Below are 57,090 nucleotides of genomic sequence, written 5' to 3'. Positions count from 1 at the left end.
TCCTCGGCAGACTGACCGCCCTCGGGATCGTCGGAACATCCGGCGAGGACGAGGGCGGTGAGTGCGAAAGCCGCGGCGATGCGCCGTGTGACCTGCATCAGTGGAACGAATCGCCGCAGGCGCAGGAGCCAGCCGCGTTCGGGTTATCGATCGTGAATCCCTGACGCTCGATCGAGTCTGCAAAATCGATGGTGGCGCCGTCCAGGTACGGTGCAGACATCTGGTCAACGACCACCTTGACGTCCCCGAACTCACGGACGAGATCGCCGTCTAGCTGGCGCTCATCGAAGTAGAGCTGGTACATGAGGCCTGAGCAACCGCCCGGCTGAACTGCAACGCGCAACGCGAGATCGTCGCGACCCTCCTGGGCCAGCAGGCTGCGCACCTTGGTGGCGGCAACGTCGGTCAGCTCCACGGCGTGGACTGCAACGGATTCGGTCATGAGAATTCTCCTTCGGAAGGTTCGCCCGCAGGCTACGTCAAGATTACGTCGAACGGGGACCGCATTCCAAGAAGGCATGACCCTCTTAACACGGTTTAGTCCATAGTAATACGGCTCTTTAGCGTGCCCATGTCTGAGCTATCGGCCCCATCGCGCGCCGCAAAGCGTCAATTCCCTGGCCCTCCCGAGCGTATGAATAGGAACTGGATAGCCCGAAGCGGGCGAGCTCGTGCCGGAGGAGTCGACCTTCGCCATAGACAACGAGAACAGGGGTAGCGCTCTCACTGGCCCGGTCAGCTATCGCGACGAGCGAACGCGGCATGTCGAGCCCAAGTTCTCCCGTGACGTAGACAATAAGGTCTGCTTGGGCGAGCCGCGGGACAATTGCCTGAGCGGTGATCTCCCCAGCCCACCGGACCCGCGCACCCGCTGCTTGAAGGACGAGGGCCGCCCCTCCCCCAAGGCCTGACCATCCCGACTTCGGGTCGATGGCTTCTCCCATGAGCACGGTACGCACTGGAGCCGGCAGGGCTGCGCCTAGCTCAAGCTCAAGACGCTGCGCCTCAAGTGCCGACAGCATTCCATGCCGATCAAGCCAGCGCGGAAGTCCGTTCACGCCTAGTAGCGGTTGCTCATCCGTTGCCGTGATGACAACGTCTGTTCCCGCGAGTAGCTCGGCCACGTCCCGGGTTGTGGCCGCCCCGAGTTCCCTCATCATGGCCCTCCCCAGGTCCGGAAAAACCCGGACGGGAAGGTTGACGATGAGCCGCGAGGGGGACCGTGTCAACGCTTCGCGCAGAGCGATCCCGAGGATCGTCGAGTCCTCGCCCCACGACCTCGACAGGTCGATGACCCACTCCCCGTCGGAGAGAGTTGGCACAGCAGTCTCATTCGCCCGGATCGTGCCGAGCGTACCTCCCGCATAGAAGGCCATGACCTCACACAGGTCGCCGTCGCCGTCGCTGACCGGCACAGCATCGACCTCGGCACGTGCTCGCCAGGGTGCTGCGGCGGCCTCGAGAACGACGTCTGCTGGCGCAACCCCGATCCTTGAGGCGATAAGGAGGACGTTCACTCAGCGAGCCTCGTCAGCAGGATCGTCTCGGCGAGGATCGCCCGACGGAACTCCTCGAGGTGAAGGGACTCGTTCCCGGCGTGGGCGCGAGTGTCCGGGTCCTCGATACCGGTGACGAGGATCTTTGCTTCTGGGAAGACGTCAGCAAGGTCGGCGATGAAGGGGATGGAGCCGCCGACGCCAATATCAACCGGCTCGGCCTGCCATGCATCGGCAAGGGCCTGCCGGGCAGTCTTCATGACATCGGTCTCGACAGCCTGGAAAGCGGGGCCGAGTTCACGGCCGCCGAACGATACGCGGGCACCGAACGGCGCGTGGTCGACGAGGTGTTTCGTCAGCGCGTCATGAGCATCGGCTGGGTCTTGCCCGGGAGCAACGCGTAGCGAGAGTTCGAAGCGGCAGGAGGGGATGAGAGTGTTGGACGACGTCTCAACGGGGGTGGCATCGAAGCCGATGACAGCGAGCGCCGGCTGGGTCCACAGTCGTGACGCGATCGAGCCCCGCCCGGCGAGCTCAACACCCTCAAGCACCCCCATATCGGCGCGTAGCTGACCCTCTGGGTAGTCGACCTGCGCACGGTCATAGCCATGGAGGCCATCAACGGCCACCGCACCATCCTCATCGTGCAAGGTGGCAATGAGCCGGGATGCCACGGTCACCGCGTCAAGCACAGGCCCGCCGTACATGCCCGAGTGGAGAGCGTGGTCGAGCACATCCACCGTGACCTCGAGGCCAACCAGCCCGCGGAGCGACGTCGTGAGCGACGGAATCCCGACCTTCCAGTTTGTCGAGTCGGCGACGACGATAACATCAGCCTTCAGTTGCTCCCGGTGTGCGTGAAGGAAATCGACGAATGTCGGTGACCCGATCTCCTCTTCACCCTCAATAAAGAGGGATACGGAGACGGGCAGGCCCCCCATCGCATCCAGGGCACGCAGGGCGCCAACGTGGACGAGCACCCCCGCCTTGTCGTCGGCCGTGCCGCGGCCGTACAGCCGGCCGTCCTTCTCGACGGGTTCGAACGGCTCCGTGTCCCACGTCGAGCGATCGCCCGGAGGCTGAACGTCATGGTGGGCGTACAGGAGGACTGTCGGCCCACCTTCTGGGCCCGGTCGGTGGGCAAGGATGGCGGGGCGGCCGCGGCCGGTCTCCGTCTCGAGGCTGATGATGTCGATGTCGCTCACGCCAGATGCTTCAAGGATCTCTTTCACCTTGGAAGCGGAGCGATCGAGCTCGGCCTGGTCAAAGGCTGGCGATGACACGGACGGTATGCGGACAAGATCTTCGAGGTCAGAGCGGATTCCGGGTAGCACAGCGTCAATCGCTGCGTTAAAGGGGGCGAGATCAGTCATGTTTTCCACGATACTCCAGGGACGGTAGAGTTAAACCCGTGAGCAAGGACGACGATATCGACAGGCCCGAGGTCATCAGTGGGGCACCTCAGGGCAAGGGACGGCCCACCCCCACCCGCAGGGAGGCGGAGGCGGCGCGCCGCCGTCCGCTCGTGCCCAAGGACCGAAAGGCCGCCAAGCGGGCAGCGAAGGCACGACGGGATGCCGAGTTCCAGCGTGAGCAGATCGCCATGAAGACCGGCGATGAGGCGAACCTGCCCTATGCTCACCGCGGCCCGGTGCGACGCTGGGCGCGGGACTACATCGACGCCCGCTTCACCCTGGCCTCCTACTTTTTCTTCCTCGCGTTCGCCGTTCTTCTTCTCGTCTTCATCCAGGCCGCTGCTCCCAGGGTCGCGCTGTTCCTCATGCTCGCGACCTATGCGTTCATGGCGGTCATGCTCGTCGATTCGCTCTTCGCAGTGAGAACTATGAAAAAGAAGCTCGACGAAAAGTTCGGCGAAGACCGAGTGCCGCGCGGAATCCGCTGGCAAATGTTCGGCCGTACGTTCTATCCGCGCCGCTGGCGCAGGCCAGTGCCCGTGGTTAGCCGAGGCGAATGGCCAGCTGGAGCCAGATGATCAATGCCCCCTCCCGGGGCATTCGTCTGGGCCGGAGCGCGTGCCGCTAGCTAAGACTTCATGCGTCAAGAATGTAGACTCACCGGATGGTTGACTACGTTTTTCTTGGCCGATCGGGCCTCAAAATCTCAAACCTCATCTACGGTAACTGGCTGACCCACGGCAGTCAGGTGGAGGAGAGCGCGGCCTTCGCATCCGTCAAGGCAGCGGTGGACGCCGGCATCACAACGTTCGATACAGCGGATGTCTACGCGAATGGTGCAGCTGAGCTCGTACTCGGCAAGGCCCTCCGCTCCGAACCGCGAGAATCCCTCGAGATTCTCACGAAGGTCTACTGGCCGACCGGGCGGAAGCGTCACAACGACGCGGGCCTATCGCGCAAGCACATCATGGAGTCGATCGATTCGTCCTTACAAAGGCTCGGAACGGACTACGTCGACGTCTTCCAGGCCCACCGCTACGACGTCGAGACTCCGATCGAGGAGACGATGCAGGCGTTCGCAGACGTCGTGCGCGCCGGCAAGGCGCTCTACATCGGTGTGTCGGAATGGACGGCCGAGCAGATCGAGTACGCCTACGACTTCTCACGGGAGCTCGGTTTCCAGGTCATCTCGAACCAGCCCCAATACAACATGCTGTATCGCGTCATTGAGCCAGAGGTCATCCCGATGTCCGAGAGGTGCGGGATCCAGCAGATCGTGTGGTCTCCTATGGCGCAGGGCGTCCTGTCGGGCAAGTACAAGATCGGAAAGAAGCCCCCGAAGGGCAGCCGGGCGACGGATAAGAAGGGTGGCGCTCGGATGATCCAGCGTTTCATGTCCGACGAGATCCTCACCGCTGTCGACAACCTCAAACCCATTGCTGACGAACTCGGAATCACCCGGGCACAGCTCGCGATCGCGTGGACACTTCAGAACGACAACGTCGCGGCTGCCATCATTGGAGCATCGCGCCCCGAGCAGGTGACAGAGAATGTCGCGGCCGCCGATGTCACCATCCCCGCCGAACTCATGTCCCGAATCGACGAGGTCCTTGCCGGCGTTATCATCGACGACCCGCGACTCACGTGGGAGAACGCCCCGCACGAGCGGCCAGAGATCGCCCGCTGATCATCCCTTTTGAACCTGGCTCACCGCGAGCCAGGTTCAGTACTCGTTGCCTTCCGGCACGTGCCGAGGGATTCGCCGGTCACAGATGTGACAGTGCCCGGTTAAGCCTGCCGGGCAGGCATGGCCCCTCGTAGACGAAGGACGAGTACACCTGGAGCAGATCAGCTCCTGCTCCGAGCATCGCCTGAGCATCATCGACGGTCGTGATGCCGCCGACGCCGATGATGAGCCTGTCGGACGGAAGGCTGTTTCGCAGTTCGCGGACGATGTCGAGACTCCGGTTGGTCAGCGGCTCACCGGAAAGCCCTCCACGGCGATGCTCGTGTTGCACGGTTGTGTTTGTGGCGATGATGCCATCGAGGTCTTCGTCGACAACGAGCCCCGCCATCTCCCGCACTGTCTCGACATTCATGTCGGGGGCAATCTTTAGGAGAATCGGGACATGCCGATCTGCCGCATCGTACGCAGCGGTCTTCGTTGCGTTGATGATCGGCCGGAGCGACTGAGAATTTTGCAAATCCCGAAGGCCAGGGGTGTTTGGGGATGACACGTTGATCGCGAGATAGTCGGCGTAGCGCGCGAGCCGTGATGCACATACCGCGTAGTCGTGTGCAGCTTCTTCCTCGCTCGTCCACTTATTCTTGCCGATATTGACCCCCACGACGATCGAACGTCCGCGTTTCGATGACCGCAGGCTTTTCAGTCTTCTGGCAACGACCCGCGAGCCGTCGTTGTTAAAGCCCATAGCATTACGCAGGGCTCGCGACTCGACGTGGCGCCACATCCGGGGCTGTTCGTTACCCGGCTGGGGTTCAGGCGTGACCGTTCCGACCTCGACGAACGCGAAGCCGAGCGCATCCATCCCCTCGACAGCAGTGGCGTTCTTGTCCATCCCTGCAGCGAGACCAACGAATCCGGGCACCGGACGGGTGAACGCGGTCGTCTGCTGGGCGCCGCCCCGCCATCCAATCGTCGCTCTGAGCAGAGGCGCAAGTGGTGAGCGCCCCGCAGCTCCGATCGCGTGAACGGACTCGCTGTGGGCCCTCTCAGGATCCGTGCGGGTGATGATCGTGTCGAAAAGAAGTCGGTAGAGCACCCGGCCAGTCTACCGGGCTAGCCGTTCTGCTGAGCGAGCCGTGCGGGTGAGGAGTGAAAGAGCCACCAGAGCGTGACAGCGGCGACGATTGTCGGGATATACCAGTAGGCGACTCCGCCGGACCGCCATGGGCTCCACTGGTCGAGCGGCATTGCCACCCATAGGCCGACGATTGGCATGACGACATTAATCGCGGCCGCTATTCCAGCGATTCGCCGCATGCGGCGCCCGTTGTGGACGATCCCGGCGGCCATGAGCGCCCACACAACGGCGGCGGTGAGAGTAAGAACAGCGGTACCAGGAAGTGAGTCAAGGAAAGCTCCCGTCGCGCCGACGATCGCGAGCCAGGTGAAGACGACAGCCAGTGCAATGATCAAGAGGAGAAGGACCCGCGCCCAGCCGAGAGCCGAGCGTCGACTGTCATGCAGTCCGCCTGACTGTGGCCCTTGATCCACGGCGACCTCCTTCTCCTCCGGCTATGATGATAGTCGTGTCTGAACTGAACCTTATTCAACAAGCCCCCGACAAGACTAATGCCGACGTTCTCGTCCTGCCCGTCTCGACCGGTGATGACGGAGTCCATGTTTTTGCTGACTCACTCTCATCGAAGACCCTCCGCTCCCTCGATAAGCTCCTTCCTACGATCGGATTCTCTGGCGCAGCTGGCTCTCTCGCCCGGATTCCCGCGCCTTCGGGTTTCGTCGCCACGACGATCGCCTTCGCCGGCATCGGCAAGCCCTCCGATCGTGTCGAGGCGAGCGACCTTCGCGAGACCTTCGCCGCGGCCGTGCGCGGTCTTAACGGCGCGGCGACCATCGCTCTCGCCTCGCCGTTCGGCGATCCAGATTCTGTCTATCAGGCGGGACTGGGCGGCTTGCTCGGCGCCTATACGTTTGAGGAGTACAAGGTCATGCCGGCCCCGGCTGAGACCATCACCGTCGTCTCGTCCGGCAACCTGAAGAAGAATGAGCTCGTAGCCCTTGCGACCGAAGCAGCCGTCGTGGCAGATGCTGTGTGTGCGGTCCGCGACCTCGTCAATACGACAGCTGCCGATCTCACTCCGGTGAACTTCGCCCACCGCGCGGCGGCCTATAGCGCCTCTGAAAAGAACGTCTCGGTCACCCTGTGGGATGAGGGCGATCTCGAGAGGGAAGGCTTTGGCGGCATCCTCGGCGTCGGCCGCGGCTCGGCGAACCCGCCTCGTCTCGTTCGCATCGAATACAAGCCACGCGGCGCGCAGAAGAAGCTTGCGCTCGTCGGAAAGGGCATTACCTTCGATTCGGGCGGCCTCTCGCTCAAACCGGCGAAGTCGATGGAGACCATGAAGACGGACATGACCGGCGCTGCGACGGTGCTCGAGACCGTCGTTGCCGCTTCGCGCCTGTCGCTCAAGGTCAACCTCGTCGGCTGGCTCTGCCTCGCCGAGAACATGCCATCCGGCACGGCGACTCGCCCCGGTGATGTCATCACGATGTACAACGGTCGCACAGTCGAGGTTAATAACACCGACGCCGAGGGCCGTCTCGTGCTCGGCGATGGTCTCGCGAAAGCTGTCGAAGAGAACCCGGACGCCGTCGTCGACATTGCGACACTTACCGGCGCGCAGATCATCGCACTCGGAGACCGGATCTCCGGTGTCATGGGCACCGATAGAGTACGCAACGAGATCATTGAGGCTGCCGACGAGGCAGGCGAAGATATGTGGCCGATGCCGCTACCGGATCACCTCAAGAAGTCGCTCAAGTCAGAGATTGCGGATACGAAGAACTCCGGCGGCCGTAGCGGCGGAATGCTGACTGCTGGCGTGTTCCTTGCCGAATACGTTGGCTCAACCCCGTGGGCACACATCGACCTCGCCGGTCCTTCGTTCAACGAGGAAGGACCATTCGGTTCGACACCGAAGGGCGGCACCGGCCACGCCGTTCAGACGCTGCTCGCATGGGCGGCGACTCACACGGCCGACGCGGAGTAACCGACGTCCTGTTGCGTTTGTCACGCGGCGGGCGGGAGAAGGGTAAAGAAGAGGCCCCGATCCCGCCCGTTTCGTTTGCCGCACTGCACTGCATCAGGTCACGAAATGAAGCCGCTCAGTGGCTAGATGGCCGCAGTCCGCGGACGTACACTCTGCCACTGAAGGCTGAGTGGCGCATCATTTATTCTTCGCGGACCATTCCCTCATGCGCTGGGGGTATCCGGTGCGGATGATCTCGTAGAACGGCAGTCCAAGCTCGGTGGCGAGATTCGCGGCCTCTCGAGCGTTCGGCACCTTTCTACGGGTCCATTCGCCATCGCGAGCGACGAGAATGAGCGCCATGGGGTCCCGAGCGCCCGCTGGTTCCAAATACGCCTCGACACCCTTCCGGGTCTCGACGAAGCGTTTAAAGTGGTCCATCGTCGCCTTTCGCCGGTCACTGGACGCACTGCCGCTCAGCCGAGAGAAAATTCCCATGAGGGGATTGTACGTGCACTTCAGCAGTGAGACGAACATCTAGTAACAGCCATGACGTTCGGCCTAGAAAGTGGAACAATGACTGGTGAGTAACGCGGCCGTTTGGCCGCTCCGCTATTGACTTCGAGGGAGATCTACGTGGCTGACACGCAGGAATACGACATCGTCATCCTTGGGGCGGGGTCCGGCGGCTACGCCGCCGCCCTCCGCGCCGGACAGCTTGGCATGAAGGTGGCACTTGTCGAGGGAGACAAGGTGGGCGGAACATGCCTGCACCGCGGCTGCATCCCGACCAAGGCACTACTGCATGCGGCAGATGTCGCGGACGAGGTCCGTGACGGCCCGAACCTCGGCGTCAATGCCACCCTCGAGGGCATTGATATGACCGCCCTCAACGCGTACAAGGACCGCGTCGTTTCCCGCATGTACAAGGGCCTTACCGGCCTCGTTGCGTCCCGCAATGTCGAAACCGTCGAGGGTTGGGGTCGCCTGACCGGCAAGGACACCGTCCAGGTTGGCGATCGCGTCCTCAAGGGAAAGAACATCATCCTTGCCACCGGCTCCTATTCGAGGTCCCTCCCTGGCTTGGCTATCGAAGGCCGGGTCATTACGTCTGACCAAGCCCTCCAGCTGGACGAGGTTCCCGAATCCGCCATCGTCCTTGGCGGCGGCGTGATCGGCTCCGAGATGGCGTCTGCATGGCGCTCGCTCGGCGCTGAGGTGACAATCCTCGAGGGTTTGCCGAACCTCGTTCCGAACGAAGATCCCGCCATCTCGAAGGCCCTCGAGCGCGCCTTCCGCAAGCGCAAGATCGCGTTCAAGACGAAGACGATGTTCGACCGTGTCGAGCAGAACGACAAGGGCGTCAAGGTTTACACCCAGGACGGCAGAACCTTTGAAGCGTCGTACTTGCTTGTGTCGGTGGGCCGCGGCCCTGCGACGGCAAACCTCGGTTATGAGGAGCAGGGCATCCCCATGGAGCGCGGCTTCGTCACACCGAATGAGCGCCTTCACACGGGTGTCGGCAACATTTACGCAGTCGGCGACATCGTTCCCGGCCTGCAGCTCGCCCACCGCGGCTTCCTCCATGGAATCTTCGTCGCCGAAGAGATCGCTGGCCTCGAGCCGAAGGTCATCGAGGAGCATCTGATCCCGCGTGTGACGTACACGAACCCGGAAGTGTCCTCCGTCGGCCTCAATCAGGACACGGCCGAGGTGGCGTACGGCAAGGACAACATCGAGACGGTCGAGTTTAACCTCGCAGGTAACGGAAAGTCGCAGATGCTTGGCACCGCCGGCTTCGTCAAACTCGTGCGCGTGAAGGACGGTCCGATCGTGGGCTTCCACGCGGTCGGCGCCCGCATGGGCGAGCAGATCGGCGAGGGACAGCTCATGGTTGCTTGGGAAGCATTCCCCGAAGACTTCGAAGGCCTCATCCATGCCCACCCCACTCAGAATGAGGCCGTTGGCGAAGCTGTCCTCGCGCTCGCCGGCAAGCCGCTACACACCCACAACTAAGCGCTCAAGGAGACCAGAACATGTCTGAAGCAATCAAGATGCCGGCACTCGGCGAGTCCGTCACAGACGGCACTGTCACCCAGTGGCTCAAAGAAGTGGGCGATACGGTCGAGGTTGACGAGCCGTTACTCGAAGTGTCGACCGACAAGGTCGACACCGAGGTTCCCTCCCCTATCGCGGGAGTGCTCGAGAAGATCGTAGTCGGAGAAGACGAGACGGTGGACGTCGGCGCCATCCTCGCCTACATCGGTGACGGCTCGGGCTCTGGCGACGACTCGGGCGAGCCTGAGGCGGCCGAGGATGAGGCTCCCGCCGAGGAGCCCGCTGACGAGGCACCCGCCACCGACGATGCTCCCGCTGAGGAGGCGCCGGCGGAGGAAGCACCCGTTGACGAAGCTCCTGCTGATTCCGGCTCATCCGAGGGTGAGAAGGTCCCCATGCCGGCTCTCGGTGAGTCCGTCACCGAGGGCACCGTCACGCAGTGGCTCAAGGAGGTCGGCGACACCGTCGAAGTCGACGAGCCGCTACTCGAAGTCTCAACCGACAAGGTTGACACGGAGGTGCCGTCACCCGTCGCCGGAACCCTGCTTGAGATCCTCGTCGGCGAGGACGAGACCGTCGAGGTCGGCGCGCCTCTCGCCATCATCGGATCCGGGGCACCCAAGTCGGCTGAGAAGCACGAAGAGCCCGCCGGTGACGACAAGGCAACGCGTGAGGCGCCTTCTGGCGAACAGCTGGCCACGCGAGCAGCTCCCGCTGAAGAGGAGGAGCTCGGCGACGACCAGCCCGACGACACGGCTGAGCCGCAGACAGAAGCACCAAAGGACGCTGCTCCGTCCCAGGCTAAGGCCGAGGAGCCAGCAGTTTCTGCAGCGGATTCCGCATCGGGCGCGTACGTCACGCCGATCGTCCGCAAGCTCGCACGCGAACTCGATATTGATCTCGACTCGGTCAAGGGAACCGGAGTCGGCGGTCGCATCCGGCGCCAGGATGTCGAGGCAGCAGCCGAAGCCGCGAAGAAGGCCGCGGAAGAAGCCGAGAGGAAGGCTGCTGAGGCCGCTTCCTCGAAGGCCGCTGCCCCGAAGTCCGCTCCCGCTGCGCCGGTCGCGAAGAGCGTTGAGCCGTCGCCGCTACGCGGAACCACTGAGAAGATGTCCCGCCTGCGCCAGGTCATCGCCCAGCGCATGATGGACTCGCTCCACGGCTCGGCTCAGCTCACGACTGTCATTGAAGCTGACGTGACGAAGATCGTCGTGATTCGTGGCGCGGCGAAGGACCGTTTCCAGGCTGCGGAGGGTGTCAAGCTCACGTACCTGCCCTTCTTCATCAAGGCGGCAACGGAGGCTCTCAAGGCACATCCGAAGATCAACGCCCGCATCGTCGACGAGAAGTCGGTCGAATACTTCGACCGAGAGAACGTCGGCATTGCAGTCGACACAGAGCGGGGCCTCATGGTCCCGGTCATCAAGAATGCCGGGGATCTCAACATCGCCGGAATCTCGAAGGCCGTCGTCGATCTCGCCTCCCGCACCCGCTCGGGTAATGTCTCGCCCGACGAGCTGTCCGGCGGCACGTTCACGATCACGAACACCGGGTCCGCCGGGGCTCTGTTCGACACACCGATCATTAACGCCCCCGAGTCCGCAATCCTCGGTGTCGGCACGATCTACAAGCGACCGGCCGTCGTCACGGACGAATTCGGCAACGAGTCGATCGGCATTCGTAGCTTCGTCTACCTGGCTCTCTCGTACGACCACCGCCTCATCGACGGTGCGGACGCGGGCCGGTACCTCTCCGCCGTGAAGGCTCGCCTCGAAGAGGGCGACTTCGCAGCTGAGATCGGGCTATGAGTCTCACATCGTAGTAGGGTGGGGGGTCTGCGAACGCAGGCCCCCCACAAACTGTTATGAACGTTCTTTCTTCTTTCACGAACTATCGAGATCTCCCCCGCCTCTGGGGGCCCCTTTTCCTGCCTCTCGCCTTCGTTGGCAGGCTACCGACGTCGATGATCATTATCGGCGTCCTCACTCTCGTTACCCACTATCACGGAATCGCCGCAGCATCGATCAGCTCGGCCGTCCTCGCGATTGCGACAGGTATTGGACAGCCTCTTATCGGGCAATGGACGGACAAGATTGGGCAGCGTCTGCCCTTCATCGTCCTCGGCCCAACGAACGCTGCCCTGCTCACTGGTCTCGTCATCGTCAACGCGACGAGCGCCCCGTTCTGGGCGGTTCTCGTCATGTGTGCCCTCGTCGGTATGACAACAGTGCCTGTCGGCGCTCTCATGAGAGTCCGCTGGTATTCGGTTGCTAGAACGCCGAAGGCATTGTCGACCGCGATGTCGTACGAGACAGTTGCCGATGAAATGAATTTCGTCCTCGGTCCAGCGATCGTTGGCGTCCTCGCCTCCTCCATCGCTCCCGAGGCACCCCTCATCGTCTCAGCCATCATCGCCGCCACCTGCATCACCGCCCTCGGATTGCACCGCTCGGTCCCAGCAGTCGAGCACGGCGACAGTGGCGCAAAGGCGCCATCGCTCGGTCGGACATTCATTCTCGTGTGGGCGGCAGTCATATCCATGATGTTCCTCGGCTCCTACTTCGGGTCGATGCAGACGTCGACAACCGCAGCCGCGGAAAGCTTCGGTTCGGCGAGCTACGCGGGGCTCATCTACTCGGCCATGGGAGCGGGAGCCGCTATCACCGCCCTGAGCGCCGTCGCCATTCCCGAGCGGATTTCTCAGGCGACCCGCATTTTCATCTCCGGTGTCGCTCTCGCACTTCTCATCCCTCTGGCACCGCTCGCCCAGACTCCGTGGCAGCTCGCGGGGCTCCTCTTTGTCTTCGGTCTTGCGATCGGACCGGCCTCTGTGGCGATGTTCACCCTCGCGTCTCAGTTGGCGCCGAAGGGGGGCGACGGGGTGGCGATGACCCTGCTTGGTGCAACAAACGTCGGCGGTGTCGCGATCGGCGCGGCCTCTGCAGGCCAGCTTCTCAAGCTTGATCTTGCGTACGGCTTCTACGTCGCGTCCGCGTCGGGTCTCATCATGGGTCTCGTCGGACTCATGGCGGCTGTGCGCTACCGGGGACGCTAGACTGAGAACCATGGCTAAGGACAAAAAGGACGCGCAGGGCAAGCGCAGGTGGTATCAGCTCGTCGGCGACGGCTACAGGATTGCGTCAAAGACATATCCGAAATTGCCGTGGATACTTCTTGGCATCTTCGTCGCAACTCTCGTTGTCTTCATTGGCGCGGGCCTCCTTCTCGACAACTGGATCCTCTGGACGGTGTCTGCCGTCGTGCTCGCCCCGATGTTCGCGATGGTGGCGCTCACCCGCTTCATCGAGAGCGCGTCATACAGGCAGATGGAAGGGATTCCCGGAGCCGCTTCAGCCGTCATCGGCAGAATCCGTCGCGGCTGGACATTCCAGGAGGAGCCTGTCCGGTTCAATGCTCGCCACCAGGACATGGTGTTCCGCCTCATCGGCAAACCCGGTGTCGTCCTCGTCACCGAGGGCCCCGTCAACCGCGTTCGCAAACTCGTCGAGGAAGAGCGCAAGCAGGCCAACCGCATCGCTCCCAATGTTCCCGTTCACGTCATAAATGTTGGCACGGACGATGATCAGGTCCGTCTGGCCAAGCTCACGAAGCAACTGAAGAAGCTACCGAAGAAGCTCAACAACAACGAGGTCTCCATCGTCGCTAAGCGCTACGAGTCGATCAAGACGAACGCGCTTCCGGTACCCAAGGGCATTGATCCCTACAAGGTCAGGCCTGACCGAAAGGCCGCCCGCGGGCGTTGAGCCAGGATCTGGCCAGTAAGCCGGAATCTTCCTCCTTCCCCACGAGAGCTGTCCCCGCCACACCGGCGGGGACAGCTCCGTCTGAGGGAAAGAAATGGCCGTACGACACGAGAGCCCTTCGCACTGCCTGAGCGCTCGTCTCAGCGGACTCGTGTGATGGTCGTCCCAACAAGCGCATCGTGGAAGCCGCGGCCGTCAGCGACGGTGAAGACTGCGGGAAGGACAAGACAGAGAAGAAGCGTGCGTCCGAGCGCCCGGAGTGGGCCCGGGGCTCCGCCGTCAACACGACGGACGGCGATGCCGACAATGACGTGTCCAATGGTGCCGCCAATTGTTCCGATGAGGAGGAAGGACATGAGGGCGAAGATGCCGAGGGTGGCGAACTCGTCGTAGCGGAAGAAACCTGCGGAGATTGACACCGCCAGAAGCCAATCGATGACGAGCGCAATGATCCTGCGCCCGAGAGGCGCGAGCGGACGTGAGTCGGGCATGTTCCTCATCCTAGTGGCTGGCACGCCCCGTCATCGTCGGCTGGCATTGACGAGCCGCACATGAACAGACCTCGCTCGGCGGTGCCCACGGGCTATACGATAAGCGAGGATCCACACTGGAGGAGAGAACATGTTCGCGAATGCTGACGAGGCCATTGCCTACACCAATGAAAAGGATGTGCGGTTCATCGATGTGAGGTTCTGCGACCTGCCGGGAATCATGCAGCATTTCAACATTCCGATAGAGACGTTCTCGGAGGAGGTCTTCAGCGAGGGTCTCATGTTCGACGGATCGTCAATCCGCGGCTTCCAAGCGATCCATGAGTCCGATATGAAGCTCATTCCGGACGTGTCAACGGCCTACATCGACCCGTTCCGGAAAGCGAAAACACTCGTCGTCAACTTCTCGATCGTCGACCCCTTCACAGGTGAGGCCTACTCGCGCGACCCGCGCAACATCGCGGCCAAGGCCGAGAACTTCCTCCGCTCGACAGGGATCGCCGACACCGTATACGTCGGCGCTGAGGCCGAGTTCTACATCTTTGACGACATTCGTTACAAGACGAACGAGCACGAGTCGTACTACCACATCAACTCCAACGAGGCCTGGTGGAACACGGGCCGCGTGGAAGAGGGCGGCAACAGGGGATACAAGACTCGTATGAAGGGTGGCTACTTCCCCGTCTCCCCCAACGATCAGTTCGCGGACCTGCGGGATGACATGTGCCGGGTCATGGCCGAATCGGGTCTCGCCGTCGAGCGTGCACATCACGAAGTCGGCACGGCAGGTCAGCAGGAAATCAACTACCGGTTCGACACCCTCCTTGCTGCGGCAGACGATCTCATGAAGTTCAAGTACATCATCAAGAACGTTGCGTGGGAGGCGGGTAAGACCGTCACATTCATGCCAAAGCCGATCTTCGGTGACAACGGTTCGGGAATGCACTGCCACCAGTCGCTGTGGAAGAACGGCGAGCCGCTGTTCGCCGACGAAAGAGGCTACGGCGGCCTGTCGGATCTCGCCCGCTGGTATATCGGTGGCCTTCTCAGGCACGCTCCCGCCCTGCTTGCCTTCACCAATCCGTCGATCAATTCATTCCACCGGCTCGTGCCGGGCTTTGAGGCCCCCGTCAACCTCGTCTATTCGGCACGCAACCGCTCCGCCTGCATTCGCATTCCCGTTACCGGCACATCGCCGAAGACGAAGCGGATCGAATACCGCGTGCCGGATCCGTCATCAAATCCGTACCTTGCGTTTGCGGCGATGCTCATGGCCGGCATCGACGGGATCAAGAACCGGATCGAACCCGCAGATCCGATCGACAAGGACCTGTACGAGCTTCCGCCCGAGGAACACGCAGAGATTGAAAAATTGCCCTATTCTTTCGAGGGCGCGCTCGAGGCGCTCCGCGAGGACAGCGATTTCCTTCTCGAGGGAGACGTCTTTACTCAGGACCTCATCGACACGTGGATCGACTACAAGTACAAGTACGAGATCGAACCGCTTCGGCAGCGGCCACATCCGCACGAGTTCGAGCTCTACTTCGACATCTGAGCGAGTCCTCCCACAACGTTCTGCTGTCTGGGAACTGCGTGGATAAGTTTCTTTCTGAGGCGGTGATCATTGCCGGCACTGCGGCTGACGGCAGAACCTCGCCTACGATGGTGTGCATGAAGAAGCATCCCGAGGATTCCAACGACTGGTCCGACTACGTCAACAGGCGCGACGATTGGGAGCTTCCCGCTTCTCATGAGCGTGAAGAGCCGCGCCCCGACATCGGCTCACCTGCGGACGGCACCGCGACGGGGCCCTACGGGGCGATGGAGAGTCCGTGGAAAGACTATGACGACCGGGACCCGCAACCGCCGCGGGAATCGACTCCGTACAACGAGACGAACCCGTTCACGAACCACGCAGCGTGGCGCTACCAGCAGAACCCGTACCGCGGCGACCAGCAGGAGCATCGCGGTAATTTCCGAAGCGTGCTCCTCATGGGGCTCGGCATCGGCGTCGCCCTCATCGTCATCGCTCTTATTGCGCTCTAGGAGTCAGTCGACGTAGCGACTTGCCTCCGGCAACACGTCGGGCCGATGGTTCCAGTCAATGAGGTTCCAACGTCCGCCGACTCGCTCGAGAATGCCGGTGCCGCAGTTCTGGAAGTGGGCGAGAGTCCTTCCACCCTCGTGGCCGAGTGCGATGTTTGCCCACACTTGGATGATCGTGCCGTGTGAGACAACGAGGAGAGATTCTTCCTCAGATTCATCGAGTGCCGCGTTGAACCGCTCGACGACGTCGTGGCCTGACTCCCCGCCGGGGATGCGGAGGTCGTAGTCCCCCGCCATCCACCCCATCGCGACCTTGAAGTAGGCCATGAGAGTGTCCATGTCGGTCGACATCTCCCAGTCACCCGCCTGCACTTCCGCGATCCGCGGATCCACGCGGGGCGCGAGGCTCCGCATCGTCGCGGTGGGTGCGGCCGTCTGATGGGTACGGACGAGGTTCGACACGAGGATGCCGTCGAGGTGGTGGCTTGCGAGGCGACTGGCGAGCCCCTTTGCCTGCTCATGCCCACGGTCGGTCAAATCCGCTCCGGGTGCCGCCGTGTCAAGCGCGCGGGAGACATTCGCCGTTGTCTCCCCATGCCTGGCTATGTACAGTCGCATATCCCTCAGTTCCTCAATCCGTGCACGCCCGCGGCGGCCTCTACCCTCTATGGTCCCCGAAAAACGCCTGTTCAACAACGACCCGTGCACGCCGCGACAGGCGAAGCCACTTCTCTTCGACCTCGTGGCGGGCCGACTGGTCCTCTGCGAGGAGGGAGGCGATGATGGCGAGCTCGGTCGGATCGGAGGGGACGGTGTCGATGCGGGGGCCAGCCGTGCGGCCTGTTCCCAGCACGATCGCAGAGCGTAGCTGCTGAGCATAGTACCATGCCTGCGACAATGTTGCCGCGTCGCCAGAATCAATAAGACCCTCGTCGGCCGCGGCGTCGAGAGCCGAGATCGTCGATGTTGTCCGCAGTGACGGATAGGAGCCGGCATGCTCAAGCTGACGGTATTGGACGAGCCATTCAACGTCGGCGATTCCGCCCGGACCCAACTTAATGTGGCGTGTCTTGGAGGTGCCTCGCGGCGCCCGCTCTGATTCGACGCGAGCCTTCATGCGGCGCACATCCCGATGTTCGGCATCGGTCAGACCCCGCTCGTAGCGCACGGGATCGATGAGTTGTGTGAACGCATTCGCCAGCGCTTCGTCACCCGCGATAGGACGAGCCTTGAGAAGAGACTGCCTCTCCCACGTGTCGATCCACCTCGTGTAGTACTCACGATAAGCATCGAGCGACCGCGCGAGTGGGCCGTTCCTGCCCTCGGGACGCAGGTCTGCGTCGGCCTTGAGCGGCGGCTCGTCCGTGCCATCGGACAACATCGCAAGGACCGCCGCCGCTATCCTCTTCGCGGCAGCCTGAGCGAGTTCCTCGTCATCGATGAGGGGCTCGTGGACGAAAAGCAGATCGCAGTCAGAGCCGTAGCCCATCTCCCCCGCACCGAACGAGCCGAGTCCGACGATGAGGTAAGTCGACGGTGCTTCATCCAGGCCCATTTCACCCAGGACCTTGTCCGTTGCTCCCCGCAGCGCGGCACGCACGGCTATCTCAGCCGCATTCGTGATGGAGAGGTGGGCGGTACGAATGTCGAGATCGTCGAGTGCGAGGGCGAGGCCCGTACGCAGGAGCACACGGCGTCGCAGGTACCGGCCTGCCATAGCGATGCCCTCCGGCGTTGTCCGGCGGGAGATGAGGGAATCGAGTTCAGCGTGCAGGGAATCGATACTGAGCGGTACAAGCTCCTCAGCACTTTCGAGCCAGCGCACCGATTCGGGAAGTCTCGGAATCGCCTCAGCGAGATAGCGCGAGGTCGAGAGGACGTGGGCGAGGCGCTGTGCTGCGGTGCCCGAGTCGCGCAGCAGCTTCATGTACCAGTGGGTCCGTCCCATCGTTTCCGACAGGATCCGGAAGTGGAGGAGGCCGGAGTCAGGCTCAGGGCCATCCGCAAACCAGCCGAGGAGAACAGGGAGGAGTTGCCGCTGAATCTTCGCGGTTCTCGAGACCCCGTCGGTCAGTGCCGCAATGTGGCCGACCGCCCGCATCGGGTCCCGGTACCCGATGCCGGCTAGCCGGTCTGCGGCGGCGTCCCTGTCGAGGCTGATGTCATCGTCGGATAATCTCGCCGCTTCGGGCAGGAGCGGTCGATAGTAGATCGACCGGTGGAGTCGGCGGACCTCACCACGCACCGCCCGCCATGCCTCGTCGAGCTCGTCACCGCTACTGATGCCCTCAACCTTCATCGCCCGGGCGACCCGCCTCAGCTGAACCGGATCATCGGGCAGAGTCTGGCTTCTCCTCATCTTCTGAAGCTGGATCCGATGCTCGAGGGTACGAAGGAAACGGTAGTCGGCATCGAGCCTTTCGGCGTCGGTCCGGGCGACGTAGCCGTTGTCCCGCAGCGCCGTCAGCGCCTCAAGGGTTGATCGGACGCGCAGACTGTCGTCGACACGTCCGTGGACGAGCTGGAGGAGCTGGACTGTAAATTCAACGTCCCGAAGACCTCCCGCACCGAGCTTGATCTGTCGTTGGGCGTCGCGTGTGTCGATGGTCGATTCGACGCGTGCCCTCATTTTCCGCGTCGTTTCAACGAACTGGTCGCGACCTGATGCTGACCAGACGAAGGGCTGAATCGCATTCGCGTAGTCGATTCCGAGCGTGTCGTCGCCAGCAATGGGGCGTGCTTTGAGGAGCGCTTGGAACTCCCAGTCTTTCGCCCAGCGCTCGTAGTAGGCAATGTGTGAGGCAAGGGTCCGGACGAGAGGGCCGTCTTTGCCTTCTGGCCGTAGGTTCGCGTCGAGCGGCCAGAGGGGAGGCTCACGACCCGGGCTTGAAACCGCGCGGGACGCGGCGGTGACGACGCGTGTGGCGATGGCGAGTGCGTTCGCTTCGTCCGTCCCAGCGGGCTCGGCCACATAGATGACATCGACGTCGGAGATGTAGTTGAGTTCTCGGGCGCCGGTCTTACCCATGGCGATGATGGCAATGCGGACGCGGTCGGACCCCGGAGTGTGCCGCTGCCCCAGCTCGAGTGCCCGTTCGAGGGTGGCGGCAACCAGATCGGAGAGCAGTGCCGATATCGTCGTGAAATGCTCAGTCGGGTGATCTCTCGTCAGGTCCCAGGCGGCGATGGTGAGGAGCTGGCGGTAGTAGTCGGAGCGTAGGTCGGCGACTGCTGCGTCCCACTCGCCGGTCTCCCCGCCTTCCGCGAGTGAGGAGTGGAAGGAGTTGATCGCGGGCTCCTGGCCAAGGCCATCAATCCACTGCGGGTGGGTGATAAGCATGTCACCCAGCGCCGTCGACAGCCCGGCTACGGCAGCAACGGCCGCGAGGAGGTCCGGGTCGGCCAGCATCTTCTCCACAGCGCCCGAATCTGCATCTGCGAGCCGAAGCATGGTGAGGAGGCCCTGGTCCGGGTCAGCAGTCCTGCTGAGAGCCTCGATAACAGCGTCCCAGCCGTCGAGCCCTTCGGTGAGGTGTAGCGCACGCGCCGGGTCAACGAAGCCGAGCCTGCGCAGCGCGGACGTGGGGCTCTCCCTCCTCACGTCACACCACCGGAAGGAACCGGTCTCGTTCGAACGGCGTCACCTGGTTCCGGTACCCGTGCCACTCGCTCTCCTTGTTGCGAATGAAGTAGGAAAACGCTTCTTCGCCAAGCGTTTGTGCAACGAGTTCAGATTCCTGCATGGCGGCAAGTGCCTGTTCGAGATTGCCAGGTAGCGAGCCTATGCCAAGGGCCCGGCGCTCGTTGCGTGTCATCGCAAGGACGTCATCGATTGCCTCGTCGGGAAGCTTGAGATCGCGCTCAATCCCGTCAAGTCCCGCTCTGAGAAGGACCGCGAAGGCGAGGTAGGGGTTGGCTGCGGAATCGATCGCACGATATTCGATGCGGGCGGCCCGCTGCTTGCCCGCGCGCAGCGCGGGAACGCGGACGAGGGCGGATCGGTTGTTGTGGCCCCAGCAGATGTAGGAAGGCGCCTCATCCCCGCCCCACAGCCTCTTGTACGAGTTGACGTGCTGGTTCGTGATGGCGGAGATCGACGATGCGTGTTCGAGGAGGCCCGCCATGAACTGGCGAGCCGTCGTCGACAGAAAGTACTCCCCCGATGGGTCGTAAAAGACGTTGCGGTCCCCCTCGAAGAGGGACATGTGGGTGTGCATTCCCGATCCGGGGTGGTCGATGAGCGGCTTGGGCATGAAGGAGGCGAACGCACCTTGCGAAATGGCGAGCTCCTGGATGACGGTGCGGAAGGCCATGATGCTGTCCGCCATTGTCAGAGCATCCGTGAACCGCAGGTCGATCTCGTTCTGGCCGGGGCCTGCCTCGTGGTGAGAGAACTCAACCGGGATTGTCATCGCCTCGAGTGCGGCCACGGCCTCCCTGCGGAAGTCGAGACCGGCTGAGCGCGCCGAATGGTCGAAGTAGCCGGCGCGGTCAATCGGCTTGAACTCCTCATAGGGGTCCGAACTCGGGTGGAAAAGATAGAACTCGATCTCGGGGTGGGTGTAGAACGTGAATCCCATGTCGCTCGCCTTGTCGAGTGCCCTGCGCAGGACAGACCTGGGGTCGGACCGGGCGAGCTCGCCGTCCCGTGTCGCAATGTCGCAGAACAGACGAGCGACCTGGCCCTCGGACGACTGCCCGGGCAGGATCTGGAACGTCGATGCATCCGGATAGGCGAGCATGTCCGCCTCAACGACCCGGGCGAGACCCTCGATAGACGATCCATCGAACCCGATGCCCTCATCGAACGCCTCTTCGAGCTCGGCAGGCGCGATCGCGACAGATTTTAGTGTTCCGATGACGTCTGTGAACCACAGGCGGATGTAGCGCACATCCTTCTCCTGGATGGTCTGGAGGACGTGCTCCTGCTGACGGTCCATTCGACTCCCTTCGTCACGTCCATCTTGCCAGCTTGCGCGCCGCACGCGGCACCGCTGATCTCTTTCCGGCTAGACTTTCTTCCATGACTGAAAGCGCACAGAAGCCCACCAGACCGCGCCGGGTCCGAATCGCCCACCTTCACGAAGCGAAAACGCACGGCGAGCCGCTGACGATGCTGACCGCCTATGACGCCATCGTCGCCTCAATTTTCGATCGGGCAGGTGTCGACATGCTGCTCGTCGGTGATTCCATCGGGACGACGATGTTTGGTGAGCGCACGACACTCGGCGTTGAGCTCGCCGACATGGTCCGCGCAACGACATCGGTCGCGAAGGGTGCGGAGCGAGCGCTCGTCGTCGCAGACCTTCCGTTCGGAACGTACGAGTCGAGCCCGGAGCAGGCTTTCGCCTCAGCCGCACAGCTCGTCAGGGCCGGTGCTCACGCTGTCAAGCTTGAGGGCGGCGTCCGTAGCGCGGCGCAGATCAGGCAGTGCGCGACACACGGCATTCCCATCATCGGCCATATCGGCTTCACACCGCAGGCGGAGAACGCCCTGTCCGGGCCCCGTGTGCAGGGCCGTGGGGACGAAGCCGGCGATCGCATCATCGAAGATGCTGTCGCCGTCCAGGAGGCGGGAGCGTCAGCCGTCGTCCTTGAAATGGTGCCCGCTGATCTCGCCGAGAGAATCACGTCAATCCTCACCATTCCGACGATCGGTATCGGTGCCGGCCCCGGCACTGACGGCCAGGTGCTCGTGTGGACCGACATGGTGGCGATGACAGACTGGCAGCCGTCCTTCGTCAAGGTCTTCGCCGACGTGGGCACAGCCCTCAGCGGCGCCGCAACCGACTACGTTGATGCCGTCAAGTCACGGCACTTCCCCACCCGAGAACACTCCTTCTAAGAACGACGCACCCAGCGGGCATAAGCCTGCTGGGTGCGTCCTACCAACTCACTCGTCGTCCCAGTCCGACTCCCACTCCTCCTGCGCAGTGTCGAACGCCCTATTCCTTGCAGCCGCGATCTTCAGAGCATCGCGAGCCTCTTCCTCGGTGGCGTAAGGGCCCATGAGGTCAGCCCAGCTGGATTGGCGTCCCTTTTCGACGTCGCCGGTTCTTGTGTTGTACCAGTACTCACGATTGGCCATGGCCTGCCTCCTCGACGCTAAGCTTGGTCCTATGCTTGCACAGCGCGCTCCCCTCGGCACCCTTGTCCCCGGCACCCTGTCTCCGAAAAGGGCCGTCCCCGCGTCGATTGAACGACCGGAGTACCTCTTCCATGATGGGCCCGAAGTCGTTACCGCCTCTGATGTGAAAGATGAGGAAACGATCGAGCGAATCCGGCGTACCTCGAGGCTCGCCGCCCAAGCTCTTGCCGAGGTTGGCAACGCCGTTCGGCCCGGCATAACGACAGATGAACTGGACCGAATCGGGCACGACTTCCTTATCGACAACGGTGCCTACCCCTCCAGCCTCGACTACATGGGCTTCCCGAAGTCCCTGTGCACCTCAGTTAACGAAGTGATCTGCCACGGCATCCCCGACTCGACCGTTCTTCATGAGGGCGACATCGTCAACATCGACATCACCGCGTACCGGGATGGTGTACACGGGGACACGAACGCAACGTTCCCTGTTGGGCAGATTGATGAAGAGTCAGCACTCCTTATCGAACGGACAAAGACGGCACTGGAACGCGCGATCAAAGCGGTCAAGCCGGGCCGCGCCATCAACGTCATCGGCCGCGTCATTGAGGCCTATGCGAAACGCTTCCACTACGGGGTTGTTGAGGACTTCACCGGCCACGGCGTTGGAGAGGCCTTCCACTCGGGTCTTATCGTCCCTCACTATGACACCGCACCTCGCTACGACACCGTCATGGTGCCAGGCATGGTGTTCACTATCGAGCCGATGCTGACCCTTGGCACCATCGCGTGGGACCAGTGGGATGACGGGTGGACGGTTTTGACGAAGGATCGCGGCCGTACCGCCCAGTTCGAACACACCATCGTCGTCACGGACGGCGGAGCGGAGATTCTCACACTGCCATGAAGACTGCTTTCGGAATCGATATCGGCGGCTCCGGTATCAAGGGAGCCCCCGTCAACCTCAAGACCGGCTCCCTCATCGGCAAGCGCTACCGCATTCCAACCCCGGAGGTCTCGACCCCGGAGAACGTCGCGGCAACCGTCAAGAAGATCGTCGATCACTTCGATCCAAGCCCCGGCATCCCCGTTGGCGTTGCCCTGCCAGCCCCCGTCATCCATGGCGAGGTGACGTGGATGGCGAACCTTCACGGAGATTGGGTGGGAACGAACGTCGAAACACTGTTTCGGACCTATCTAGGCCGAGATGTCACGGTTGTCAACGATGCTGATGCTGCCGGCTATGGCGAGGCGGAATACGGCGCCGCCAAGGGTATCCCGGGCCCCATCCTTGTCACGACTCTCGGGACCGGCATCGGGTCCGCTCTCGTCGTCAACCATGAGCTCGTCCCCAACACCGAGTTCGGTCACCTCACACTCCCGAATGGGAAAGAGGCTGAACACTGGGCGGCTTCCTCCGTCAAGGAACGGGAGGGTCTGTCCTGGGAGGAATGGGCGGCGCGCCTTGAGGACGTCTACTCCCAATTCGAGCTCCTGCTCAACCTCGATCTCATCATCGTTGGAGGCGGAATCTCGAAAGACGCGAACAACTTCCTCCCGCTCCTGAAGACACGAGCCCCTATCGTCCCCGCGACATTGAAGAACTCCGCTGGCATCATCGGCGCCGCGGCGCTCGCCGCACGAGCGGCGAGGATCCGCGATCTTGCCGAAGCGCAAGCAACCGCAACGAAGAAGAAAAAGAAACGGTAAATCTCCGTCGTTCTCGTAGCCTCAGGTGCGCGCCTTCGGACGTCTCTCAGCACGTGTGAGGCACGGCCCCCGTCGATAGCATCAGCGGCGGCTCACCCATGCGTCTGTCACGATCGTCGACACATCGGTCACGAGACCGGGAAGCATCCTATTGAGCGCACTCGCGAGCCGTGGCAACAGCGGCCATTCGGAGGCATAGTGCGTCGGGCTGATGAGGGCGGGGCCGCCCGCCCACAGGTGGTCGGTTGCCGGATGGTGGCGCAGGTCGGCAGTGACATAAACGTCGGCGCCGACGCTACTGACGAGGCTAAGGAACGAGTCGCCTGAGCCGGGGCTGACAGCAACTGTTTCAACGACAGCTGATTCGTCGCCGGCAACGAGGATACCCGCGGGGGTCTTGGGTAGAAGCGCCCCTATCCGATCCGCTAGTTCACCGAGTGTCTTCGGCTGGATTTTGCCTATCCGGCCGAGACCAAGACTCGGATCGTCGTCGCTTGGCACAAGCGGGCGAGCATTGTCGATGCCGACGAGGTCGGCCATTGCCTGGGCAGTGCCCCACGAATCAGCGTTCGTGTGGGCTGCATACAGCGCGACCCCGGCTCTGATGAGGTCGGTGACCCACGCACCTTTGGCGGTATGGGCGCCGACGGTCGACGTTCCGCGCAGGTAGAGGGGATGGTGCGTGAGCAACATGTCATGCTCGCCGCCGATCGCCTCCCGCACTGTTGCCTCGCACGGGTCGACCGCAAGGAGAATTCTCTTCGCCTCCCAGTCGGGACTGCCAGCGACAAGGCCGACCGCATCCCAGTCCTCCGCCAACGAGGGCGGGCACAGGGCTTCCATGGCTTCAATGACGTCTCGTACCAACATGGTGAGAGTCTAACGCGGCCGCACCTCCGTCGGGATGCGGCAGTCTGGGTGGTGATGTGAGGGACAAGCTGGCCGATACGCCGGGTTCTGTCTAGGGCGACCATCCATCTGGGGTGCGTGTTGCCACACACCTCTAGCAGCCTACCCGTCGGCCCGGGCGGAGCCCGTGTGCGAGCAACATTGAGCCGACTGTCTGGCCTTGCTCCCGGTGGGGTTTACCGTGCCGTCCCGGTCACCCGGTCCGCGGTGAGCTCTTACCTCACCCTTTCACCCTTACCTGTGACGGCGGTTTGCTTTCTGTGGCACTATCCCGCGAGTTACCTCGGGTGGGCGTTACCCACTACCGTGCTCTATGGAGCCCGGACGTTCCTCGACACCGTGGTGCCGCGGCCGCCTGGCCAGCTTGTCCGCCCTCCATTCTACTCGCCCGCCGAGACGCAACCTAACAATCGGTGTTCCGAGCACCTGCGGTTGCGGTAACGACTCGTGCCGACAGAACACCAATGCCGAGACGACAGCACGAACGGGAGCTGCGCGCTCCTGCGAAAGCGCAGTGGAAGAAACTCGTGACGATATCCGAATGTTGCCACGACTCGAGTGACGAGGGTGTACGCGGTACCCAAGTAGACTGGTCGGGTGCTCATCGCCCTGCCGCCCTCGGAAGGTAAAACCGCCCCTCCAACCGGGCCGACCCTTGACCTCGCATCCTTGTCGATTCCCGCTTTCACTGACCTTCGGCGCAGTCTTGTCGACGAGATCGAGCACGTGAGCCGGCGAGACGACGCTGCCGACATCCTCACGGTTGGTGCGTCGGTGGCGGACGAGATCGTTGCCCAACGGCGGCTGAGTCACCAGCCATGTGCGCCCGCTCATGAGGTCTATGCCGGTGTCCTCTATCAGGCGGCCGACTTCGCGAATCTGAGCCCCCGGGCACTGGCCCGCGCCAAGGACAGCGTCCTCATCTTCTCTGCGTTGTTCGGGGCAACATCGCCTGCTGACCTCATTCCGCGATACCGATTGAAAATGGGGGTGAAGTTGCCGGGAGGCACTCCGAAGTCCCGGTGGCGACCGCTGTGGAAGCATCTCGATGACAGGGCTGAGGGCGAGCTTGTCATCGATGGTCGGTCCGCTGATTATGCGGGGTGGAAGCCGCCCGCTTCGGCGGTGCATGTGACGATCGGCGCCGTACGCGAGACGAACGGTGCCCGGAAAGTCATCACCCACAACGCCAAGCACTACCGGGGCGTTTTCACGGGACTTGCTCTGCGAGCAGAGTCCCCGCCCGGCACGGCTGAAGAGCTCGCCCATCTCGCCATGCTCAATGACCCTCTTATCGGCGACATCGAATTGACGGGTAGGGGGCGGCGGCTGACGCTCACCGTTGTCGAGAAGGCGACTGTCGAGAAGGCGACGTGAAGGCCTTTGCCCGCGTGCGATGCACTTAGCGGCGAATGACGACCGCACCCTCTTCGGTCACGTAGACCTCGTCATCGGGAAGCGACGTGATCTTTTCGAATTCGGTGAGCGACAGATCAAGCCCTCCATCGACTGCCCCATCCTGAGTCATGACAACGACACCGAAACCTCCCATCGCGCGAGATTCCTCATAGGCGTCGAGAAGGACCGGGGAGATTGTCGAGGTGAGCTCCTGACGACGAGAACGAACGCCGGCAATCTCGTTCTCGAGGTCAGCGACCTCGGCTGCCTTCCTCTCCGCAAGAGAGTCTCGGACGGTCATGGCGTGCTCAATCTGCTCATGGTCGCGCTCGATCTGTTCGTCGAGACCTTCGAGCTTCTCCATGGCCTCGAGTTCCTGAGTCTCGGTGTCGCTTCGGGTGTCCTTGAGAGTCTCGATATCGCCCTGGAGGATGAGGAGCTGACGGGAGTCCATGTTCTCTCCCGATTCGAGCTGTCCCTGCTTACGATCGATCGAGGCGGACAGTTGCTCGGTCTTCGACCCGCAGTCGGCGATGATCTGCTCGATCGCAGGCCGAGCAGCCTCATGATCGGCAGCCTGCTTCTTCGCAACCCCAAGCGCCGATTCCGCGGCCTCGAGTTCACCGTAGACGGGCAGGGTCGTCAGCGCGTACGTGAGTCGACCAAGTTCTCGATCAATGTCGACAAGGTCGATAAGAGCCTGCTGTTCCTCGAGTGATGCCTTCATTGTCCATCCCGTCGCCTCGTCGTGCCGACACGGGCGGGAGCCTATTTCAGCTGAACCGTCGTCAGGCAGGTGGGGTTGTCGTCGCCCGTACCGATCTCGGCCGTGCCGGTCTTGCCATCATACTGGACCGTCAGAGTCGCTTCGATGTCCGCGGGGAGCCACAGGCCGACAAAGCCATTGTCGAACACGTCAAGAGTGTCATCGACTAGCACCTCCCCCTCGTCGGACACGATCGTCACGTCCACTTCTTCGTTAAAGAGCTCACCCGTGCACGTCGTAAGCGAGTGATAGTAGCAGTCGTGTGTTCGGGTGAGGTACGGAGCAAAAGACAAGTAGAACTCATCATGAGGAAGGTCGATAGCGGCTTCTTCGCCCGTCGACAGGTCGGTGAGGAGAACCTCATCCGAGCGGACTGATGCCATGAGCGTCTGGGGGCGCTCCGCCCTCGGCATCCGGTCGAGACGGTCGACGATCTCAACGCCGTCCCATGACGCAACGGACTCAAACGACGCTGCCTGGTCCTCCGCCGACTCTTCGGACGAGCCAGACTCCCCGCATGCCGACAACGCAAGGAAGGCGATGGACACGGTGATGATCTGCTTCTTTGCCATGATGACAGCCTACGGAATCCGGCGATCTGGACAAAGGGGACGTCAGTGTCGACATGACGTCCGGCGCGAGAGTGTGTGTTCGGCGGTGACCGTGTTCCGAATGATCATCGCCGTATCGCTTATTGCAATGACTGAAGCCGCTCGCACGCAAGACGGCGTATGAGGCGCATTGGTGTGTTGCCCACGGTGCATCGCGAGTCCAGTCGCTATTTGCACTCAGTGCAAATGACTACCTATAGTGGGACCCGTGTTTGAGCCGCAGACAGAATCCGTGAAGGAGAAAAACCGGCGCGCCATCATCGCGGCGGCCGGTGAACTGGCGACCAGTCGCGGCATCGGGAACTTCACGGCAGCTGAGCTTGCTGATCGCGCTGGGGTGTCTCGCCGGTCGATCTTCAACCATTTCCCGTCGACGGCTGACGCCGTGCATGCATATCTGACCGCCAGGATCGACCCCATCCTCGGCCATCTCGCCGCACTCAACCTCGGATCGGTCGACGATCTCATTCATAGTGCAGTGGAGATTTTGCAGGGCGACGAGGCGTTCGCCATTATCAGCCACATCGGCGAGGTTCTGTCCCGCGACCAGCAGAAATCCGACACCGTCCTCTGGGCAAGCGACCTCGTCGACCAGGTCGCGTGCCAGCTCGGCGAGGTCATTGGGCATGCGATGGACATTGATCCGATCGACATTCATTTCGTCTCAAACGCGATCATCAGCGCCGTCCAGACAGCGCATGCGATCTGGCTCAGTCGTGACGATCCGAGCCGCGCTCGCTGGAACAGTCTTGTCGCTCGCGCTCTTGAACTTATCCGTACCGGTCACCGATCCCTCGACCGGTAGCTCCCACCCGAAAGGCTCACCATGGCGAAACTCCTCCAGAGGCTCGGCCGCCTCAGCGCCACACACGCTCCAGTCACGATCATCTTCTGGGTCGTCGCCCTCGTTGCCGCTGTCCTGTTCGGGACGTTTGGCGGCGGCGAGTACTCGACGGCTCTCACGATCCCTGGCACTCGCTCCCAGGATCTTGCAGACCGCCTCGAGGAGGAGCTGCCGGCGGCCGCGCGGGGCACGGGGACAATGACATTCGTGTCCGCGGACGGTAGCGCGCTCGATGAGGAACAGCAGGCGGAGATTTCAGCCGCGCTGGAAGCTGGAGAGAGCGTCGAGGGAGTGTATGAAATCCTCGATCCCTTCCAGACGCGGGAGATGATGGCCGCGCAGATCGCTGAGGCCGAAGAAGGCGCAGAGCAGCTCGATGCAGCCGCCGCTGAGCTCGAGGCCGCTCGCGAGCAGACGCAGCAAGGCCAGGAGCAACTGGATGCGGGGCGGGCGGAGCTCGAGGCTGGTCGAGCACAACTCGACGACGCGTTCGAGCAGATCCCCGACGTCCCGGCGGACAACCTGCCACCGGAGATCGCAGCGCAGGTCGAGGCGCTCAACGAACAGCGGGCCGCCCTGGATGCAGCGGAAGCGGAGCTTGACGCCCAGCAGGCGGCACTCGATGAGGGACGTGCGGAGATCGAGGCGGGCGAGGCCGAGGTGGCCGAAGGGCGCGCAGAGCTCGAGGCTGGACAGCGCACGCTCGCAATCCTTGGCGACTACTCCGTCGTGTCTGAGGATGGCACGGTCGCCATCGCGACCGTGACCTTCGATGACGATTCGCTATCTGTGACGAGCGAGACGAAGGCAAGCCTCCAGGACGCGATCAGCTCCTCGCTCGACACTGTCACCGTGTACTTCTCGCAGTGGATCGACACGGACGTGTCAAACATTGTCGGACCTGCCGAGGTCATTGGTCTGTTCGTCGCGGCAATTGTCCTCTTCGTCATGCTGCGCACCGTCATCACCGCGGCACTGCCGATCCTGACGGCACTCGTCGGGGTCGGTATCACCGTCATGATGTCGATGGGTATCGCTGGCTTCGTCGATATGCACCAGATCTCTCCCATTCTCGGCATCATGCTCGGGCTCGCTGTTGGCATCGATTACACCCTCTTCGTCGTCAATAGGCACCGTCAGCAATTGCGGCAGTCGTTCTCGATCGATGAGTCGATCGGTCTTGCTGTCGGCACGTCTGGGAACGCTGTTGTCTTCGCGGGCCTCACCGTCATCACAGCCCTTGTCGCTCTCAATGTCATCGGCATACCGTTCCTTGGGGTACTCGGCAATGTCGCAGCGATGGCTGTTTTCATCGCCATTCTCCTTACCCTCACGCTGACCCCCGCCATCCTTCACTTGCTTGGCCGCAGGGTCCTTCCAAGGAAGCATCGGCACGCGGAAGAACCTGAAGACAAGGGCGGTCATCTGCATCCCGTTCCAGCGCCTGTCCGGCTACCGTGGTTGACGGCCGCGCTGTCGATCGTTCTTCTCGGTGTCCTGGCGATTCCATTCTTCTCGATGAGACTTGGCCTGCCTGACGGGTCCAACGAACCTCGCGGCACCGATTCCTACGAGAGCCACACGATTACGTCAGAGGCGTTTGGTCCCGGTTTCAACGGCCCCCACATCGTCGCGGCTGATCTGCCAGAGCTCGAGGAAGCTCAGCGTGAGGAGATCATCCTCGACGTCGGTGAGAGGCTGTTCACCAGCGACGAGATCGTCTCTGTCCTTCCTGCTGGCGTCTCCGACAGCGGCGACCTTGCTGTCTTCCAGCTGATTGGAGCGAGCGGTCCCTCCGATGTCGAGACAGAGGAACTTGTCGAGCTCATCCGCGGAATGTCACCGATGGAGATCGACGGGTACTCAATTCCGATCGAGGTGACCGGCCAGACTGCAATGCAGATCGATGTGTCGGAGAACCTGGGTGATGCTTTGCCCGTCTACCTCTCCCTCATTATCGCGATCTCCTTCGTCCTTCTCGTCATCGTGTTCCGCTCGATCCTCGTCCCGCTCGCCGCGACCGCAGGCTTCCTCTTCTCCGTTCTGGCGGCGATGGGCGCGGTTGTCGCGATCTACCAGTGGGGCTGGCTCGGTTCCGTGTTCGGAGTTCACAATCCGGGCCCGATCCTGTCGTTCCTGCCGACGATCATGGTCGGCATCCTCTTCGGGCTGGCGATGGACTATCAACTATTCCTCACGACCGGAATGAGGGAGGCGTGGGTGCATGGGCGCCCCGCAAGAGCGGCCGTCGTCGATGGGCTCTACGCGGCCCGGTCGGTTGTCATCGCTGCGGCCCTCATCATGTTCTCCGTCTTCGCAGGATTCATTTTCTCCGAGCTGTCGATGGTCCGGCCCATCGGCTTCGGACTCGCCATTGGTGTCGTCCTCGATGCCTTCGTCGTCCGCATGGCACTCATCCCCGCTCTGCTTGCACTTCTCGGCGAGAAGTCATGGTGGATACCGCGCTGGCTCGACAAGATTCTTCCCAGCGTTGATGTCGAAGGATCGTCGCTCGAACGCCCTGCGGTAACTGAGGAGGGGCCGGATGTGCGCTCGCGAGGCAAGCATGCCCGCCTCGATGTCGACGTGCACTGAGAAGCCAAACTGAGGGGTAGTAGGCATGTACCGCTCCCTGTTTGTTGGACGAGTTAAATAAAGCCGCGAGGGCATGGGTCCGGTATTCGGGCTCATGCCCTCAAGCGTCCGTGAGAGTCGCTGGATGTCACGCGTGCGCGCCGTTTCTCCTTGCTCGCCGGGCCCGGCCTATGCTGGGCCCCTTCCATCGGGCGCATCGAATTTCCATCGGCGGCTCCACGGCCGCCGGGGTACACTGGGTGGTCGGCTCAATGTCAGCCTGAGTGAAAGCGGGGTGAGTGCAATGGACTGTGACAGTTCTCGTCACCGAACATGGACCGCGCACTCTCCCCTGCCAGGACTCGATCACATCGTCTGAGTCTCTTCCCAAGCAGTCAGCGCATGAGCGCGCGGTCACCCTATGGGCGTTGCCGCCCCACCCGATCTCGTCAAAGGACCGCCATGACAAAGACTCTCGCCGACCTCCAGAACGATCTTGACGCGTTACTTCAGCGCGGGGACTTAGAAGACATCGCGCACTTGCTCGGCGATCTCAGCACCCGCGAGGTGACCGGCCTGCTCGAGCGTCTGCCCACCAATCAGCTGGCCGTCGTCTTCCGGCTCCTGCCGAAAGACCGTGCGATGACGGTCTTCGAGCGCTTCGACCCCGGACACCAGGGCGCTCTTGTCCAGGGTTTGCGTACGGCCGAGGTCACGGACATCTTTGCACGCCTGGACCCGGATGATCGCGCCTGGCTCCTCGAGGAGCTGCCCGCAGGGTTGACAGCCCGACTACTACAGGGGCTCACGTCAAGCGAGCGTCAGATGACGGCCGAGGTGCTCGGATACCCGAAGGGGTCCATCGGCCGCCGCATGTCGCCGGAGTATATAGCAGCCCGGACCGGGGCGACGGCCGGTGAGACCCTGGAGAGGGTCAAGATGGGCCTCGACAAGGCGGAGACGATCTACACCCTGCCCGTCATCGACGATACGCGGCATGTTATCGGTGTCGTCAGCTTGCGCGACGTGCTGCGGGCAGACCCCGACACGGTCGTATCCGAGATCATGCAGGAACCGGTCACAGCTACCGCCTATGACCAGGATGAGGCGGTAGCGAGGCGCGCCGCCGACCTCGGGCTCCTTGCCGTGCCGATCGTCGACCTCGAGAACAGGCTCGTCGGGATTCTCACGATCGACGATGCTGCGAGAATCCTCGAATTTGAAGAGACCGAGGACTCGTCACGACAGGGCGGCGTCGAACCGCTCCGGCGTCCCTATTTCGCCACCCCGGTCCGCCGCCTCGTTAGCTCCCGCATCGTCTGGCTTCTTGTTCTCGCCCTCGGCGCGGCTCTGACCGTTCATGTGCTGTCTGTCTTCGAGAACACTCTCGCCGAAGTGACAACACTCGCTCTGTTCGTCCCTCTCCTTATCGGAACCGGGGGCAACACCGGCAACCAGGCCGCGACCACCGTGACGCGCGCGCTTGCACTCGGAGATGTTGGAACGCGGGATGTACGCAAGGTTTTTGTACGAGAATTCGCCGTCGGTCTATCCCTCGGCATCCTCCTCGGGTTCTTCGGCTTTGTCATCGTCGGCATCCTCTTTGGCTTCGATATCGGCCTCGTCATCGGACTCACCATCGCGTCCGTCTGTACATTGGCCGCGACCATCGGCGGCATCATGCCGCTCATTGCCCGCCTCATCAAAGTCGACCCGGCCGTCTTCTCCAATCCCTTCATCACTACCTTCGTCGACGCGACCGGCCTCATCATCTACTTCCTTATCGCCAAGGCTGTGCTCGGGATCTGAGCCGTGACGTGAGCGCACTGTCTCGCTCGCGGCCCGTGCGTAGTGGAATTCCATGGACATAAGAGCTGGGGCGCCTCTTGTGTGGAGGACGCTTAAAAGCCGGGGGCGGAGCGCGGCGAGCGCGGCCACCCGCCGTCCACGACGTTGCACCTATGAACGATGACACTGGAGGCAGAAACCTCTTCGCGCCGGAAACAGCTAAGGTCTTTCTGCAAGTGCAGATGAACGAAAGGTCGCGTATGTCGGTGCGCTCACGAGCGTGGCTCTACCTCATCGGTGCCATCTTCCTTGAGGTGGCCGGATCCCTCTCCCTCAAGGCCGCACTCGACTTCTCTCTTCTCTACATCGGTGTCGTCGTGGGATATGGTGGCGCGTTCGTCTGTCTCTCAATGGTCCTGCGGCATCGGATGCCCCTCGGAGTCGCCTACGGCATCTGGGGTGCCACTGGCGTCATCCTCACAGCGATCTTCTCTCAGCTCCTCTTCGGCGAACCTCTCACAGCCCTCAAGACTCTCGGAATCGTTCTTATCGTCGCAGGAGTCCTCCTCGTTGAGATCGGGTCACAGAAGGCGGGACGTCCAGCGGAGGCTGTCGCATGAGCGGGTGGGTGTTCATGATGGGGGCTGTGGTGTGCGAGGTTGCCGGGACGCTGTCACTACGAGCCGCCGTTGACAGCCGCCGTTGGTATGCCGTGGTGACGATCGGCTACATCAGCGCTTTTACTCTCCTGTCCCTCACGCTCGCGGCTGGCATGCCGCTCGGGGTTGCCTATGGCATATGGACAGCAGCGGGAGTCGCCCTCACCGCGATCTTCAGCCGGCTCCTTTTCCACGAGCCCCTCACCCGGATGATGATCGCTGGCATCGTCCTTATCATGGTCGGCGTCCTCCTCGTCGAACTTGGCACCGGGCCCCTCTAACAACAGGACTGGTACCCCGAGGCGTCAATCGATGTGGGCCGGGCCCGGGCTTTGCCAATGCTCGTGAAGCAACCGGATCTGACCGGGCACAACCCGCTCGACCGACAACTCCGGCAGGTCATCGACGCAAAACCACGCAACCTCGCTCGTCTCATCGCTCGTGAAGCTGAGATCGACGGGCTCGACTGGATCACAGACAAAGAAGAGCTTGTACATGTGGCGGTCATACACCGGCACATGCGGCCAACGGTGGCGGTCGATGATGCCGGCGAGATGCACGGCGTGCACACGCACGCCAGCTTCCTCAGCGACCTCGCGCTCGATGGCACCCGTCGGAGTCTCAAGGACGTCGCACCAGCCGCCAGGTAACGTCCATCTCCCGTCATCCGCGATCTCCCTCACGAGGAGGATCCGCCCATCGTCATCGAACACGCCACCGCGAACGTCCACCTTCGGGGTCGTGTAACCGGCGATCGAGGCGACGCTTCTGTCATAGTCCGGTAGGGGCTTGCGCGCCGTCAGTTCGGCAACATCGCGTGCGATGTCGCCGATTCGGTGAAACCGGTCGATATCGAATGGATCTTGGCAGTAGGCGAGCGCTGACTCGGAGATTGACGCAAGCTCGATGGCGATCCGGCGGAGCGTCTCGGAGGGATTGGACATGACACGAGTATAGAAGCGCCGAACGCGAAACAGCCTCGGACCAATTCCTCAAGCGTCTGGGCAGGTCAGGGGCTTACTGGCCTCCTCGGCCCCGACGGCCCGTGGCGAGGGCAGATCGAAGAGGAGTACTTCGCGTTAAACTGACGCCAGTCCTGAGGAAGGTAGGCCAGATGAGCGAACGGCGCTTCAGTCGGTCGGACTGGTTGACGATACCGAATGCCGTCACGGTCGCGAGGATGCTTCTCCTTGTCCCGATCGCCTATCTTCTCGTCGTTGATCAGCATCCGGTGCTCACGGCCGTGCTTCTCACCATCTTCGGCATGACCGACTGGGTCGACGGTTTCATCGCTCGGCGCTTCAATCAAGTGAGCCGAGTCGGCGAGATTCTTGACCCCATAGCCGACAGAGTCGGTGTCGCTGTCGTCGCCGTCGTGCTCGTCGCCGCCGACTACCTACCGGACTGGATCGCGTATTCGATTGTTCTCACCGATCTGACGCTCGCCACCATCTACCTCCTGTTCAGAGCTCGCCACCGTCCGCCGGTCAGCCGATTGGGCAAGGCTCGCACGGCGGTGCTCATGGCTGGCCTGCCACTGACCGTGTTCGGCCGGATTCCTGGACTCGAGATTGGTGCAACAATCGGCGTTGCCTTCGCCTCGCTTGGGGCGGTTCTTCACGTCATCACTGGCGTCACCTACGCCTGGGCGATCCAGCGGGAAAGTCGATCCGCAATCGCCAACGAAGTATCGACCTGACCCAACGAGAGAAGGAGAGCCATGCGCGGAGTCATCCTCCATGCCCCCGGCGATGTTCGCGTTGTCGACCGGCCCGATCCCGTCATCGAAGCGCCGACCGATGCGATCATCCGTGTGACCGCCGCCTGCATCTGCGGTTCCGACCTGTGGCCATATCGTGGCGCCGACCCTGTCGACGACAAGCCCATGGGCCATGAGTACGTCGGTATCGTCGAGGACGTGGGCGAAGACGTCCGCACCCTCGAGGTCGGTGACTTTGTCGTCGGTTCCTTCGTCGCGTCCGACAACACGTGTGAGATCTGCACGGCAGGATTCCAGTCACGCTGCGTCCATCAGGTCATGATGGGATCGATTGGCACCCAGGCCGAGAAGGCCCGTATCCCCCTCGCCGACGGCACCCTCGTCGCCGTCCCTGGTAAGCCGACGGCCGCGCAGGCCGCAAGCCTTCTCGCCGCCTCAGACGTTCTCGGCACCGGCTGGTTCGCCGCGGTTGCAGCGCAGGCAGGTCCAGGAAAGACCGTCGCTGTCGTCGGTGATGGTGCGGTCGGTCTCATGGGAGTGCTAGCGGCGAAGCAGCTCGGAGCGAGCCGCATCATCGCCATGTCCCGGCACTCCGACCGGCAGGCACTCGCGAGCACGTTCGGCGCTACCGACATCGTCGAAGAGCGCGGCGAGGCCGGCATCTCCGCGATCAATGAGCTCACCGGCGGATATGGCGCCCACTCGACCATCGAGGCCGTCGGCACGCAGGAGTCGATGATGCAGGCGATCGGTGCGACACGGGCGGGCGGCCACATCGGTTTCGTTGGCCTCTCCCACGATGTTCACATCGACGGCCGTATTCTGTTTGCTAAGACGGTGAGCCTGTTTGGTGGGATGGCGCCCGTGCGGCGCTTCTTGCCCGGCCTCATCGACCTCATCATGACGGACCAGATCGATCCTGGCATCGTCTTCGACATGGCACTTCCGCTCGAGAAAGCCGCCGACGGTTATCGGGCAATGGACGAACGCCGAGCAATCAAGGTCCTGCTCGAGACGCAGCAGTAGGCGTCCGGCAGGTTTAAAGCCCTCACCCGCACTCAGGCTCCGCACTTTTCGGGTGATAGCGAGCATCAGCCCCGGCACAGAAGCGAGGGCGCCTAGCAGCGAGTAGATTCGCCCGCCGCACCCAGTGAGTCACTCGGTTCGGTTGGTCTGGTCTGCGGCGCTACTCGAATATCACGCGCTTCCTGCCCCAGCCGTTGAGGGTTGGGCCAGCCGCTTCTAACGTCGTTCCCACGGCTGACCGCTGAGACGGGCCGCTGATGGGGGAATATTGTGGAACGCATCGTACTCGCCTGCACTGTGGCGGGCGAGGTCAGGCACATGCCGACTGCAGGATCGGTAGCGTCATCATGATACCGAGCCCGCGCGCGTTTCGAATCGCTCTCGTCGTCGCCCTCATCGGGGCGGGAGCCCTCCTCGTGGGTAAGCCTGCGGACGTCGGCCTCCAGGAGGCCGCGGAGACGATCACCGCCGCGCTGCATGCCGCTGGGGTCATGGTCGACGTGCGGTATGGCCATGTTGAGGCTGCCGCGAATGTCCTTCTTTTCGTCCCCCTCGGCTTTCTCCTGACAGGCGCTACTCGGAGCTGGTGGATCGGAGCCGTGGGCGGCTTCGCCCTGTCCGCTGGTGCCGAATCGCTTCAGTTTGCGCTGTTGAGCTCACGCCAGGGCACCCTCCGCGACCTCGTGTGTAACACGCTTGGCGCTGTCCTCGGCGCCAGCGCAGCGTCGTTCGTTATCGCGGCCTCGCGTCGCCGCACTTCGACTCCCACCGCCGGGGCCTCGCGCTCGGCGGATCCGCTCTGACCGAGAGGACAGCCATGTCGCAATCGCGTGTCGACCTCGCAGGAATCATCGTCGATCTCGTCGACGAGGATCACGCCGTCGCCCACATCCTCAGCCGAGCCGCTAACCCTCCGACGGAGTCCGAACGCCCGGTTCCCCTATCGGTCGTGTCAGCAAACCTCGACCACATTGCACAGTTCGGGCATGGCGGGAGGTGGGATCGCACCCTCGGCGACTCACTCCATCCGACGTCGGCAGAAAGTCCTCACGGATGGGGGCGGATGGACTGGCTGACGCTTCTAGACGGGGCGCCGCTCGTCTCCCGTGCGAACCGGATGACGGGCCGTACCTGGCCCAGGCTCGCCGGGAGCGACCTCATCGGCCCGCTACTCGACGGCGCGGCCGTAGCGGGAGTGTCCGTCGGTTTCCTCGGCGGTTCCCCCGCCATCCAGGAAAGCCTGTCCCGGGAACTCGCCCTCTGCCGGCCGGACCTCACTGTCGTTGGACTCTGGTCTCCCGACCGCTCGACTCTTTCCGACCCGGTTGCGAGCCGTGAGCTTGCACGCGAGATCCGGCTGGCCTCCCCTGACATTCTCGTCGTCGGGCTCGGAAAGCCCCGACAGGAGCTGTGGATGGCGCAGTATGGAATTCTGACTGGCGCCCGCGTGCTTCTCGCCTTCGGCGCGGTCGTCGACTTCCTTGCGGGTGCAGTCCGTCGGGCGCCCCGGTGGGCAGCCGACAATGGAGTCGAATGGGCGTGGCGGCTCGCGCTTGAACCGCGACGGCTCGCACGCCGCTACCTCGTTGACGACCCGCCAAGTCTCCTGCGGATCCGGACGGATTCCGCCGTCATCCCACCCGACACCCCAGCACTGACCCCTCCCGCCATCCGCTCCGACCTCGTCGCAACGGGCGGACCGGGCAGGTTTGTCGGAACGGATGAGGAAGCGGATGTCGCTGTCTGCATCGTCACTCACAACAGCGAAGACTCGCTCGACACGTTGCTCAACGGGCTGCGGGGCGAGGCAGGCTCACTCCGATTGAAGGTTGTTGTCGTCGACAATGGTTCGACCGACGCCACTCCCGCGATTCTTCTCGACCATCCGGACGTGGCGGCCGTAGGGATCGGAGGCAACCTCGGTTACGCCGCGGGTCTCAATGCGGCGATGCGGGCGGCGGGGCCAACGACGTCCTATCTTGTCCTCAACCCTGACCTCGAGGTTCGTCCCGGCTCTGTCGCCGCTCTCCTTCGGCGCCTTGCCATCTCCGGCGGAGGGATCGCTGTCCCACAGCTTCTCGACGCGGACGGCACCGTCTTGCCCTCCCTTCGGCGAGAACCGAACCCGTTGGCAACGCTCGGCGACGCAGTTCTCGGCGACAGGATGTCGAACAGGCCCGCCTGGCTCTCTGAGACAGAGCATCATCGCGAGGCATATCAGCACCCCCACAGGGTCGACTGGGCGACGGGTGCGGCGCTGCTCATCGACGCTGATCTCGCGGCAACACTGGGAGACTGGGACGAGCAGTTCTTTCTCTACTCGGAGGAGACCGACTACTTCCGCCGCGCCCGACTCGCAGGTGCGAGCGTGTGGTACGAGCCTTCATCCGTCATGGTCCACACCGGTGGCGGCTCCGGCTCGTCACCGAGCCTTGATGCTCTCCTTGCGGTCAACCGTGTCCGCTATGCTCGCGCGCATGGTCGCGGAGCGCACGCAATCCGAGCAGCTCTCATCCTACGAGAGGCGATGCGGGTCACTCGGCCCAGGAGCCGCCTGACCCTCCGCACGCTTCTCGATGAGGCGAGGTGGGTGGATCTGCCAGGGCCGACTGCGGCAGCAGAGTACGAGCCGGACGCGTCATTTCCTTCCGGCAGTATCATCATTCCCGCCCACAACGAGGCCTCGGTCATGACAGCGACACTCACGGCGCTCGCGCCGATCATCGGCTCCGTCGAGATCGTCGTCGTGTGTAACGGCTGCACGGATGACACAGCCTCCGTTGCGCGCCGCGTCGCCGGAGTTCGGGTTCTTGAGCTTGCGACGCCGTCAAAGACGGCGGCGCTCAACGCTGGCGATCAGGCGGCAAGCCGATGGCCGCGGCTCTACCTTGATGCTGACATCGAGATCTCCCCCGTCGCGGTGAGGATCCTTTTCGAAAGACTCGGCCGGGGAGATATTCTCGCCGCACGACCCGCATCGAGGTCAGACCTCACCGGCGCGACATGGCCGGTCCGTGCGTTCAGCCGGGCTCGGCTACGCATGCCGGAGACAAACCGCTCCCTTTGGGGGGCAGGAGCGTATGCGGTGACGGAGGCAGGGCACAATCGGTTCGGTTCATTTCCTGACGTGACCGCTGATGATTTGTTTGTCGATCTGCAGTTCGCGGCCGGTGAGAAGACGGTCGCGGTGACCCCTCCCGTTCGGGTTCGGACGCCACGCAACACCGCCAGCCTCATCGCGGTCCTTCGGCGAACGTACCGGGGGCAGGCCGAGATCCGAAGGTCCGCAGGCCTCGTGCGACATCCCGAGGGTGCGCAGACGACGGGGCGGACTGCTCGCGGTATTTTTGCGGGCGTGTCCGGACCGCTCAGCCTTGTCGATGCGATCGTGTGCGCTGGGCTCACGGGATGGGCCCGCCTTGGCGCTCGGCACGGCGGCGCCCGGTGGGAGCGTGACGAGAGCACTCGCCTGCCCATGCCCACTGGCTCTCATACCGCGAGCGCCTCTGCCGAATCTGCCGACCCCGCACCTGTCCTGCGAATGGGAACGCTGTGATGGGACTCAACTCGTGGGAGGGATTCCCGTGACGCCCACGATCGACCATGTTCTTCTCACCCGGTTCAACTTGCCCTCCGCCGGTGCCGAGTCTCTTATCCGGGCACGGGACGGATGGCTTCGCGAGCGGGTTGCGCTCTTCGAGGACCGCTGCTTGCCGTCGGTTCTCGAGCAGACGGCGAACGTGTCGTGGATCATCTATTTCGACCCGGAAAGCCCTCGGTGGCTCAAGGAGTGGATCGAGGCCGCGGCCGTGGGGAGTTTCCACCCGATATTTCGGGCCGAAGTCAGCCGGGACGAGCTTGTCGGCGACCTTCGGGAGGTGACGGGTGCGGCTGCTGATGTCCTCGTGACGACGAATCTCGACAACGATGACGCCCTGAGTTCAGACTTCGCCGCCCGCATCCACAGATCAGTCGTCGCGCCGAAACGCCACGCGATCTTCATCCGTCGCGGCCTCATCCTCAAGGACGGCCGCCTCTACCGGCACAGCGACAGGAATAACGCTTTCTGCTCGGTTGCTGAGCCGTGGGATGAGCCGGTCACAGCCTGGGTCGATTGGCACACTCGGCTGGCGGGGAAGATGCCGGCCCGGGTGCTTGGCGGGCCTCCCGGCTGGCTCCAGGTCGTCCACGGGAACAACGTGAGCAACCGCGTCCGTGGCGTCTTGACCTCACCGGGCGCCCACGCGGCCGGATTCGGGGACTTGCTCGCGGGTCTCGACGAGCCCGGCAGAGCCGCCCTGCTCGCTGATCGGACCGTGATCGCACCCCTCCGAGCGGCGCGTCTGGCAGCGCGCACGCTGGCAAAGAATACGCTCCTGCCGATTCTCGGTAAGGAACGCTTCGACCGCCTCAAACACGCCCTCGCCGCAGCTGGTGACGTGCGCCGGTAACCGGCGCCTCGCAGAGGCGAGGCTTTCGCAGATGTGCTGACGGTGCCCGTTCGAGGGGTGCCGGGACCGGGACGCAGTCGGGTTCGCAGTCTCGAGGTGGAGCGACTACTCGCGGAAGTGCGCCTTCGAGCGGCGTACGCTGGACCGGTGCGCTCGATCAGGTTGTCCGCACGAGTGGGAAATGACGGTGGGGATCTCGAGGACCGCGGGTCATATCGTCATCTGTCCCGTCACTAGGAGCGAGCTTCTCTCACGTCGGCTCGTCGTCCTCGCGGCGGCGTCTCGAGTGCGCGTCGCGCATGCGGCCTCCGCCACGGGCCGCAACGGTGACAACCGTGAGGGTGAGGAGCGCGAGGCCAGCCACAGCACGGCGCCTCTCCATCCCCATACTCGTGACACCTGCAGTCTCTGATGACACGGTGGTTCTGATGTGCAGGGACGAGGGGATGCCCATCTCCTCCTGAGAGGTGCGCGCCAGATCTGTCACCCGGCCCGAGAAGTCATTGAGCTGGGCGTCGACCCGCGCCGGTGATTCTCCGACGACTTCGACGACAATGAGAGGCTGGTCGTGCGATGTCTCCCACTGCCCGCCGACGTTGGGAATATGGACCCAGCGCCCGTCTCGAATCCCTGTGCTGGAGAGCGGCGCGGAGGTTGTCTGCTTCTCCTGACCTCCTAATTCGGCGTTGAGCCGCTGCTCGACCACTCCCGCGAGATAAAGGGTTAGGCCGGGATCGGCGATGAGGCCGTTCGAATCGTCTGGACTTTCTGGAAGGACGAAGCGAACGTCAACTCGCCCGTAATACAGAGGTGGAGTTGCAAGGACCGCGGCAGACAGTCCGACCATTGCTACCAGCGCGACCACCGGGAGCACACGCCGTCGCCACGTTGACGAAGTTAGAGCGGTTTTCGCCGATTCCGCCAGCGGCGCCGCCTCCGCTCGGCACAGGTTGAGGTAGGCCCCACACAGTCCAATGACAAGAAAGAACATGCCGCAGGCCTGCGGGAACGAGAAGGCGTCGAACAGGGCGAGGAGGAGCGAGCCGGCCAGGACAGATGCGAGCAGCGCATATCCGAAGGCGGCCATGATCTCGTCCTGCGGCTTCCACACACATCTCATCGACACAGCCGCCCAACACGCGGCACAGATGAGGATAAGGAGGGCGGCGAGGCCGACGGCGCCAGTTTCGACAAGAGTGAGCAGGAACTGGTTGTCGATAATCCGGTAGGAGGGCAGGAACGTCCCCAACCCGCGGCCGAACAGCGGGCTGACGCCGACGAATGAGGCGACAGTGTCGTAGCCCGCTGTCCGGGAGTCAAGGCTTGAGTCCGGCCCGGAGAACATGCCGATGATCGTGCCCGCCATGCCTGGAACTCCGACATAGACGGCGACGAGGCCGAAGCCGATAGCGACTGCCATCCACTGCCGGACGGCCCGCGGCCACGTCCAAAAGAGGACTGCGATGACGACGACAACTCCGAGTAGCGCTGAGCGGGTCACTGACAGGACCGACAGGAAGAGGATGGCGGCGACGGGATACCACCTGGCCACGGCTGATCTCTTTTTGTCGTAGATCGCCACTGTCAGTGCGATCGGCAGGATCATGGCGAGGACGAGCGCAGCTTCGAGCGGATGCATGGCAGTCGAAATCGCTCGAATGAAACCTGCCCGCTCACCGAAAGAAAACCAGCCGTTCTCGACGAGGCCGGGGATGGAAAAGGAATCGACGAAAGCTCGCCGCGTGAAGAATTGGACGAGACCGAGCGTTGCGTAGGCTCCGCCGAAGGCACTGATTCGTCTCATGAGGACGAGGAAGCGCTCGGGAGTGGGGATGCCGTCGTGGGCGATGAGGAGGATGCCCGCCATTGCGGCGAGCCGGAGAAGACCCGTGTCCGCGACTGAACGTTCGACAGCGGGAAGAGACATCGTCGAGGACACAACGTAACTCGCGAGGACGCTGACGGCGAAGAACAGTAACGCAGCGCTGACTGGCTGAAAACGCCGGCCCTCGAATCGCCGGCTTTGCACGCGGTCGAATCCCCATAAGACCAACCCGAAGATGGCGAACAGCGCACCGGGTGACCCGGCACCCCCGAGAACGCCGACTCGACGGTCAGCTGGAATGACGAGGAGAACGACGAGATAGGCCGTAACGAACCAGACTGCGTCCGGCCGCACCGGCAATGCGGAGAAGCCCGTGTCTACATTACTGCCTGTCGAGCGCCGCGGCGCCCCGAGCATGGTCATGACTGGCTGCTGGAGACGAAGTCCGCCGCTGTCATTGGTTTGTCGACCATGTGAGGAAGCGCGGTGCCCATACCTGCCTCAACATCATGCCGACCAGTCTCCTCCCGCGACTGCTCGTCTCTATGAAACTCGTCATCAGACTTTGCCTGCACCTCATGAGCATGCAGAGCCTCATTGTCGGGTTTTTCCTGTCGCTCATCAGCTTGCAGAGCCTCATCATCTGACTTTGTCTGCACCGCATCGGAATGACGAGTCTTGTCATGAGACTTTGCCTGCGTTTGATCTGGTTCAGAGGTTTCCTCGGTCTCCGCCTGCGCCCGCTTCCGTGCGGCCCGGGCAAGCAACGATCGATCAACAACCGCAGCGACCCACACCGTCAATCCGATGCCGAGAGCAGCAACGGTGAGGATGGCGCGGGTCTGCTCTTTCGCCATCCTCGTCGGCTCGTCGCTTTGGACAACCGTCATCGCGCCGATCCGGGAGGCTGACGCCACGCTCAGACCATCCTGGAGTTCCTGCAGGTCGTTTGGGAGCCGGTCAAGGATCGCGTCGCGGAGCGCCTCCGAACGCGGCCCCGACCCCGCTTCGGCGGTGATATTGATGAGAGGTCCGGGTCCAATCGGATCCTTCGCAACCGAATACGATTCGCCGCCGTTGACGAGTGTCTCAGCCACATCGGCAGAGTTGAGTTTGACGGCAAGGACGCTGAGCGCCTGGTCAAGTCCTCCCATGAAAAGGTAGGGATTACCCTCCTCTGTGACGACGGACGGTGGCGGTAGCAGAACGACGGTAGCCGTCGACTCGTAGGTCACCTCGACGGAGCGGGCCACTGCAAAGGCGCCCGCAGCCGTGAGGGCGAGGCAGATGACCACGACGTACCATCTGCGAAGCATCGATCGCCCAAAATCTGTCAGTGTCATTATTCCCCCAGTTGAGTTGGGTAGCGAGCTGCTACTCCTTGAGCGGCGGCAGTGTGTCCTCTCCGCTCGTGGCTCATGTCGGCGCCTGGCCGTCCTCGTTCAGCAGTCGACCAGCCGTCGTCCGTCGACCCTGTGGCGAGGGGCCGGTGCCTGCCCTCAATGAACTCAGCGACCATAGCCTGAGTCCTCCCCCATCCTCCCGGCGCGCTGAGCGAAGTCTTGACGGCGCGCCGCGCAATCTCCGCAGGGGGCGCTGATACGACGTCGGCGAGTGCTCGCGCGAGTGCCTCGGGCGTCGGCTCAGCCCACACCGCACCGGCCGCCTCCATGTCCCGCCGTGCGTCGGCCGACTCATTGAGAACGGGGACGCTACCAGCGGCGAGGAGCTCCCCGGGAACGAGCGACACGTTGGTGAACGACATCGCGAGCCCAGCGATGGTCTCGTTGTACAGGGCGTTCAAGTCGGCCGGTCGCATCGACCCGTGATTGACAATCGGTGCGCGCCAGCCGCGCACCTCATCACCGATGACATGGATCGGTTGGTCAGGGCACAGATCGTGGAAGCGTTCGAGACTCGCCTTGGCTAGGGCATACCCTCGCCGATCGACCGACTGCTTCGCGTAATAGACGACACCGGTGCGCGCCGGAGCCCCTTCCGGGCGTGGGAGAAGCCGGTAGACGTCCCGGTCACAGCCGAACGGGACAACGAACTCAGGTTCGACACCCGACTGGGTCCTGAGTTCGTGGGCGACCATCTCCCCGAGGGCGATGTTGTCGAATCCGAAACGATAGGTCGACTCCGCCAACGAATAGAGATAACCCCTCGGATAGAAGTAGGGCTCGTAGTCCTGAATGAAGTAATACCGTCGGGCGGCGCCCGTGGAGCGGCTGGCCACAACGTGGGCGGAGGCCCACGCGCTCGCCACGATCGCGTCGAAGTTGGCGAGGTCTCCTGTTGCGCTCGCGATTCGTGCCTTCATTCCCGGCCATCCGCGTCGTACAACAGGCTCGTGTCGGGCAGTGTCGTCCGGGCCGCGATCATCGAGAAGCACGACACACTCGTGGCCGCGTTCTTCCATCGCCTCGACCATTCGGAACAGGGTGGTGTGCCCTCCCGAGCCGGCCGCCGGAGGGCTACACACCCATCCAATCGTGAGCGGCCCGCTGTGGCGCGGAGTCTCCTCCGGCTGTCCGGCAGTTCCCGGGCTTGCGATGTCCTCATCTCTCAGGGGGAAGTCGAGTTCGTCCCAGTTCATCGCCGCTCCGCCACGTTGAGCGAGCTTTTTCGTGCCGCGCCGCAGCGTCTCCGCCGGTCCGTATTCGGTCAGTTTCGAGACGATCGCTCGCGATGTGTTGAAGACGTCCATAGTTCCCTCTCCTAGAACTCGCCGCGGCGATGCCACTTGTGAAACGAGCGCTCATAGTGAATCTTGTGGGCCAGGCGCCGCCATCCCGCACCGGGCAGTTCCCCGGGGCGTGGGGCGCGGCCGGCCCGTCGGCGCAATGATTCGACCTCGGCCCGTGTCTTCGCAGAAGTCGAACGGATGTTGGCGAAGTAGAGTTCGAGACGCTCGGCGGGTACCTCGCCGCGATCCGCCTCGTTGCGGGCGGCGGCGATGCTTGCGCGGTCCAAGGACCGATCGGCGGCCACTTGCAGATCGGCAACCCTCGGGATGTCGCGAGCGATCCCTGTGAAGAGCGTGTCGAAGGCCAGTCGCCGCTCCGCGAGGTCAACGAGAGAGTCAACCTTCCGAGCCGACAGGCTCTCTTCGTGCTCCCGGTGCCACGCCTGGTCACATCCGTGAACGTAGGCGACGTCGGAAAATGCCGCGATTCGCATCCACATTTCCATGTCGTGTGTGTGCGCGAGCGGTTGCTGCCCGCCCACCTCGTCGACGACGGACGCGCGCATGACGACCTCTGGCGACGTGATGACGTTGAGCCCATCACGGCACCGCCGAGCAAGCCACTCAGTGCCCGGCCACAGGGTGACCGCTCGCATCTTTGTTCGGGCCGGTGGCAGGACGCCCGAGAAGTGCAGCGGGTGACCGTAAACTAAGCCGACGCTGTCATATGTGGCGAGAACCGCGACAGCTCGGCTGAGGGATCCCGGAGTCAGGAGATCATCCGCATCGAGGCGGACGAGAAACTCGCCGGTGGCTACAGCGAGGCCGTCATTAAAGGTCTCGACGGGGCCCCGATTGACCTCGTGGTGAAAAACATGAACGTTGGAGTCCCGCGCCGCAAGTTCACGCGCGACCGTGAGGCTCGAGTCAGTCGAGCAGTCATCGACAATGATGACCTCTGTCCGCACACCCGACTGCCGCAACGCACTCGTGACCGCGCCGGGAAGATAGTCGGCATAGTTGTAGCACGGGATGACAACGCTGACGAGGGGCGGTGACGCCGCGGACTGCGGCGGGCGAACCGTTCGCACCGACGTGAGCTCGCCAATACCGTGGAACTGGCTCTCGGTGGGGAGCTTGCTCAGTTCGGTCAGTGACATGGTGACGTCCTTTCGGGTCGCGGTCAAGATGTCGTTCGTGCAGGTGCGGCATCGGTCCTCGCATTGACCGGGGCGGTCCTTACGTGCCGGTGCGACGATGTGCTGCGCCGTGTGGAGGGTGGGGTCGCGGGAGACTGAGTCGTCGGCTCGACGGGAGCGTCGCCCGAAAGGCCGGGAACGGCCGGGTCGCCAAGGCGGCTCGCGACAGCGAGGCGGCCGCGAAGCCACACACCGATGATGAGCACATAGACGGTGGATCCGACGACCCCGCCAGCAAGGAGGCGCAGAAGTGGGCCATGAACGAGCTCCATGACGATGAGCACTGCCGTCGCGGCCGGAACAGAGGCCGCCGCCGGTGGCCACATCGCGGCCCACAGGAGGCGCAGACTCGCCCCTGCTCGCGCCAACGCCCAGCAATAGGCGGGTGCGACGACAACGAGCGAGACGACGAGGTGACCGGCGGCCGCCCCGACCCCACCCGCCATCCGCGTCCCCACGTAGAGGGCAGGGATAAGGGCAACGAGCCAGGCAGCCTGGACGAGAAGCACGGCGGCGGAATGGCCGCGAGCAAGGAGGAACGCCACTGCCAGATCGAACACGGTTCGCAGGGCACCGAAGAGTCCAAGGATCGTGAGGATGGGAGCCGCGAAAAGCCACTTCTCCCCGTATACGATCTCGATGACGGGGGCGGCAAGGAGGGCGAGCATGAGGCCAGCGAGGAGGGCAAACGTCCACGTCGGTGCGACAGCGTCAGCGAGAACACGGTCGCGGGGCGCACCGGAGCGTGAGAAGGCGGGAAGGGCCACGGCTCGGACAACCTGGCCGAAAGCGCTCATGGGCCAGTTCGAGATGTTGAAGGCGAGGAAGTAGAAGCCGAGCGCGGCCGGGCCAGCCAGGTGGGAAATGACGATCTTGTCGGAGCTGAGGAGCACCCAGGACAGCAGGTTCGCTCCCGCGACAGGCAGGCCGAAGGCGAGGACCTGCGGAACGAGCGAGCGATCGAATCCGAACCTCGGCCGTTCTCCCGAGAGGACAAACTGGAGGGTCACCGACGTGAGCTGCGCGATAACACGAGAGACGGCGAGTGCCATGACTCCCCACCCGGCAAGAACGAGAGCGACAGTGACGACGGTGCCGACGAGAAAATCCGCGAAGTTCGCGACGAAGAGTTTCTTCTGCTCAAAGTTTCGTTGGAGGCTCGCGAACGGGACGACACCGATACCAGCAAAAACGAGCGTGAGCGATATGACGGCGATGACGGGACCGGCTTCGGCGCTACCGAGAAGCTCGGCGGTCCCCTGCGCCGACCAGACCATGATGAGAGAAAGCGACGCCCCCGTCACGAGCCCCAACGTCGCGACCGTCGGAGCTTTTCGTTCATGGTCCGGTGACCGGATGAGGTCCGTGCTCAGGCCAAAATCGGCGAGCGTCATGAGGACTGCCTGGACGGTGAGAGCGATGGCGTAGATCCCGAACTGCTCGGGTGAGAGAAGCCGGGCGAGGAAGATGCCGACAGCAACGGTGCCGAACCTGAGAACGAGAGCACTGAGGGCGCTCCAGGCAAGCCCATGCCGCAGGCTCGGGCTCGTGTTGACGTGACGCGTCATGTTCGAACCCGACGTCGAACGGCCCGAGCGACGTAGAACTTTGCCAGCCGCGCCAGCGACTGCGACAGGCGCACGGTCGCCTGAGTACGGTGGTGCGGCGATGTCGCAGCGTTGGAGTAAAGACTCTCAAGCCGGTCTGCTGCACGACGCAGGCTGAAACCGGACGTCACGAGGTCTCTGTTCCATGCGCCGAGCTCTGACCTGAGGAGGGGCTGCGACAGCACCTTGCGCAGGGCGGGCAGAAGATCATCGGCGCCGTTCCCACCGCTGCCGTAGAAGCCAGCCCACAGAAATTCGCTGGCAGTGTGCGGGGTGAGGAGGCGGGTGAAGCCCCGCTCGCCCTGGACGATGACGGGCTTGCCGAACGACATAGCTCGAAGGATCGAGCTACCCATGCCGACAACAACGTCAGCGGATTCGTAACCGGTTGACGCGTCAGTCATATTCCCCGTGATCTCGACAACGAGCCGGCCTGCTTGGGCGTTGACCTGCTGAGCGCGCGCCCGGATTCTGGGCAGAGCGGGACCGTCGCCGACGACAAGAAGGCGAACGGGAAGCTTCTCCGCGAGGACGGAGACGGCGTCGATCGCCGCTTCGACGCCGCTGGCCTTGCCGAGCTCGTCCGTCATCCGGCAGATGACGCTGACGATAAGGGCGTCGGCAGGTAAGCCGAGACGGCGCCGCGCAGCGGCGACATCGACCGTCCGGTCAGTGTCGGTGTCGATTGGAGGTTCGATGACGTCGACGTCGCGTTGCGAGCGGATCTCGGCCGCCAGTGCCTCCGTGCCGACGATGAGTGGCACGTCGGCCGGAAGATACTCTGGCACGTCCATTGACAGCACGGTCATGATCTGAGGTGTCGCGAGTAGCTGACGCACGCCATAGGCGGCGCCCAGGCTCGGCGCCCACTCGTACGTGTGGATGAGATCTGGGTCGAATGATGTCGTGAGGGCGATAAGCCCTCTCGCCCACGCGAGCGAGAGGCGGTTTCCCGCGGGGGATATGACGAGCTCAAGTCCGAGATCGTCGACCCTGTCCGCGAGCGCTCCGGATGAGGAGTAGATGATGACGTCATGGCCGCGGTCCCGCACGGCGGCAGCCAGTTCGATGGCAGTGATCTGGCTGCCGCCCATGGCAAGCTCGTGGGGGCACACGATGATTCTCATGAGCCCGGTCTCCCGGTGTGCGTTGACCGGACCGCGTCTGTCACACGGTCGGCGACATATTCCTGCTGGGCGGGGGTGATATGCGGGTAGAGCGGTAGAGAAAGGATCCGACTCGCGGCCTTCTCGGCGACGGGGAAGGATCCGGGGCCGTACCCGAGGTGCGCGAATGCTCCGGTCAGGTGGACTGGAGTTGGATAGTGCATGCTTGCGCCGATTTTTGCCTCATTGAGGATTCGAAGCACCTCATCGCGGTTGTCAACACGGACGACGTAGAGGTGCCAGACGTCGACGTTGCCGTCTGCTGACTCCGGCAGTTCGAGGCCGGGGATGTCGGCGAGGAGCTCGCCGTACCGGCGGGCAGCCTCCCGGCGCAACTCATTCCAGCCGTCGAGCCGCGCAAGCTTGGCCCGCAGGACGACGGCCTGAATCGCGTCGAGCCGCGAGTTGAGACCAACCGTGTCGTGGCGGTACTTGGCAGCGCTTCCATGATCGGCGAGCAAGCGAACGTGAGAGGCGACGTCGTCGTCGGATGTGAGGACGGCGCCCGCGTCGCCCGCGGCCCCCAGATTCTTGCCTGGATAGAAGCTCGTGCCAGCAGCGCAGCCGAGCGTGCCCGCCGCCCGCCCCCACCGGGTGGCACCCTGGGATTGCGCGGCATCCTCGACAATGACCGCGCCCTGCTCGGCGGCAATCGGCTCGAGTTCCTCGACGAACGCTGTCTGGCCGAAGAGGTGAACGGGAATGATCGCCTGGGTGGCGGGAGTCATGGCCTTGGCGACCGCTGCTGGGTCGATGAGGAGGAAGTTCGGATCGACGTCGACAGGAACGGGGATGGCGCCGATGCGGGCGATGGCTTCGGCGGTGGCAACGAATGTATTGGCGGGGAAGATGACCTCTCCCCCGGCGGTGACACCGCTCCCCCTGAGGGCGAGCTCGAGGGCGTCCGTTCCATTGCCGACACCAATGCAGTGGCGTACGCCCGTAAAGCGCGCGTACTCGCGTTCGAACGCGGCGACTGCCGGTCCCCCGATGAAGGCGGTGCGAGCAAAGATGTCCTCGAGGCCGGCTTTCACTTCCTCGTCGATCTCTCGCTGTTGCGCACCAAGATCGACAAGCGGTATCGGGCCGAGATCCGTCAGTTCTGTTGTCATGTCCTCGCCTCCTGGCGGATTGTTGAATTCTGCGTCGCCGAGACGCGGTCAGCTTCGGAGAGACGCGGTGGGAGTGTGGCCGCGGGATTGCCCGCCCACGTCTGCCCATCGGGCAGGCTCCGCACGAGGACACCTCCCATGCCGAGGACGGCTCCTTCACCGACGGAAAGATCCTGACGTACGGACGCGTTCATGCCGAGGTAGGCAGAGCGGCCGATCCGCACCCGTCCGCCGACGGACACGCCGGCCGCCAGAGTGGCGAAGTCCCCGACGACATCGTCGTGAGTGAGGACGACTCGCGGCATGAGAACGACGTGGGAGCCCAGGGCGATGTCGCAGGTGAGGACACATCCGGCGAGGATGATGGTGCCCGCTCCGACGGTGACTCGCTCGCCGATGTCCGCACGTTCGTCGACGTGGGTCGCGAACCGGTCCGGGCCAACGCCGTACGCCTCAAGACGAGCGACGATTGCCGCTCGGATGTGCCCAGGTCCAGCGCACACGAGAAAGTGGTCGTTCAACTCGGCCGCGCGTTCGAGCCCTCCGAGAACGCGAACCCCGCCGATATCTCGGCCGTGCAGAGCCGTGTCATCATCAAGCACTCCGACGGCCTCGTGAGTGTCAGTGTGTCGGATGGAGGAGATGGTCTCGCGGGCCAGCCCACTGGCGGCGACGAGGACGACGCGGCTCATGACACCGCTCCCGCCGCTACGTGGGCCGAGGGAGCTCGGCCGGGCTGCCCCGCGGCCGCCCGCACGACCGTGACAATCCGGTCCAGTGACTGTGCGTCGAGGTCGTGGTGGAGGGGGAGGATGAGGGTGCTGTCGGTCAGCCGCTCCGTCACCGGCAGACTGAGCCTGGGATGGGCGTGGGCTGGCTGGCGGTGGGCCGCCATGATCCCCCGCCGTGCAGAAATACCGGCCGCTGCGAGATGCTCGAGTAGCTCTTCGCGGCCCGTCGGGAAGCCGGGCATGAGTTCAACCCAGAACGACTGAAAGTTCGAGGTTCCCCACGCGGGGTCGTCGATGAGCCGCAGCCCCAGCACGTCGGCGAGAGCCGCACGGTAGGCGGCGACGAGCTCGCGCCGGCGGGCAACCATGGTGTCGAGCCGTTCGAGCTGGACGAGACCAATCGCGGCCTGGACGTCCGTCATCCGATAGTTGAAGCCGATCTCCGTGTAGCTCTCCCGCGGTGCAAGGAGGGTCCGGTGGCGCTCGGCCGCCGAGACATCCATGGCATGTTCCCGTAACCGCCGGGCACGCTCGGCCCAGTCGGCACGATTCGTCGTCAGCATGCCGCCCTCCCCGGTCGTGAGAATTTTGCGAGGATGGAAAGACCAGGCGGTCACATCAGCTCCGATACCTACCGGGGCTCCCCTGTATGTTGATCCGACGCCGCACGCCGCATCCTCAACGAGAACGAGGCCAGCCTCATCGCACAGTCGCCGAATCGGGTCGAGATCGACCGGCATCCCGCCCTGATCGACGGCGATGACGGCACGGGTGGCGGGAGTGAGAGCGGCGACGACAGTCTCGGCGGTGACGTTTCCAGTCTCCGCGTCGACCTCGGCGAACACCGGACGGGCCCCGACGTAGGTGGGGGCATTTGCGGTGGCGATGAAGGAGAAGGAGGGGAGGACGACATCATCCCCGGGCTGTACTCCAGCGACGAGGAGCGCGAGATGAAGGGCTGCCGTGCAACTTGAGGCCGCGACGCCGTGCTCGACGCCCTGACGGGCGGCGAAGGCGCGTTCGAACTCGGCCACCTTCGGTCCCTGGGCAACCCAGCCGGAGGCGATGACCTCCGCGACCGCGTCGGCCTCCTCTGGGCCCAGCCACGGCTTCATGACGTCGATGCGCTCGCTCATGTCGACACCCCGCTTGGCTCCCAGTTCGTGTCGGTCACGAGCATGTTCGACGTTGCGCGAGCCTGAAACCAGTCGACGAGGTCCGCGATGCCGTCCGCGAGGACGACGTTCGGTGTGAGACCCGTGAGCCGCGCCATGGTGGAACCGTCGGCACACAGCCGCAGAACGTCCCCTGGGCGGGCGGGCAGCATTCGCGGCGTGAGATCGGGGCGGTCGAGAGCGTCAGCGATGAGGCGACACACCTCCCGCATCGACGTTTCCACGCCGGTTCCGATCGTCACGGTGCGGCCAATCGCCTCCTCGCACTCGGCGAGAGCGAGGAGTCCAGCTGCCGTGTCGGACACGTGCATGAAGTCCCGTGTCTGGCTGCCATCCCCGTAGAGAACGGGCCGCTCCCCATTGATCATGCGAACGATGGTGCGTGGAATGATTTCCCCGCTGTCACCCTCGACATGACTGCGGGTGCCGTAGGTGTTGAACGGGCGGACGACGACGACCGGCATTCCGTACGTGCGGAACATCGCCCGCGAATATGCCTCGCCAGCAAGCTTTCCCGCGCCGTAGACCGTCTCGGGCCACGTCGGGTGATTCTCGTCCATCGGGACCGTCCGGGCCGTGCCGAAGACCTCACTCGAGCTCACGTGGATGAAGCGAGTCACCCCAGCATCGCGCGCCGCCAGAGCGACCGTGAGCGAACCGGTCGCGTTCACCTCGTGGTTGTCGACCGGGTTGTGGAGGCTGTGGCGCACGCCAAGGCACGCGAGGTGAAAGACGACGTCCGCGCCCGACAGAACAGAGTCGACGAGTTTGCGGTCGCGGATGTCACCGACAACGAGGGTGAACCTCGGGTCTGCCTCCCAGCGGGAGAGGTTCTCCGCCGAGCCGTTGTCGAGAGTGTCGAGGACGAGCACGTGGGCCGGGGCTCGCGTAGCAAGTAGCGCATCGACAGTGTGACTGCCGATGAAGCCGGCTCCCCCAGTAACGACGATCCGCGCGCCGTCCAGCGTGCTCACGACACCCCCTGCGCGTCAACCACGACAAGCGGCGCAACAGGTCCGCCAACCGTCAAGCTACGACTCGTTGCCTCGAGGACGGACAGTACCCGCAGGGCCGCTTCGCCATCGGTTGGGGACGGCACCCCCGAGCGGATGCTCGACGCATACTGGCCAACCATGAGCCCGAGCGGCTCGACCTCGGAGAGAGCGGGCGACCACGTGTCACCCAGCCTGTAGGAGATCGCCGCGCCCTTTCGCTCGACCGCGTCGTCGAGCATCATCTCCTGCCGCTCGAGATCAACGCCGCGGTCAAAAAGCGACAGCCGCTGCTGCGGGTTGAGGTCGTCCCACACGAGCGTCATTCGGCTACCACCGATGACCATCCGACGGATCTTCGTCGGCGACAGCCAGTTGACGTGGATGTGGGCGAGAGCCCCGCCAGGGAGGGGAATCGTCAGATAGCCGAGGCAGGACTTGCCTGAGCCAAGTGGGTCGGCACCCTCGGCGAGAACAGACGGCGGGTTGATCCCGCCGGGCAGAATAAAGTCGAGAATCGACAGGTCGTGCGGAGCGAGGTCCCAGAAGACATCGACATCGGGCTGGACGAGCCCGAGATTGATGCGGACCGAGTCGACATAGAGGATGTCGCCGAGCTTTCCTGCCGCAATGAGGTCACGGATTTTGAGCACGGCAGGGGTGTAGCAGTACGTGTGGTCAGCCATGAGTATTCGGCCTGCCGCCCGCGCGGCCTCGACCATGTCCTGCCCGGCCCCGGTCGAGTGAGCGAGCGGCTTTTCAACTAGGACGTGCTTGCCGGCCGCGATCGCCGCCATGGCGATCTCGTGGTGGGTCCTGGCCGGAGTCGCGATCGCGACGGCGTCAAGCTCACACGAGTCGAGAAGCTCGCTCACGGATTCAGCGACAGCCGGACCGCCGGTCTTGCGAGCGAGCAGCTCAGCCCGCGCTCTGTCTCGATCGCAGATGGCGACGAGCTCCCATTCGGGCGAAGCTGCGAAATTGCGGGCAAGATTCGGTCCCCAATATCCTGCGCCAATCACGGCGACGCGTAGCGGGGTAAGACGTTCGGATAGTGTGCTCATCAGTATGCTCCTGACGGTGTGATCATGACTCGGAAGGTGCGCCACATGATCGCGAGATCACCGGCGACGGACCAGTTTTCGACGTAATAGAGGTCCAACCGGACGCTCTCCTCCCAGTCCAGATCGGAGCGGCCGTTAATCTGCCACAGTCCCGTCAGCCCAGGCTTGATGTAGAGCCGCCGATGCGTAGACCCTTCATAGGTTGCGACCTCCGACGGCAGTGGCGGGCGCGGCCCAACGAGCGACATGTCGCCCTTGAGGACGTTGTAAAACTGGGGGAACTCGTCGAGGGAGTACTTGCGTAGCCACGCTCCAACCGGGGTGACCCGGGGATCGTTTTTCAGCTTAAATAGCGGCCCCGCGCCCTCGTTTTTCTGCGTGAGAGCCTCGAGATCCCGTTCGGCGGTCGCCACCATGGAACGGAATTTGTACATCGTGAAGTTACGACCGCGACGGCCCGTACGGACCTGGCGGAAGATGACCCCACCGGGGCTGCCCGTCGCGACAAGCACGGCGATGAGGAGGAAGAGCGGGGCAAGAACAATGAGGGCGGCCAGGGAAACGGCGATGTCCATACCCCGCTTGACGACGTGCCGGTAGCCGGAGAACGTCGGCAGTTCCACGTGAAGGAGGGGAAGCCCCTCAACCGGGCGCAGCCGAATCCGCGGACTCGCCACGTTCGTGAGAGAAGGGACGAGGATGACCTCCGTACGTGCGTCCTCGAGCCGCCAACCGAGCTCCTGAATGGCCCGGTTCCCGCCCGGTAGCGATCCGGCGATAACGACCGCATCTGCGCCCAGCCGACCGACGTCCTCTTCAAGACCAGAGCTACCCCGGATGAGGGGAACACCTGGGCTTGCGGCACGAATGCGGGCCTCCGCATCCGGGTCCGCTTCCCCGTCGAGGACAACCCCGACGACGCGGTAGGCCGCCCCGGACTTCCGCGAGATCTGCCGAACAACATAGGACGTGTCCTTCGCCTGCCCGTAGATGACGACGTCACTCAGCGCGTGGCCACGCTTGCGCTGTGACTGAAGCCAGGCACGCCAGCCCCATCGGCCGAGGAAGAGTCCGACAAGCCCGGCCGGCAGCGAGGCGACGATGAAGCCGCGCAAACCCATGTCGCCCCCGATGACGGCGATAAGCGACAGCGCTCCGGCGACGGCGGCGGTTCCTCCGATGACCGCACGAAACTCGTACGTGCCAACGGCGATGTACCCCGCCGCCCTGGAATGAACAAGCTGGAGGGCGAGGATCCACGCGACGCCGACGAAGGCAGCAAGACCGAAACTCGTGGCGAGATTCACCTCATCGACAAACACGGAACCCGCTCCGCCAACTCCAAAGACGACAGGCAGTGAGATCGCGAGAGTGATGACGGCGATATCGGTGATGAGAAGGCGGCGCCGGTATCTCTGCCGCCAGTGGAGGGCCTCGCGCACCGTGCCGAGTGGGCTCACCACCCGGTCGCCGAACGCGGGTACGCGCCAGCCAGATGCCTGCACCAAGTTTGCCCGGTACCCGTCGAAGCCGCGTGCCGTGTCGATTCCCATGCGTTGACTCCCCCAGTCATGTCAGTCCCGGCCGACGCTGGCCGAGTCCACATTTCGCGCCGTTTCAGCGAGCCTAGGTGGCGCCCGCCCGCCACACACGAGTGAGTGCGTACTCGATTTTCGAGCGGGTACCCGGACCCTGGTACTCGGATCCACTCGATGCACACTCGGCTGGCTTGTCCGGGGACTCGGATATTGGGTCCTCACAGCACAAAGGGGAGCCGGCGGCTGCTGGGGGTGGAACCCACATGGGGTTCACGTCAACCGCCGACTCCGTCCTTGTAAGCGCTCAGGCCGCATGACCGATTTTGCTTGGGCGCCCGGTGGGATTGGCGAGTGCGTCGTCGGCTACGCCGTTCCCGACTTGAGGCTATGTTTCACAGGGTGCAACGGCACGCGTGGAGCGCACCCACATCTGCACGAAAACTACGCGATTCACATCCCGTCTATACCCGGGTCAAACTCCGAGCTCAGTTGCGACCGGTCGGCAATTCCAAGCTTGGCGAAGATCCGATACAGGTGACCCTCGACAGTTCTCTGGGAGACGGTGAGCGCCCGAGCGATGTCGGCGTTACTCTTGCCGGACCGCGTCAGGCGAACAATCTCCTCCTCACGGCTCGTGAGCTCGGCTATCGCAAGGGCCCGTGCGGCGTAGTCGCCGGGGGTGACACCGTGACTTCGGACAAGTCTCCTCAGCTGGCGCACAACGATCCCACACCGCCGGACATCACCCGCGGTGGACCAGAGGTGCGCTGCTCGGGCGAGGGCCTGCACGGCAATGCCCCAGTACCCTGACGTCGTGGCGTCCCGCGCGAGCTCCTCGGCCGCCGCCGGATCGGGGTCGTCGAAGACGTCGACGAGGCGAGCGAGGCGAGCTGCCCTGCTCCCTTCCGCTGCCCGGGCGAGATCAGCGAGCCGGCGGCGAGTGGAGCGACCCGCGGCGTCGACAAGACGGCCCGAGTCGCCTGCGAGTAGTTCCCGTTCGAAAAGCGGATAGTCTGCGAGGGTCTCGCCTTTCGCGGCCGCGAAGGCTGCCCGCGCGAGAATCTGACGCGGTTGCGGGGCGCGGTCGAGACTCACGAAGTCGAGCCAGACGTCCGGTTGCGCGGAGTCGATCGATGGGGTGGACAGCACGCGGAGCGCGAGTGCTACCGGCAGTAGCTGCGCCGCGTCACGAAGCCGAAGTTCAGCGACCGACTCGTTGAGGGTGCGCCGGGCCCGGCTCGTCTGACCCCGCGCGAGTTCGACGAGAGAGCGGATGATGGCGAAAGCTCCAGCTCGATAGAGGGCGGCGTGCAAGCTAGGTGTACTGTCCGGGGAGGTTGGTTAAGCGGGTGATTGGGGCGAGCCTGTCGCAGGCTGTGTGGGGTCGGTGATGATTATAGTGATGCAGCCATCCTGGTAGGGCGTCTCGTCGCTCGGTTTCTGAGGT

53 protein-coding genes and 1 other RNA gene (1 of these 54 only partly in view) are annotated in these 57,090 nt (G+C 63.5%); 23 read left to right on the top strand and 31 right to left on the bottom strand.

The genetic code is table 11. The features are described from left to right. From H7E91_RS01945 to H7E91_RS01930, 4 genes are all read right to left on the bottom strand, one after another. Positions 1–98, bottom strand: the 5' end (the start) of a protein-coding gene (locus H7E91_RS01945; RefSeq protein ID WP_182353397.1) for an FKBP-type peptidyl-prolyl cis-trans isomerase. The gene continues 895 nt to the left of window position 1, outside the view; only the first 98 of its 993 coding nucleotides appear in the window; the start codon lies at positions 96–98; its stop codon lies off the left edge, out of view. After that, positions 98–442, bottom strand: coding sequence for a HesB/IscA family protein (locus H7E91_RS01940; protein ID WP_182353396.1), 345 nt, complete (start codon positions 440–442; stop codon positions 98–100). Before H7E91_RS01940 ends, H7E91_RS01945 begins: the two co-directional genes overlap by 1 nt. 118 nt (positions 443–560) lie before the next feature. Beyond that, positions 561–1,517 carry a hypothetical protein gene (locus tag H7E91_RS01935; RefSeq protein ID WP_182353395.1) on the bottom strand — a complete coding sequence of 319 codons (957 nt, stop codon included), beginning with the start codon at positions 1,515–1,517 and terminating at the stop codon, positions 561–563. Then, complete coding sequence (locus tag H7E91_RS01930) at positions 1,514–2,869, bottom strand: dipeptidase (RefSeq protein WP_182353394.1); 1,356 nt, start codon at positions 2,867–2,869, stop codon at positions 1,514–1,516. Before H7E91_RS01930 ends, H7E91_RS01935 begins: the two co-directional genes overlap by 4 nt. Positions 2,870–2,907: 38 nt before the next feature. Here H7E91_RS01930 and H7E91_RS01925 point away from each other — a divergent pair, with 38 nt between their 5' ends. Continuing rightward, positions 2,908–3,489 (top strand): DUF3043 domain-containing protein, encoded by a 582-nt coding sequence (locus H7E91_RS01925; RefSeq protein WP_182353393.1) that lies wholly within the window; start codon positions 2,908–2,910, stop codon positions 3,487–3,489. An 86-nt stretch (positions 3,490–3,575) separates the two neighbouring features. Then, entirely contained in the window at positions 3,576–4,598 is a 1,023-nt protein-coding gene (locus H7E91_RS01920; protein ID WP_182353392.1) for an aldo/keto reductase family protein, read from the top strand. Between the two features lie 79 nt (positions 4,599–4,677). Here H7E91_RS01920 and H7E91_RS01915 read toward each other — a convergent pair whose 3' ends face one another. Together H7E91_RS01915 and H7E91_RS01910 are read right to left on the bottom strand one after the other, a co-directional pair. Then, on the bottom strand, positions 4,678–5,694 hold the full coding sequence (locus H7E91_RS01915) for a quinone-dependent dihydroorotate dehydrogenase (RefSeq protein WP_182353391.1): 1,017 nt from the start codon (positions 5,692–5,694) through the stop codon (positions 4,678–4,680). Positions 5,695–5,711: 17 nt separating this feature from the next. Beyond that, positions 5,712–6,149 carry a hypothetical protein gene (locus H7E91_RS01910; protein WP_182353390.1) on the bottom strand — a complete coding sequence of 146 codons (438 nt, stop codon included), beginning with the start codon at positions 6,147–6,149 and terminating at the stop codon, positions 5,712–5,714. Positions 6,150–6,184: 35 nt separating this feature from the next. Between H7E91_RS01910 and H7E91_RS01905 the strand changes: the two genes are divergently transcribed. Next, a complete protein-coding gene (locus tag H7E91_RS01905) occupies positions 6,185–7,666 on the top strand; it encodes a leucyl aminopeptidase (protein WP_206680328.1) in 1,482 nt (493 codons plus the stop codon). Positions 7,667–7,843: 177 nt separating this feature from the next. Here H7E91_RS01905 and H7E91_RS01900 read toward each other — a convergent pair whose 3' ends face one another. Further along, on the bottom strand, positions 7,844–8,143 hold the full coding sequence (locus H7E91_RS01900) for an oxidoreductase (protein ID WP_182353388.1): 300 nt from the start codon (positions 8,141–8,143) through the stop codon (positions 7,844–7,846). Positions 8,144–8,281: 138 nt separating this feature from the next. Between H7E91_RS01900 and lpdA the strand changes: the two genes are divergently transcribed. From lpdA to H7E91_RS01880, 4 genes are read left to right on the top strand one after another with little or no spacing between them, the layout of a single operon-like run. Beyond that, a complete protein-coding gene (gene lpdA, locus H7E91_RS01895; RefSeq protein WP_182353387.1) occupies positions 8,282–9,661 on the top strand; it encodes a dihydrolipoyl dehydrogenase in 1,380 nt (459 codons plus the stop codon). A gap of 20 nt (positions 9,662–9,681) precedes the next feature. After that, on the top strand, positions 9,682–11,511 hold the full coding sequence (gene sucB, locus H7E91_RS01890) for a 2-oxoglutarate dehydrogenase, E2 component, dihydrolipoamide succinyltransferase (RefSeq protein WP_182353386.1): 1,830 nt from the start codon (positions 9,682–9,684) through the stop codon (positions 11,509–11,511). Between the two features lie 56 nt (positions 11,512–11,567). After that, positions 11,568–12,758, top strand: coding sequence for an MFS transporter (locus tag H7E91_RS01885; protein ID WP_182353385.1), 1,191 nt, complete (start codon positions 11,568–11,570; stop codon positions 12,756–12,758). 10 nt (positions 12,759–12,768) lie between these two features. After that, positions 12,769–13,467: a DUF4191 domain-containing protein gene (locus H7E91_RS01880; protein WP_182353384.1), complete on the top strand. Its 699-nt coding sequence runs from the start codon at positions 12,769–12,771 to the stop codon at positions 13,465–13,467. A gap of 140 nt (positions 13,468–13,607) precedes the next feature. Here the strand turns inward: H7E91_RS01880 and H7E91_RS01875 are convergent, their stop codons facing one another. Next, the gene (locus H7E91_RS01875) at positions 13,608–13,958 is read right to left on the bottom strand and encodes an RDD family protein (RefSeq protein ID WP_182353383.1); all 351 of its coding nucleotides are present in this window, start codon (positions 13,956–13,958) and stop codon (positions 13,608–13,610) included. Positions 13,959–14,088: 130 nt separating this feature from the next. Here H7E91_RS01875 and glnA (H7E91_RS01870) point away from each other — a divergent pair, with 130 nt between their 5' ends. Both glnA (H7E91_RS01870) and H7E91_RS01865 read left to right on the top strand, forming a co-directional pair. Then, positions 14,089–15,513, top strand: coding sequence for a type I glutamate--ammonia ligase (gene glnA, locus H7E91_RS01870; protein ID WP_182353382.1), 1,425 nt, complete (start codon positions 14,089–14,091; stop codon positions 15,511–15,513). A gap of 116 nt (positions 15,514–15,629) precedes the next feature. After that, positions 15,630–16,004, top strand: coding sequence for a hypothetical protein (locus H7E91_RS01865; protein ID WP_182353381.1), 375 nt, complete (start codon positions 15,630–15,632; stop codon positions 16,002–16,004). A 3-nt stretch (positions 16,005–16,007) separates the two neighbouring features. On the opposite strand, the gene H7E91_RS01860 is transcribed toward H7E91_RS01865, so the two are convergent. From H7E91_RS01860 to glnA (H7E91_RS01850), 3 genes are read right to left on the bottom strand one after another with little or no spacing between them, the layout of a single operon-like run. Continuing rightward, on the bottom strand, positions 16,008–16,622 hold the full coding sequence (locus H7E91_RS01860) for a histidine phosphatase family protein (protein ID WP_182353380.1): 615 nt from the start codon (positions 16,620–16,622) through the stop codon (positions 16,008–16,010). A 40-nt stretch (positions 16,623–16,662) separates the two neighbouring features. Further along, positions 16,663–19,605, bottom strand: coding sequence for a bifunctional [glutamine synthetase] adenylyltransferase/[glutamine synthetase]-adenylyl-L-tyrosine phosphorylase (locus tag H7E91_RS01855; protein WP_182353379.1), 2,943 nt, complete (start codon positions 19,603–19,605; stop codon positions 16,663–16,665). Position 19,606: 1 nt separating this feature from the next. Next, entirely contained in the window at positions 19,607–20,944 is a 1,338-nt protein-coding gene (gene glnA / locus H7E91_RS01850) for a type I glutamate--ammonia ligase (RefSeq protein WP_182353378.1), read from the bottom strand. A gap of 83 nt (positions 20,945–21,027) precedes the next feature. On the opposite strand from glnA (H7E91_RS01850), the gene panB reads away from it, so the two are divergent. After that, positions 21,028–21,849: a 3-methyl-2-oxobutanoate hydroxymethyltransferase gene (panB, locus tag H7E91_RS01845; protein WP_182353377.1), complete on the top strand. Its 822-nt coding sequence runs from the start codon at positions 21,028–21,030 to the stop codon at positions 21,847–21,849. 48 nt (positions 21,850–21,897) lie between these two features. On the opposite strand, the gene H7E91_RS01840 is transcribed toward panB, so the two are convergent. Beyond that, the gene (locus H7E91_RS01840) at positions 21,898–22,092 is read right to left on the bottom strand and encodes a hypothetical protein (RefSeq protein ID WP_182353376.1); all 195 of its coding nucleotides are present in this window, start codon (positions 22,090–22,092) and stop codon (positions 21,898–21,900) included. 31 nt (positions 22,093–22,123) lie between these two features. Between H7E91_RS01840 and map the strand changes: the two genes are divergently transcribed. Continuing rightward, positions 22,124–22,996, top strand: a complete 873-nt coding sequence (gene map / locus H7E91_RS01835) for a type I methionyl aminopeptidase (RefSeq protein WP_241698307.1) — start codon at positions 22,124–22,126, stop codon at positions 22,994–22,996. Continuing rightward, positions 22,993–23,799 (top strand): polyphosphate--glucose phosphotransferase, encoded by an 807-nt coding sequence (gene ppgK, locus H7E91_RS01830; protein ID WP_182353374.1) that lies wholly within the window; start codon positions 22,993–22,995, stop codon positions 23,797–23,799. The genes map and ppgK overlap by 4 nt, the downstream gene beginning before the upstream one ends. Before the next feature lie 81 nt (positions 23,800–23,880). On the opposite strand, the gene H7E91_RS01825 is transcribed toward ppgK, so the two are convergent. Continuing rightward, positions 23,881–24,669, bottom strand: a complete 789-nt coding sequence (locus tag H7E91_RS01825; protein ID WP_182353373.1) for a Nif3-like dinuclear metal center hexameric protein — start codon at positions 24,667–24,669, stop codon at positions 23,881–23,883. Positions 24,670–24,729: 60 nt separating this feature from the next. Next, positions 24,730–25,075: RNase P RNA component class A (gene rnpB / locus H7E91_RS01820), an RNA gene on the bottom strand. Between the two features lie 230 nt (positions 25,076–25,305). Here rnpB and H7E91_RS01815 point away from each other — a divergent pair. After that, complete coding sequence (locus H7E91_RS01815; RefSeq protein WP_182353372.1) at positions 25,306–26,085, top strand: peroxide stress protein YaaA; 780 nt, start codon at positions 25,306–25,308, stop codon at positions 26,083–26,085. A 25-nt stretch (positions 26,086–26,110) separates the two neighbouring features. Here the strand turns inward: H7E91_RS01815 and H7E91_RS01810 are convergent, their stop codons facing one another. Together H7E91_RS01810 and H7E91_RS01805 are read right to left on the bottom strand one after the other, a co-directional pair. Then, positions 26,111–26,833, bottom strand: a complete 723-nt coding sequence (locus H7E91_RS01810; RefSeq protein WP_182353371.1) for a zinc ribbon domain-containing protein — start codon at positions 26,831–26,833, stop codon at positions 26,111–26,113. Between the two features lie 41 nt (positions 26,834–26,874). Then, the gene (locus tag H7E91_RS01805; protein WP_182353370.1) at positions 26,875–27,444 is read right to left on the bottom strand and encodes a CueP family metal-binding protein; all 570 of its coding nucleotides are present in this window, start codon (positions 27,442–27,444) and stop codon (positions 26,875–26,877) included. A gap of 247 nt (positions 27,445–27,691) precedes the next feature. Here H7E91_RS01805 and H7E91_RS01800 point away from each other — a divergent pair, with 247 nt between their 5' ends. The 5 genes from H7E91_RS01800 (at position 27,692) to H7E91_RS01780 (ending at position 33,629) form a co-directional block, all read left to right on the top strand. Continuing rightward, on the top strand, positions 27,692–28,288 hold the full coding sequence (locus H7E91_RS01800) for a TetR family transcriptional regulator (protein WP_182353369.1): 597 nt from the start codon (positions 27,692–27,694) through the stop codon (positions 28,286–28,288). A 21-nt stretch (positions 28,289–28,309) separates the two neighbouring features. Next, on the top strand, positions 28,310–30,922 hold the full coding sequence (locus tag H7E91_RS01795) for an MMPL family transporter (RefSeq protein WP_182353368.1): 2,613 nt from the start codon (positions 28,310–28,312) through the stop codon (positions 30,920–30,922). Between the two features lie 441 nt (positions 30,923–31,363). After that, positions 31,364–32,710 (top strand): magnesium transporter, encoded by a 1,347-nt coding sequence (gene mgtE, locus H7E91_RS01790; protein ID WP_182353367.1) that lies wholly within the window; start codon positions 31,364–31,366, stop codon positions 32,708–32,710. Positions 32,711–32,949: 239 nt separating this feature from the next. Next, the gene (locus H7E91_RS01785) at positions 32,950–33,309 is read left to right on the top strand and encodes a DMT family transporter (protein ID WP_182353366.1); all 360 of its coding nucleotides are present in this window, start codon (positions 32,950–32,952) and stop codon (positions 33,307–33,309) included. Continuing rightward, on the top strand, positions 33,306–33,629 hold the full coding sequence (locus tag H7E91_RS01780) for a DMT family transporter (RefSeq protein WP_182353365.1): 324 nt from the start codon (positions 33,306–33,308) through the stop codon (positions 33,627–33,629). The genes H7E91_RS01785 and H7E91_RS01780 overlap by 4 nt, the downstream gene beginning before the upstream one ends. 24 nt (positions 33,630–33,653) lie before the next feature. Here H7E91_RS01780 and H7E91_RS01775 read toward each other — a convergent pair whose 3' ends face one another. Next, positions 33,654–34,292: an NUDIX hydrolase N-terminal domain-containing protein gene (locus H7E91_RS01775; RefSeq protein WP_182353364.1), complete on the bottom strand. Its 639-nt coding sequence runs from the start codon at positions 34,290–34,292 to the stop codon at positions 33,654–33,656. 170 nt (positions 34,293–34,462) lie between these two features. Here H7E91_RS01775 and H7E91_RS01770 point away from each other — a divergent pair, with 170 nt between their 5' ends. The 5 genes from H7E91_RS01770 to H7E91_RS01750 all read left to right on the top strand — a co-directional run bounded on the left by H7E91_RS01770 (position 34,463) and on the right by H7E91_RS01750 (position 40,545). Next, the gene (locus H7E91_RS01770) at positions 34,463–35,047 is read left to right on the top strand and encodes a CDP-alcohol phosphatidyltransferase family protein (RefSeq protein ID WP_182353363.1); all 585 of its coding nucleotides are present in this window, start codon (positions 34,463–34,465) and stop codon (positions 35,045–35,047) included. 21 nt (positions 35,048–35,068) lie between these two features. Continuing rightward, positions 35,069–36,094, top strand: a complete 1,026-nt coding sequence (locus tag H7E91_RS01765; protein WP_182353362.1) for a zinc-binding dehydrogenase — start codon at positions 35,069–35,071, stop codon at positions 36,092–36,094. 347 nt (positions 36,095–36,441) lie between these two features. Further along, positions 36,442–36,897, top strand: a complete 456-nt coding sequence (locus H7E91_RS01760; RefSeq protein WP_182353361.1) for a VanZ family protein — start codon at positions 36,442–36,444, stop codon at positions 36,895–36,897. Between the two features lie 14 nt (positions 36,898–36,911). Continuing rightward, entirely contained in the window at positions 36,912–39,650 is a 2,739-nt protein-coding gene (locus H7E91_RS01755; protein WP_182353360.1) for a WecB/TagA/CpsF family glycosyltransferase, read from the top strand. Between the two features lie 28 nt (positions 39,651–39,678). Continuing rightward, the gene (locus H7E91_RS01750; protein ID WP_194309116.1) at positions 39,679–40,545 is read left to right on the top strand and encodes a glycosyltransferase; all 867 of its coding nucleotides are present in this window, start codon (positions 39,679–39,681) and stop codon (positions 40,543–40,545) included. 250 nt (positions 40,546–40,795) lie between these two features. Here the strand turns inward: H7E91_RS01750 and H7E91_RS01745 are convergent, their stop codons facing one another. From H7E91_RS01745 to H7E91_RS01680, 14 genes are all read right to left on the bottom strand, one after another. After that, positions 40,796–42,724 carry an O-antigen ligase family protein gene (locus tag H7E91_RS01745; RefSeq protein WP_182353359.1) on the bottom strand — a complete coding sequence of 643 codons (1,929 nt, stop codon included), beginning with the start codon at positions 42,722–42,724 and terminating at the stop codon, positions 40,796–40,798. A gap of 65 nt (positions 42,725–42,789) precedes the next feature. Then, on the bottom strand, positions 42,790–43,713 hold the full coding sequence (locus H7E91_RS01740) for a YveK family protein (protein WP_182353358.1): 924 nt from the start codon (positions 43,711–43,713) through the stop codon (positions 42,790–42,792). Beyond that, positions 43,713–45,080 carry a glycosyltransferase family 4 protein gene (locus H7E91_RS01735; protein ID WP_182353357.1) on the bottom strand — a complete coding sequence of 456 codons (1,368 nt, stop codon included), beginning with the start codon at positions 45,078–45,080 and terminating at the stop codon, positions 43,713–43,715. Before H7E91_RS01735 ends, H7E91_RS01740 begins: the two co-directional genes overlap by 1 nt. An 11-nt stretch (positions 45,081–45,091) precedes the next feature. Beyond that, complete coding sequence (locus H7E91_RS01730) at positions 45,092–46,219, bottom strand: glycosyltransferase family 2 protein (RefSeq protein WP_182353356.1); 1,128 nt, start codon at positions 46,217–46,219, stop codon at positions 45,092–45,094. Between the two features lie 23 nt (positions 46,220–46,242). Next, positions 46,243–47,826 carry an oligosaccharide flippase family protein gene (locus H7E91_RS01725; RefSeq protein ID WP_182353355.1) on the bottom strand — a complete coding sequence of 528 codons (1,584 nt, stop codon included), beginning with the start codon at positions 47,824–47,826 and terminating at the stop codon, positions 46,243–46,245. Continuing rightward, positions 47,823–48,992, bottom strand: coding sequence for a glycosyltransferase (locus H7E91_RS01720; RefSeq protein ID WP_182353354.1), 1,170 nt, complete (start codon positions 48,990–48,992; stop codon positions 47,823–47,825). Before H7E91_RS01720 ends, H7E91_RS01725 begins: the two co-directional genes overlap by 4 nt. Further along, complete coding sequence (locus H7E91_RS01715; protein ID WP_182353353.1) at positions 48,989–50,143, bottom strand: DegT/DnrJ/EryC1/StrS family aminotransferase; 1,155 nt, start codon at positions 50,141–50,143, stop codon at positions 48,989–48,991. The genes H7E91_RS01720 and H7E91_RS01715 overlap by 4 nt, the downstream gene beginning before the upstream one ends. Then, a complete protein-coding gene (locus tag H7E91_RS01710; protein WP_182353352.1) occupies positions 50,140–50,835 on the bottom strand; it encodes a NeuD/PglB/VioB family sugar acetyltransferase in 696 nt (231 codons plus the stop codon). Before H7E91_RS01710 ends, H7E91_RS01715 begins: the two co-directional genes overlap by 4 nt. Continuing rightward, complete coding sequence (locus H7E91_RS01705) at positions 50,832–52,010, bottom strand: DegT/DnrJ/EryC1/StrS family aminotransferase (protein ID WP_206680327.1); 1,179 nt, start codon at positions 52,008–52,010, stop codon at positions 50,832–50,834. The genes H7E91_RS01710 and H7E91_RS01705 overlap by 4 nt, the downstream gene beginning before the upstream one ends. After that, entirely contained in the window at positions 52,007–53,023 is a 1,017-nt protein-coding gene (locus H7E91_RS01700) for a GDP-mannose 4,6-dehydratase (protein ID WP_206680326.1), read from the bottom strand. The genes H7E91_RS01705 and H7E91_RS01700 overlap by 4 nt, the downstream gene beginning before the upstream one ends. Then, a complete protein-coding gene (locus tag H7E91_RS01695) occupies positions 53,020–54,105 on the bottom strand; it encodes a Gfo/Idh/MocA family protein (protein WP_182353351.1) in 1,086 nt (361 codons plus the stop codon). The genes H7E91_RS01700 and H7E91_RS01695 overlap by 4 nt, the downstream gene beginning before the upstream one ends. After that, the gene (locus H7E91_RS01690) at positions 54,105–55,658 is read right to left on the bottom strand and encodes a sugar transferase (RefSeq protein WP_182353350.1); all 1,554 of its coding nucleotides are present in this window, start codon (positions 55,656–55,658) and stop codon (positions 54,105–54,107) included. The genes H7E91_RS01695 and H7E91_RS01690 overlap by 1 nt, the downstream gene beginning before the upstream one ends. A 435-nt stretch (positions 55,659–56,093) precedes the next feature. Then, the gene (locus H7E91_RS01685) at positions 56,094–56,957 is read right to left on the bottom strand and encodes a helix-turn-helix domain-containing protein (protein ID WP_182353349.1); all 864 of its coding nucleotides are present in this window, start codon (positions 56,955–56,957) and stop codon (positions 56,094–56,096) included. A gap of 1 nt (position 56,958) precedes the next feature. Continuing rightward, positions 56,959–57,090, bottom strand: a 132-nt coding sequence (locus tag H7E91_RS01680; RefSeq protein WP_182353348.1) for an integrase core domain-containing protein, incomplete at its 5' end; no start/stop codon positions are given.

Source organism: Flaviflexus huanghaiensis, assembly GCF_014118685.1.
Lineage (GTDB): Bacteria > Actinomycetota > Actinomycetes > Actinomycetales > Actinomycetaceae > Flaviflexus > Flaviflexus huanghaiensis.
This window is presented reverse-complemented; position numbering and strand designations above follow the sequence as displayed.

Bases quoted from the DNA above. Each gene is read 5' to 3' on its own strand.
- H7E91_RS01810 (WP_182353371.1), bottom strand. From the start codon at position 26,833: ATGAAGGCATCACTCGAGGAACAGCAGGCTCTTATCGACCTTGTCGAC.
- H7E91_RS01690 (WP_182353350.1), bottom strand. From the start codon at position 55,658: ATGGGAATCGACACGGCACGCGGCTTCGACGGGTACCGGGCAAACTTG.
- mgtE (WP_182353367.1), top strand. From the start codon at position 31,364: ATGACAAAGACTCTCGCCGACCTCCAGAACGATCTTGACGCGTTACTT.
- H7E91_RS01785 (WP_182353366.1), top strand. From the start codon at position 32,950: ATGTCGGTGCGCTCACGAGCGTGGCTCTACCTCATCGGTGCCATCTTC.
- H7E91_RS01940 (WP_182353396.1), bottom strand. From the start codon at position 442: ATGACCGAATCCGTTGCAGTCCACGCCGTGGAGCTGACCGACGTTGCC.
- H7E91_RS01735 (WP_182353357.1), bottom strand. From the start codon at position 45,080: ATGGACGTCTTCAACACATCGCGAGCGATCGTCTCGAAACTGACCGAA.
- H7E91_RS01930 (WP_182353394.1), bottom strand. From the start codon at position 2,869: ATGACTGATCTCGCCCCCTTTAACGCAGCGATTGACGCTGTGCTACCC.
- H7E91_RS01865 (WP_182353381.1), top strand. From the start codon at position 15,630: ATGAAGAAGCATCCCGAGGATTCCAACGACTGGTCCGACTACGTCAAC.
- ppgK (WP_182353374.1), top strand. From the start codon at position 22,993: ATGAAGACTGCTTTCGGAATCGATATCGGCGGCTCCGGTATCAAGGGA.
- H7E91_RS01880 (WP_182353384.1), top strand. From the start codon at position 12,769: ATGGCTAAGGACAAAAAGGACGCGCAGGGCAAGCGCAGGTGGTATCAG.
- glnA (WP_182353378.1), bottom strand. From the start codon at position 20,944: ATGGACCGTCAGCAGGAGCACGTCCTCCAGACCATCCAGGAGAAGGAT.
- H7E91_RS01740 (WP_182353358.1), bottom strand. From the start codon at position 43,713: ATGACACTGACAGATTTTGGGCGATCGATGCTTCGCAGATGGTACGTC.
- H7E91_RS01920 (WP_182353392.1), top strand. From the start codon at position 3,576: ATGGTTGACTACGTTTTTCTTGGCCGATCGGGCCTCAAAATCTCAAAC.
- H7E91_RS01775 (WP_182353364.1), bottom strand. From the start codon at position 34,292: ATGTCCAATCCCTCCGAGACGCTCCGCCGGATCGCCATCGAGCTTGCG.
- H7E91_RS01805 (WP_182353370.1), bottom strand. From the start codon at position 27,444: ATGGCAAAGAAGCAGATCATCACCGTGTCCATCGCCTTCCTTGCGTTG.
- H7E91_RS01770 (WP_182353363.1), top strand. From the start codon at position 34,463: ATGAGCGAACGGCGCTTCAGTCGGTCGGACTGGTTGACGATACCGAAT.
- H7E91_RS01720 (WP_182353354.1), bottom strand. From the start codon at position 48,992: ATGAGAATCATCGTGTGCCCCCACGAGCTTGCCATGGGCGGCAGCCAG.
- sucB (WP_182353386.1), top strand. From the start codon at position 9,682: ATGTCTGAAGCAATCAAGATGCCGGCACTCGGCGAGTCCGTCACAGAC.
- H7E91_RS01825 (WP_182353373.1), bottom strand. From the start codon at position 24,669: ATGTTGGTACGAGACGTCATTGAAGCCATGGAAGCCCTGTGCCCGCCC.
- H7E91_RS01760 (WP_182353361.1), top strand. From the start codon at position 36,442: ATGATACCGAGCCCGCGCGCGTTTCGAATCGCTCTCGTCGTCGCCCTC.
- H7E91_RS01710 (WP_182353352.1), bottom strand. From the start codon at position 50,835: ATGAGCCGCGTCGTCCTCGTCGCCGCCAGTGGGCTGGCCCGCGAGACC.
- glnA (WP_182353382.1), top strand. From the start codon at position 14,089: ATGTTCGCGAATGCTGACGAGGCCATTGCCTACACCAATGAAAAGGAT.
- H7E91_RS01715 (WP_182353353.1), bottom strand. From the start codon at position 50,143: ATGACAACAGAACTGACGGATCTCGGCCCGATACCGCTTGTCGATCTT.
- H7E91_RS01705 (WP_206680327.1), bottom strand. From the start codon at position 52,010: ATGAGCGAGCGCATCGACGTCATGAAGCCGTGGCTGGGCCCAGAGGAG.
- H7E91_RS01730 (WP_182353356.1), bottom strand. From the start codon at position 46,219: ATGTCACTGACCGAACTGAGCAAGCTCCCCACCGAGAGCCAGTTCCAC.
- H7E91_RS01695 (WP_182353351.1), bottom strand. From the start codon at position 54,105: ATGAGCACACTATCCGAACGTCTTACCCCGCTACGCGTCGCCGTGATT.
- H7E91_RS01780 (WP_182353365.1), top strand. From the start codon at position 33,306: ATGAGCGGGTGGGTGTTCATGATGGGGGCTGTGGTGTGCGAGGTTGCC.
- H7E91_RS01765 (WP_182353362.1), top strand. From the start codon at position 35,069: ATGCGCGGAGTCATCCTCCATGCCCCCGGCGATGTTCGCGTTGTCGAC.
- H7E91_RS01725 (WP_182353355.1), bottom strand. From the start codon at position 47,826: ATGACGCGTCACGTCAACACGAGCCCGAGCCTGCGGCATGGGCTTGCC.
- H7E91_RS01795 (WP_182353368.1), top strand. From the start codon at position 28,310: ATGGCGAAACTCCTCCAGAGGCTCGGCCGCCTCAGCGCCACACACGCT.
- panB (WP_182353377.1), top strand. From the start codon at position 21,028: ATGACTGAAAGCGCACAGAAGCCCACCAGACCGCGCCGGGTCCGAATC.
- H7E91_RS01885 (WP_182353385.1), top strand. From the start codon at position 11,568: ATGAACGTTCTTTCTTCTTTCACGAACTATCGAGATCTCCCCCGCCTC.
- map (WP_241698307.1), top strand. From the start codon at position 22,124: ATGCTTGCACAGCGCGCTCCCCTCGGCACCCTTGTCCCCGGCACCCTG.
- H7E91_RS01875 (WP_182353383.1), bottom strand. From the start codon at position 13,958: ATGCCCGACTCACGTCCGCTCGCGCCTCTCGGGCGCAGGATCATTGCG.
- H7E91_RS01860 (WP_182353380.1), bottom strand. From the start codon at position 16,622: ATGCGACTGTACATAGCCAGGCATGGGGAGACAACGGCGAATGTCTCC.
- H7E91_RS01755 (WP_182353360.1), top strand. From the start codon at position 36,912: ATGTCGCAATCGCGTGTCGACCTCGCAGGAATCATCGTCGATCTCGTC.
- H7E91_RS01840 (WP_182353376.1), bottom strand. From the start codon at position 22,092: ATGGCCAATCGTGAGTACTGGTACAACACAAGAACCGGCGACGTCGAA.
- H7E91_RS01900 (WP_182353388.1), bottom strand. From the start codon at position 8,143: ATGGGAATTTTCTCTCGGCTGAGCGGCAGTGCGTCCAGTGACCGGCGA.